At 73.0% G+C, this 55,825-nt stretch carries 54 protein-coding genes, 1 other RNA gene and 1 pseudogene; 27 read left to right on the top strand and 29 right to left on the bottom strand.

Features of this window, described 5'->3' with window-relative positions; all coding sequences use genetic code 11:
* Positions 1–145: 145 nt before the first annotated feature.
* A complete protein-coding gene (locus tag OG956_RS26265; RefSeq protein WP_330340459.1) occupies positions 146–598 on the bottom strand; it encodes an RrF2 family transcriptional regulator in 453 nt (150 codons plus the stop codon).
* Positions 599–749: 151 nt separating this feature from the next.
* Between OG956_RS26265 and OG956_RS26260 the strand changes: the two genes are divergently transcribed.
* The 3 genes from OG956_RS26260 (at position 750) to OG956_RS26250 (ending at position 4,245) form a co-directional block, all read left to right on the top strand.
* Positions 750–1,436: a DUF3105 domain-containing protein gene (locus OG956_RS26260; RefSeq protein WP_330340458.1), complete on the top strand. Its 687-nt coding sequence runs from the start codon at positions 750–752 to the stop codon at positions 1,434–1,436.
* On the top strand, positions 1,436–2,068 hold the full coding sequence (locus tag OG956_RS26255) for a DUF305 domain-containing protein (protein WP_330340457.1): 633 nt from the start codon (positions 1,436–1,438) through the stop codon (positions 2,066–2,068). Before OG956_RS26260 ends, OG956_RS26255 begins: the two co-directional genes overlap by 1 nt.
* Before the next feature lie 233 nt (positions 2,069–2,301).
* The gene (locus OG956_RS26250; RefSeq protein WP_330340456.1) at positions 2,302–4,245 is read left to right on the top strand and encodes a S53 family peptidase; all 1,944 of its coding nucleotides are present in this window, start codon (positions 2,302–2,304) and stop codon (positions 4,243–4,245) included.
* A gap of 88 nt (positions 4,246–4,333) precedes the next feature.
* Here the strand turns inward: OG956_RS26250 and OG956_RS26245 are convergent, their stop codons facing one another.
* From OG956_RS26245 to OG956_RS26230, 4 genes are all read right to left on the bottom strand, one after another.
* Positions 4,334–5,551 carry an MFS transporter gene (locus OG956_RS26245; protein ID WP_330340455.1) on the bottom strand — a complete coding sequence of 406 codons (1,218 nt, stop codon included), beginning with the start codon at positions 5,549–5,551 and terminating at the stop codon, positions 4,334–4,336.
* A 95-nt stretch (positions 5,552–5,646) separates the two neighbouring features.
* Positions 5,647–6,696, bottom strand: coding sequence for an endonuclease/exonuclease/phosphatase family protein (locus tag OG956_RS26240; protein WP_330340454.1), 1,050 nt, complete (start codon positions 6,694–6,696; stop codon positions 5,647–5,649).
* A gap of 190 nt (positions 6,697–6,886) precedes the next feature.
* Positions 6,887–7,516: a TetR/AcrR family transcriptional regulator gene (locus OG956_RS26235; protein ID WP_330340453.1), complete on the bottom strand. Its 630-nt coding sequence runs from the start codon at positions 7,514–7,516 to the stop codon at positions 6,887–6,889.
* Between the two features lie 107 nt (positions 7,517–7,623).
* Entirely contained in the window at positions 7,624–9,210 is a 1,587-nt protein-coding gene (locus tag OG956_RS26230; RefSeq protein WP_330340452.1) for an MFS transporter, read from the bottom strand.
* 254 nt (positions 9,211–9,464) lie between these two features.
* Between OG956_RS26230 and panB the strand changes: the two genes are divergently transcribed.
* From panB to OG956_RS26215, 3 genes are all read left to right on the top strand, one after another.
* Entirely contained in the window at positions 9,465–10,331 is an 867-nt protein-coding gene (gene panB, locus OG956_RS26225) for a 3-methyl-2-oxobutanoate hydroxymethyltransferase (RefSeq protein ID WP_330340451.1), read from the top strand.
* Positions 10,332–10,492: 161 nt separating this feature from the next.
* Positions 10,493–11,518 (top strand): ATP-binding cassette domain-containing protein, encoded by a 1,026-nt coding sequence (locus tag OG956_RS26220; RefSeq protein ID WP_330340450.1) that lies wholly within the window; start codon positions 10,493–10,495, stop codon positions 11,516–11,518.
* Positions 11,515–12,327 carry an ABC transporter permease gene (locus tag OG956_RS26215; protein ID WP_330340449.1) on the top strand — a complete coding sequence of 271 codons (813 nt, stop codon included), beginning with the start codon at positions 11,515–11,517 and terminating at the stop codon, positions 12,325–12,327. The genes OG956_RS26220 and OG956_RS26215 overlap by 4 nt, the downstream gene beginning before the upstream one ends.
* 4 nt (positions 12,328–12,331) lie before the next feature.
* Here the strand turns inward: OG956_RS26215 and OG956_RS26210 are convergent, their stop codons facing one another.
* Positions 12,332–15,586, bottom strand: a complete 3,255-nt coding sequence (locus OG956_RS26210; RefSeq protein ID WP_330340448.1) for a BTAD domain-containing putative transcriptional regulator — start codon at positions 15,584–15,586, stop codon at positions 12,332–12,334.
* Between the two features lie 14 nt (positions 15,587–15,600).
* Entirely contained in the window at positions 15,601–16,104 is a 504-nt protein-coding gene (locus OG956_RS26205) for a DUF6578 domain-containing protein (protein WP_330340447.1), read from the bottom strand.
* Positions 16,105–16,218: 114 nt separating this feature from the next.
* Between OG956_RS26205 and OG956_RS26200 the strand changes: the two genes are divergently transcribed.
* On the top strand, positions 16,219–17,019 hold the full coding sequence (locus OG956_RS26200; protein WP_330340446.1) for a site-2 protease family protein: 801 nt from the start codon (positions 16,219–16,221) through the stop codon (positions 17,017–17,019).
* Here the strand turns inward: OG956_RS26200 and OG956_RS26195 are convergent.
* The 3 genes from OG956_RS26195 to OG956_RS26185 are packed head-to-tail and all read right to left on the bottom strand — an operon-like array spanning position 17,009 to position 19,094.
* Complete coding sequence (locus OG956_RS26195) at positions 17,009–17,200, bottom strand: hypothetical protein (RefSeq protein ID WP_330340445.1); 192 nt, start codon at positions 17,198–17,200, stop codon at positions 17,009–17,011. The genes OG956_RS26200 and OG956_RS26195 overlap by 11 nt on opposite strands.
* Positions 17,201–17,255: 55 nt before the next feature.
* On the bottom strand, positions 17,256–17,969 hold the full coding sequence (gene npdG, locus OG956_RS26190; protein WP_330340444.1) for an NADPH-dependent F420 reductase: 714 nt from the start codon (positions 17,967–17,969) through the stop codon (positions 17,256–17,258).
* 36 nt (positions 17,970–18,005) lie between these two features.
* Positions 18,006–19,094 carry a sialidase family protein gene (locus OG956_RS26185; RefSeq protein WP_330340443.1) on the bottom strand — a complete coding sequence of 363 codons (1,089 nt, stop codon included), beginning with the start codon at positions 19,092–19,094 and terminating at the stop codon, positions 18,006–18,008.
* Positions 19,095–19,221: 127 nt separating this feature from the next.
* On the opposite strand from OG956_RS26185, the gene OG956_RS26180 reads away from it, so the two are divergent.
* Positions 19,222–19,818: a hypothetical protein gene (locus OG956_RS26180; protein WP_330340442.1), complete on the top strand. Its 597-nt coding sequence runs from the start codon at positions 19,222–19,224 to the stop codon at positions 19,816–19,818.
* Between the two features lie 173 nt (positions 19,819–19,991).
* The gene (locus OG956_RS26175) at positions 19,992–21,278 is read left to right on the top strand and encodes an MFS transporter (protein ID WP_443065610.1); all 1,287 of its coding nucleotides are present in this window, start codon (positions 19,992–19,994) and stop codon (positions 21,276–21,278) included.
* On the opposite strand, the gene OG956_RS26170 is transcribed toward OG956_RS26175, so the two are convergent.
* Entirely contained in the window at positions 21,279–21,512 is a 234-nt protein-coding gene (locus OG956_RS26170; protein ID WP_330340440.1) for a hypothetical protein, read from the bottom strand.
* Positions 21,513–21,570: 58 nt separating this feature from the next.
* On the opposite strand from OG956_RS26170, the gene map reads away from it, so the two are divergent.
* The 3 genes from map to OG956_RS26155 all read left to right on the top strand — a co-directional run bounded on the left by map (position 21,571) and on the right by OG956_RS26155 (position 24,383).
* The gene (gene map / locus OG956_RS26165; RefSeq protein WP_330340439.1) at positions 21,571–22,428 is read left to right on the top strand and encodes a type I methionyl aminopeptidase; all 858 of its coding nucleotides are present in this window, start codon (positions 21,571–21,573) and stop codon (positions 22,426–22,428) included.
* 103 nt (positions 22,429–22,531) lie between these two features.
* On the top strand, positions 22,532–23,179 hold the full coding sequence (locus tag OG956_RS26160) for a biliverdin-producing heme oxygenase (RefSeq protein WP_330340438.1): 648 nt from the start codon (positions 22,532–22,534) through the stop codon (positions 23,177–23,179).
* 58 nt (positions 23,180–23,237) lie between these two features.
* A complete protein-coding gene (locus OG956_RS26155) occupies positions 23,238–24,383 on the top strand; it encodes a PP2C family protein-serine/threonine phosphatase (RefSeq protein ID WP_330340437.1) in 1,146 nt (381 codons plus the stop codon).
* Positions 24,384–24,419: 36 nt separating this feature from the next.
* Here the strand turns inward: OG956_RS26155 and OG956_RS26150 are convergent, their stop codons facing one another.
* Positions 24,420–25,064, bottom strand: a complete 645-nt coding sequence (locus tag OG956_RS26150; protein WP_330340436.1) for a PhzF family phenazine biosynthesis protein — start codon at positions 25,062–25,064, stop codon at positions 24,420–24,422.
* Entirely contained in the window at positions 25,057–25,938 is an 882-nt protein-coding gene (locus OG956_RS26145) for a hypothetical protein (RefSeq protein WP_330340435.1), read from the bottom strand. Before OG956_RS26145 ends, OG956_RS26150 begins: the two co-directional genes overlap by 8 nt.
* Positions 25,939–26,056: 118 nt before the next feature.
* Between OG956_RS26145 and efeO the strand changes: the two genes are divergently transcribed.
* The 4 genes from efeO to OG956_RS26125 are packed head-to-tail and all read left to right on the top strand — an operon-like array spanning position 26,057 to position 30,259.
* A complete protein-coding gene (efeO, locus tag OG956_RS26140) occupies positions 26,057–27,193 on the top strand; it encodes an iron uptake system protein EfeO (protein ID WP_330340434.1) in 1,137 nt (378 codons plus the stop codon).
* 2 nt (positions 27,194–27,195) lie between these two features.
* Positions 27,196–28,431 (top strand): iron uptake transporter deferrochelatase/peroxidase subunit, encoded by a 1,236-nt coding sequence (gene efeB, locus OG956_RS26135; protein WP_330340433.1) that lies wholly within the window; start codon positions 27,196–27,198, stop codon positions 28,429–28,431.
* A gap of 3 nt (positions 28,432–28,434) precedes the next feature.
* The gene (gene efeU, locus OG956_RS26130) at positions 28,435–29,307 is read left to right on the top strand and encodes an iron uptake transporter permease EfeU (RefSeq protein ID WP_330340432.1); all 873 of its coding nucleotides are present in this window, start codon (positions 28,435–28,437) and stop codon (positions 29,305–29,307) included.
* Complete coding sequence (locus OG956_RS26125) at positions 29,267–30,259, top strand: hypothetical protein (RefSeq protein ID WP_330340431.1); 993 nt, start codon at positions 29,267–29,269, stop codon at positions 30,257–30,259. The genes efeU and OG956_RS26125 overlap by 41 nt, the downstream gene beginning before the upstream one ends.
* 12 nt (positions 30,260–30,271) lie before the next feature.
* Here OG956_RS26125 and OG956_RS26120 read toward each other — a convergent pair whose 3' ends face one another.
* From OG956_RS26120 to OG956_RS26105, 4 genes are all read right to left on the bottom strand, one after another.
* A complete protein-coding gene (locus OG956_RS26120; protein ID WP_330340430.1) occupies positions 30,272–31,000 on the bottom strand; it encodes a bifunctional DNA primase/polymerase in 729 nt (242 codons plus the stop codon).
* 103 nt (positions 31,001–31,103) lie between these two features.
* Positions 31,104–32,111, bottom strand: coding sequence for a small ribosomal subunit Rsm22 family protein (locus OG956_RS26115; RefSeq protein WP_330340429.1), 1,008 nt, complete (start codon positions 32,109–32,111; stop codon positions 31,104–31,106).
* Between the two features lie 47 nt (positions 32,112–32,158).
* Positions 32,159–33,340: a serine hydrolase domain-containing protein gene (locus OG956_RS26110; protein WP_330340428.1), complete on the bottom strand. Its 1,182-nt coding sequence runs from the start codon at positions 33,338–33,340 to the stop codon at positions 32,159–32,161.
* A complete protein-coding gene (locus OG956_RS26105; protein ID WP_330340427.1) occupies positions 33,280–34,581 on the bottom strand; it encodes a multidrug effflux MFS transporter in 1,302 nt (433 codons plus the stop codon). Before OG956_RS26105 ends, OG956_RS26110 begins: the two co-directional genes overlap by 61 nt.
* A 113-nt stretch (positions 34,582–34,694) precedes the next feature.
* Here OG956_RS26105 and OG956_RS26100 point away from each other — a divergent pair, with 113 nt between their 5' ends.
* Both OG956_RS26100 and OG956_RS26095 read left to right on the top strand, forming a co-directional pair.
* Positions 34,695–35,702, top strand: a complete 1,008-nt coding sequence (locus OG956_RS26100; protein ID WP_330340426.1) for a Gfo/Idh/MocA family protein — start codon at positions 34,695–34,697, stop codon at positions 35,700–35,702.
* Between the two features lie 129 nt (positions 35,703–35,831).
* Complete coding sequence (locus tag OG956_RS26095) at positions 35,832–36,590, top strand: SDR family oxidoreductase (RefSeq protein ID WP_330340425.1); 759 nt, start codon at positions 35,832–35,834, stop codon at positions 36,588–36,590.
* A 266-nt stretch (positions 36,591–36,856) separates the two neighbouring features.
* Here the strand turns inward: OG956_RS26095 and OG956_RS26090 are convergent, their stop codons facing one another.
* The 3 genes from OG956_RS26090 to OG956_RS26080 all read right to left on the bottom strand — a co-directional run bounded on the left by OG956_RS26090 (position 36,857) and on the right by OG956_RS26080 (position 39,567).
* Positions 36,857–38,083, bottom strand: a complete 1,227-nt coding sequence (locus tag OG956_RS26090) for a D-alanyl-D-alanine carboxypeptidase family protein (RefSeq protein WP_330340424.1) — start codon at positions 38,081–38,083, stop codon at positions 36,857–36,859.
* A gap of 118 nt (positions 38,084–38,201) precedes the next feature.
* A complete protein-coding gene (locus OG956_RS26085; RefSeq protein ID WP_330340423.1) occupies positions 38,202–39,182 on the bottom strand; it encodes an aldo/keto reductase in 981 nt (326 codons plus the stop codon).
* Between the two features lie 58 nt (positions 39,183–39,240).
* Positions 39,241–39,567: a nuclear transport factor 2 family protein gene (locus OG956_RS26080; protein ID WP_330340422.1), complete on the bottom strand. Its 327-nt coding sequence runs from the start codon at positions 39,565–39,567 to the stop codon at positions 39,241–39,243.
* A 154-nt stretch (positions 39,568–39,721) separates the two neighbouring features.
* On the opposite strand from OG956_RS26080, the gene OG956_RS26075 reads away from it, so the two are divergent.
* Positions 39,722–40,267, top strand: a complete 546-nt coding sequence (locus tag OG956_RS26075; RefSeq protein WP_330340421.1) for a DoxX family membrane protein — start codon at positions 39,722–39,724, stop codon at positions 40,265–40,267.
* Positions 40,268–40,343: 76 nt separating this feature from the next.
* Complete coding sequence (locus tag OG956_RS26070) at positions 40,344–40,703, top strand: MazG-like family protein (protein WP_330340420.1); 360 nt, start codon at positions 40,344–40,346, stop codon at positions 40,701–40,703.
* Here the strand turns inward: OG956_RS26070 and OG956_RS26065 are convergent.
* The 4 genes and pseudogenes from OG956_RS26065 to OG956_RS26045 form a co-directional block, all read right to left on the bottom strand.
* A complete protein-coding gene (locus OG956_RS26065; protein WP_330340419.1) occupies positions 40,663–41,145 on the bottom strand; it encodes a hypothetical protein in 483 nt (160 codons plus the stop codon). The two genes, OG956_RS26070 and OG956_RS26065, sit on opposite strands and share 41 nt — an antisense overlap.
* 431 nt (positions 41,146–41,576) lie before the next feature.
* An RNA gene (gene rnpB, locus OG956_RS26060) (RNase P RNA component class A) lies at positions 41,577–41,982 on the bottom strand.
* Between the two features lie 118 nt (positions 41,983–42,100).
* Positions 42,101–42,817, bottom strand: a pseudogene (locus OG956_RS40260) (DMT family transporter); the annotation flags it as partial.
* Positions 42,818–42,902: 85 nt separating this feature from the next.
* Positions 42,903–43,751: an AraC family transcriptional regulator gene (locus OG956_RS26045; RefSeq protein ID WP_330340416.1), complete on the bottom strand. Its 849-nt coding sequence runs from the start codon at positions 43,749–43,751 to the stop codon at positions 42,903–42,905.
* 211 nt (positions 43,752–43,962) lie between these two features.
* On the opposite strand from OG956_RS26045, the gene yaaA reads away from it, so the two are divergent.
* Both yaaA and eda read left to right on the top strand, forming a co-directional pair.
* Positions 43,963–44,745 (top strand): peroxide stress protein YaaA, encoded by a 783-nt coding sequence (gene yaaA, locus OG956_RS26040; RefSeq protein ID WP_330340415.1) that lies wholly within the window; start codon positions 43,963–43,965, stop codon positions 44,743–44,745.
* A gap of 70 nt (positions 44,746–44,815) precedes the next feature.
* Positions 44,816–45,502, top strand: coding sequence for a bifunctional 4-hydroxy-2-oxoglutarate aldolase/2-dehydro-3-deoxy-phosphogluconate aldolase (eda, locus tag OG956_RS26035; RefSeq protein ID WP_330340414.1), 687 nt, complete (start codon positions 44,816–44,818; stop codon positions 45,500–45,502).
* 58 nt (positions 45,503–45,560) lie between these two features.
* Here the strand turns inward: eda and OG956_RS26030 are convergent, their stop codons facing one another.
* From OG956_RS26030 to OG956_RS26020, 3 genes are read right to left on the bottom strand one after another with little or no spacing between them, the layout of a single operon-like run.
* Positions 45,561–46,787 (bottom strand): bifunctional RNase H/acid phosphatase, encoded by a 1,227-nt coding sequence (locus OG956_RS26030; RefSeq protein ID WP_330340413.1) that lies wholly within the window; start codon positions 46,785–46,787, stop codon positions 45,561–45,563.
* Positions 46,788–46,812: 25 nt separating this feature from the next.
* Positions 46,813–47,523, bottom strand: coding sequence for a zinc ribbon domain-containing protein (locus OG956_RS26025; protein ID WP_330342950.1), 711 nt, complete (start codon positions 47,521–47,523; stop codon positions 46,813–46,815).
* A 49-nt stretch (positions 47,524–47,572) separates the two neighbouring features.
* A complete protein-coding gene (locus OG956_RS26020) occupies positions 47,573–48,409 on the bottom strand; it encodes a Nif3-like dinuclear metal center hexameric protein (protein ID WP_330340412.1) in 837 nt (278 codons plus the stop codon).
* Between the two features lie 186 nt (positions 48,410–48,595).
* Between OG956_RS26020 and OG956_RS26015 the strand changes: the two genes are divergently transcribed.
* Positions 48,596–49,840 carry a hypothetical protein gene (locus OG956_RS26015; RefSeq protein ID WP_330340411.1) on the top strand — a complete coding sequence of 415 codons (1,245 nt, stop codon included), beginning with the start codon at positions 48,596–48,598 and terminating at the stop codon, positions 49,838–49,840.
* 97 nt (positions 49,841–49,937) lie between these two features.
* The gene (locus tag OG956_RS26010; RefSeq protein ID WP_330340410.1) at positions 49,938–50,096 is read left to right on the top strand and encodes a hypothetical protein; all 159 of its coding nucleotides are present in this window, start codon (positions 49,938–49,940) and stop codon (positions 50,094–50,096) included.
* A 69-nt stretch (positions 50,097–50,165) separates the two neighbouring features.
* Here OG956_RS26010 and OG956_RS26005 read toward each other — a convergent pair whose 3' ends face one another.
* On the bottom strand, positions 50,166–51,041 hold the full coding sequence (locus OG956_RS26005) for a MaoC/PaaZ C-terminal domain-containing protein (RefSeq protein WP_330340409.1): 876 nt from the start codon (positions 51,039–51,041) through the stop codon (positions 50,166–50,168).
* 188 nt (positions 51,042–51,229) lie between these two features.
* Between OG956_RS26005 and OG956_RS26000 the strand changes: the two genes are divergently transcribed.
* Genes OG956_RS26000 through OG956_RS25990 form a run of 3 tightly spaced genes read left to right on the top strand, consistent with a single transcriptional unit; the run spans position 51,230 to position 54,209 of the window.
* Complete coding sequence (locus tag OG956_RS26000) at positions 51,230–52,201, top strand: ABC transporter ATP-binding protein (protein ID WP_330340408.1); 972 nt, start codon at positions 51,230–51,232, stop codon at positions 52,199–52,201.
* Positions 52,201–52,917 (top strand): ABC transporter permease, encoded by a 717-nt coding sequence (locus tag OG956_RS25995; protein ID WP_330340407.1) that lies wholly within the window; start codon positions 52,201–52,203, stop codon positions 52,915–52,917. Before OG956_RS26000 ends, OG956_RS25995 begins: the two co-directional genes overlap by 1 nt.
* A 17-nt stretch (positions 52,918–52,934) precedes the next feature.
* Positions 52,935–54,209, top strand: a complete 1,275-nt coding sequence (locus OG956_RS25990; RefSeq protein ID WP_330340406.1) for a sensor histidine kinase — start codon at positions 52,935–52,937, stop codon at positions 54,207–54,209.
* On the opposite strand, the gene OG956_RS25985 is transcribed toward OG956_RS25990, so the two are convergent.
* Positions 54,187–55,755, bottom strand: coding sequence for an alpha-L-arabinofuranosidase B (locus OG956_RS25985; protein ID WP_330340405.1), 1,569 nt, complete (start codon positions 55,753–55,755; stop codon positions 54,187–54,189). The genes OG956_RS25990 and OG956_RS25985 overlap by 23 nt on opposite strands.
* Positions 55,756–55,825: the final 70 nt, after the last annotated feature.

Below are 55,825 nucleotides of genomic sequence, written 5' to 3'. Positions count from 1 at the left end.
TCAGCCGCGGCCGGCTGGTGCGTCCCCCGGCTCTTCTCGAGCTCCCTGACGAACTCGTTCCACCGTTCGTCACCCGTCCCCCTGGCTCCCCTCCGTCACGCGCGCACCTTGGCGCCCGTCGGTGAACCCGGTGCGCCGGGAACCGTCAACCGCCCCGCGGTCCCCGGGAGATGCCCAGCAGCAGCGGTCCCGTCGGGTCGGTGACGATGTCCGCCACGGTGACCGGGTCCAGCGCCGCGTAGAACGCCTCCTGGGCCCGGCGCAGGGCGCCTCGCAGGCGGCAGCCGGAGTTCAGGGGGCAGGGGGCCGTACCCGAGGTGCCCTCACAGTCGACGACGTCCCCGTCGCCCTCGAAGGTGCGCACCACCGCGCCGACCGAGGCCGTGCGGCCCTTTCCGGTCAGCGCCAGACCGCCGCCCCGGCCGCGTCTGGCGTCGACCAGGCCCAGGTGCTGGAGTTCGGCGACGACCTTCGCCGCGTGCGTGTACGGCACGTCCATGTCTTCCGCGACCTGGCGGGTGGTGGGCGTGGCGTCGCCGGCCACGGCCAGTCGCATCAGGACGCGCAAGGCCAGGTCGGTGGAGCGCAGGAGCCGCATACCAGGAGCCTAGGTAATACGCATCCTCCGTTCAAATTTTCTCCCGGTCACTCTTCGCCGCGCCCCGTCTACGGAAGTGGGCTCCTTTCCCACTACGATCAGCGGGCCCCACCCTTCCCGTTGCCGGCCCTTTCCCCCAGAAGGACACCTCATGGGTTCCGCCAAGAACAGCGGCGCGACGCGCAAGGCGCGCATCGAGGAAATGCGTCGAGCCGAGCGTGTGCGCGAGCGCCGCAACCGCGTCGTCGCCATCGCGGCGAGCGTGGTGGTCGTCGCCGGCCTCGTCGTCGGCGGTGTGGTCCTGGTCAACTCCCAGTCCGGGAAGAAGAAGGACACCGTGAGCGACGCCAAGCCCGCCGGGAAGTCCGGGAATTCCGGGGACTCCGGGCACTGGGTCACCGGCAGGGACGGTGTGCGGACCTGGTCCGGCAAGCTGGCGCGGACGCACGTGCAGACCAAGGTGTCGTACCCGATGCACCCGCCGGTCGGCGGCAACCACAACCCGGTCTGGGCGACCTGTGACGGCACCGTCTACACCAAGCCGCTGCAGGACGAGAACGCCGTGCACTCGCTGGAGCACGGCGCGGTCTGGGTGACGTACACCGGAAAGGCGAGCAAGGCGGACGTCGACGCGCTCGCGGCGAAGGTGCGGAAGACGCCCTACTCGCTGATGAGTCCGTACGAGAACCAGGCGGCGCCGCTGGTCCTGTCGGCGTGGGGCCACCAGGTGGCCGTCAGGAGCGCGTCGGACCCCGAGGTGGACAAGTTCTTCGCCGCCTACGTCCAGGGCCCGCAGACCCCGGAGCCCGGTGCCGCCTGCACCAGCGGGGCGATGTAGTGAAGCGGCGGCACGCCGGCTGGATCGCCGGAGCCGCGGCGGCGGTGCTCGTCGCGGCCGGCGCGGTCACCTACGCGGTCGCCGAGGACGCCGGCGGTCCGGTTCCGAGGGTGCCGGGCGCGGAGTCGGCGGACGCCGGGTTCGCCCGGGACATGGCCGTGCACCACCAGCAGGCCGTGGAGATGTCGTACATCGTCCGGGACCGCACGAAGAACCCGGAGGTGCGGCGGCTGGCCTACGACATCGCGCAGACGCAGGCCAACCAGCGCGGCATGCTGCTCGGCTGGCTGGACCTGTGGGGCCTGCCGAAGGTGTCGGCGAAGCCGCGGATGGCGTGGATGGGCATGGGCGACATGCCCGAGCGCGGGGACGGCTCGCTGATGCCGGGCATGGCGACCGACACGGAGCTGAGGAAGCTCCGGTCGCTGAACGGCAGACAGGCCGAGATCCTCTACCTGCAGCTGATGACGGAGCATCACAAGGGCGGCATCCACATGGCCGAGGGGTGTGTCCGGAAATGCACCGTCGGCGTGGAGAAGCGGCTCGCCCAGGGCATGGTCGACGCGCAGCAGTCGGAGCTTCAGGTGATGGCGCAGATGCTCAAGGAGCGGGGCTCCGCGCCGCGTTCGTGAAAGCGGGACAGCGGTTTCGTAATCGACCCGTGAGGACAAATCGGCTCAAATCGGCCTAACTGACGGTTACTTGAGCTTCTCTTGACCATTCCGTTCCCCTGGCATGAACGGTTCATCGAAAGAGTGACCCCCATCGTGTGATCCATACGGTCGGCCGAACCGCCGCGGGCCGGCACGCGGACGCATGACGCATCAGCCACTACATGCATGCGAACCGCATCGCAGGGGGTTCTATGAGATCCAACCGCGCCAAGCTGCGCGCCGTGAGCATGGCAGCGACACTGCCCATGGTCGCCGGCGCGCTGGCGCTGGGCATACCCGCGGCACACGCCGCGGACAGTCCCGCTCGTTCCGCAATCAAGGGCACCAAGCCGCTGTGGGCCACGGCCAAGGCGGACAAGGGCGCGACCTCGAACAGCGCCCAGGTGAACGCCCGGGTCTACCTGGCCGGCAAGGACGCGGCGGGCCTCGCCGCCTACGCCAAGGCCGTGTCCGACCCCAGCTCGCCGCTGTACGGCAAGTACCTGAGCGCCAAGAAGGCGCAGGCCGCCTTCGGGGCCACCAAGGCCCAGGTGGCCGCCGTGAAGTCCTGGCTGACGTCGGCCGGCCTGAAGGTCACCGAGGTCACCCAGCACTACGTCGCCGTCTCCGGTGACGTGGCCGCCGCCGAGAAGGCGTTCGGCACCCAGCTGCACAACTACGCCAAGGGCTCGAAGACCTACCGCGCCCCGGCCCAGACGGCCTCCGTCCCGGAGAGCCTGAAGGGCGCCGTCCTCACCGTCACCGGCCTGGACAGCGCGCCGCACAAGGCCAACCACGACGACCAGCTGCCGCCGCCGGACGCCGTGTTCAAGAACTCCGGGCCGTTCTCGTCGTACTTCGGCTCGAACATCGCGACGACCCTCCCGGACGCGTACGGCGGCAAGATCCCGTACGCGATCAAGGGCTACACCGGCAAGCAGCTGCGCGCCGCCTACGGCGCGGGCGACTACACCGGCAAGGGCGTCCGCGTCGCGATCACGGACGCCTACGCGTCCCCGACGATCGCCTACGACGCGGGCAAGTACGCGGTCAAGCACGGTGACGCGGCCTGGACGACCGGCCAGCTGCACCAGGTGCTGCCGAAGAACTACACCAAGACCAAGGAGTGCGGCGCCGCCGGCTGGTACGGCGAGGAGACCCTCGACGTCGAGGCCGTGCACGCGGTCGCCCCGTCCGCCGACGTCACCTACGTCGGTGCGGCCTCCTGCTACGACGACGACCTGCTGGACTCGCTCAGCAAGATCGTCGACAACCACCTGGCCGACATCGTCTCCAACTCCTGGGGCGACATCGAGGCCAACCAGACCCCGGACCTCGCGGCCGCCTACGACCAGGTCTTCCAGCTGGGCGCGGTGCAGGGCATCGGCTTCTACTTCTCCTCCGGTGACAACGGCGACGAGGTCGCCCACACCGGCACGAAGCAGGTCGACACGCCCGCCAACTCCGCCTGGGTGACGGCGGTCGGCGGTACGTCCCTGGCCGTGGGCAAGGGCAACACGTACGAGTGGGAGACCGGCTGGGGCACCGAGAAGGCGACCCTGTCGGCCGACGGCAAGAGCTGGACCAACTTCCCCGGCGCCTTCACCTCGGGCGCGGGCGGCGGCACCAGCAAGACGGTCGCCGAGCCGTACTACCAGAAGGGCGTCGTCCCGGACGCGCTGGCCAAGGCCAACAACGCCTCCGGCAACCGCGTCGTCCCGGACATCGCGGCCATCGCCGACCCGAACACCGGCTTCCTGGTCGGCCAGACCCAGACCTTCCCGGACGGCTCGCAGCAGTACAGCGAGTACCGCATCGGCGGCACCTCGCTCGCCGCTCCGGTGATCGCGGCGGTCCAGGCGCTGGCCCAGGAGGCGCGCGGCGGCAAGGCGATCGGCTTCGCCAACCCGGCGATCTACTCCAAGTACGGCAAGCACGGCGTCTTCCACGACGTCACGGACAACCCGACGGGCTCCGGCCTGGCGGTCGCCCGTGTCGACTTCGCCAACGGCTTCGACGCCGCCGGCGGCCTGCTGACCTCGGTCCGCAGCCTGGGCAAGGACAGCTCCCTGTCCGCGGTCAAGGGCTACGACGACGTCACCGGCGTGGGCTCCCCGGCGAACGGCTACGTCCAGTCGTACGCCCAGAAGCACTGACGCGCTGACGCTCCGCCGAGCGGAAGGGGCGTGGGGTCACCGGACCCCACGCCCCCTCTCTTCGACCCCTTGACCTCTGTGACCGGTCTCAGTGGCGCAACGCCTGCGAGCCCTCCGGCACGTGGGACGTCACCACGCGGCCGGCCGACGGAGTCGCCCGGCGCCGGTCCACCGCCCACGCCACGCTTGCCACGCCCAGGCCCAGCACGGCCAGCATCGCGCCGGCCAGTGCGGGGGACGTCGTGCCGAAGCCTGCCGCGAGGGCGAGGCCGCCGATCCAGGCGCCGCCCGCGTTGGCGAGGTTGAAGGCCGCCTGGTTGGCGGAGGAGGCGAGGGAGGGGGCCGCGGCCGCCTTCTCCATGACCATCAGCTGCAGCGGCGAGCCGGTGACGAACGCCGCCATCCCCAGCAGCGCCACCGCCAGGGCCGCGCTCCACTCCGCCCTCATGAGGAGCGGGAACAGCGCGAGGACGAGTCCCAGCGAGGTCAGGCCGCCGAAGAGGGTGCCGCGCAGGGAGTGGTCCGCCAGGCGGCCGCCCAGGAGGTTGCCCGCCGTCGCGCCCACGCCGAACAGCGCCAGCAGCAGCGTCACGTTCGTCTCCGCGAACCCGGCCGACTCCGTCAGCATCGGGGCCACATAGCTGTACGCCGCGAAGAGCGCGCCGAAGCCCGCCACCGTCGTGCCGAGGGCCAGCCAGACCGGCAGGGACGTCAGCGCGGCCAGTTCGTGGCGCAGGCCCGTCGGCGCCGCCGTACGCCCCCCGGCACGCGGAACGAGCAGCGCCAGCGACGCGATCGCCGCCAGGCCGATCACGCTCACGCCCAGGAAGGTAGCCCGCCAGCCCAGGTGCTGGCCGACGAGCGTCGCCACCGGCACGCCCGCGATGTTGGCGACCGTCAGGCCCAGGAACATCAGCGACACCGAGCGCGCCTTGCGCTCCGGCGGGACCATCGCGGTGGCGACGACCGCGCCCACGCCGAAGAAGGCGCCGTGCGGCAGTCCGCTGAGGAAGCGGGCGGCCAGCAGCGCGTCGTCGCCGGGGGCGAACGCCGAGAGGGCGTTGCCCGCGACGAACAGGGCCATCAGGGCGATCAGCACCGTGCGGCGGGACATGCGCGCGGTGAGCGCGGCCAGCAGCGGGGCGCCGATCACCACGCCCAGCGCGTACGCCGAGACCAGGTGCCCGGCGGCGGGGATGGAGATGTGCAGGTCGTCCGCGACGTCGGGCAGCAGGCCCATCATCACGAACTCGGTCGTTCCGATTCCGAAAGCGCCGACGGCCAGAGCGAGCAGGGCCAGGGGCATGAAGGGCCTGTGCCTTTCGAGGTCGGGGGGCAGGATTCCGTACAGCTTATGTTCAACTGCGGAACAAAGCCTCTCAGGCCCGGTATTCCAAGGGGTTACGACGACGTGTCCAGCTTCACACGGGCAGCCACCGGAAGGTGGTCGCTGCCGGTGCGGGGCAGGGTCCAGGAGCTGTCCGGCTCCACGCCCCTGACCATGATCTGGTCGATCCGCGCCATCGGGAACGACGCCGGCCAGCTGAACCCGAAGCCGCTGCCCGCCGCGCCCTGTGTGGAACGCATCTGGGAGGTGACGGCGTTGAGCGAGCGGTCGTTCATCGTGCCGTTCAGGTCGCCGAGCAGGATGACCCGCTTCAGCGGCTCGGCCGCGATGGCCTCGCCCAGCGCGTCGGCGCTCGTGTCGCGCTGCCGGGCCGTGAACCCGGCCTTCATCTTCACCCGCACCGAGGGCATGTGGGCGACGTACACCGCGACGGGGCCCTTCGGCGTGGCGAGGGTGGCCCGCATCGCGCGCTTCCAGCCGAGCTTGATGTCCACCGCCCGCACGTCGCTCATCGGGTACTTGCTCCACAGGCCGACCGTGCCCTCGACCGCGTGGTACCGGTACGTCGGCGCGAGCGCCTTCTCGTAGACGGGTACGGCGCCTGCGGGGACCTCCTCCAGGGCCAGGACGTCCGCGCCGGAGGCGGCCACCTGGCGGGCGGTGCCCGCGGGGTCGGGGTTCCCGGCGTTGACGTTGTGGGTCGCCACCATCAGGTCGCCGCCCGAGCCGGTCTTGTCGGTGAGCAGCCCGCCGAAGAGGTTCAGCCACACGACCGCCGGGAGCAGCACGGCGATCAGCGCGGTCGCCGACCTGCGCAGCAGGCCGAGGAGCAGCAGCACCGGGATGGCGAGGCCCAGCCACGGCAGGAACGTCTCGGTGAGGCTGCCGAGGTTGCCCACCCGGTTCGGGATGCGCGAGTGCAGCAGCATCACCAGGGCGAGGATCACGGCCAGCGCCGCCAGGACGATGCCGCGGCGCCAGACGCGCCGGTCGCCCCGCAGGCCGTCGAGCAGCCGGTGCAGCAGGCGCCGAAGCCGGGTTCCCGGTCGCTCGGGCCCCGAGCCGCCGTCTGCCGTCTCCGTCATGTACGCCTGCTGCGCCATACCGTCTGCCTCACTGCCTGCCGTGCACACGCCGTCGTTCCCCCGTGCCTGTGACGACCCTAGGGGATGATCGGCTCCGTTCCCGCCGTCGTACGACGGCCGTACGGAAGACGATGACGAGTGAAGCGGGAGGAGGGGTTCCGTCACTCCCGGCACACCCGGGGTTTGTGACGAAACGTGCACATCGGTGCTACGAGGCTGTCGAGCTGACGGGCCGTAGGCCTTCCAGGACCGCGTCGACGATCCGCTCCGCGAGGTCCTCGGGGAGGTCGCCGTCGGGGCGCAGCACGGTGCGCACCAGCATGGGGCCGACGAACAGGTCGTTGGCCAGCTCCAGGTCGACGTCCGGCCGCAGTTCGCCGTTCTCCCGGCCCCGGCGCAGCACCTCCATGCCGAGTTCGCGGCGGGGCGCGATGACGCTGGCGTGGTACGCCGACCAGATCTTCGGGCTGTGCTTCATCTGCGCGTAGACGTTGTGCAGGATCGCCGAGCTCCGCTGGACGAGCCCGCGCCGGCGCAGGGACTCCAGCAGCACGACGAGGTCGTCGCGCAGGGAGGTGCCGGGGAGTTCGGGGTCGGGGGGTTCGGCGGCGCGTACGACGTCGACGAACAGCTCCTCCTTGCCGCTCCAGCGGCGGTAGATGGTGGCCTTGCCGACGCCGGCCGTGCGCGCGACGCGCTCGATGGAGAGTTCGGCGAGCGGCACGCCCTCCTCCAGGAGCTTCATCACGCCTTCCAGGATGGCCCGTTCCACGGCCTCGCTGCGGGGTCGCCCCCGCGCGGGCCCGTCCGGCCGCGGCCGGCTCTCGGCAAGGCTCACGTCGTGTCCGTCCTCTCACTGTGCTGCGGGAATTGTCCCGCAGCCGCCTCCTTCCCCCGTGTACGACCGTACGACCGTACGGTCTCGGTCCGCGTCCGCGTCGCGCGTCACTCCGCGGCGACGGCCAACTCCGCCTCCTGTTCGTCCGCCTGAGCGGCCGGCGGCTTGCCGGGCAGGAACAGGGCCGTCACGACGGCGCCGACCAGCGCCACGCCCACGCCGCACAGCGCGGTGACGTGCATCGCGTGCAGGAACGCGTCGTCGGCGGGGGTGACCAGGGCCTTGCCCTGCGGGCCGAGCCTGCCGGCGATGCCGAGGGTGGCCTCGATGGACTCGGCGGCCTTGTCGCGCAGGGCGGGCGGCAGCATGCCGAGCTTGCCCTCGATGCCGTTGCGGTACGACGTGGCGAGCACCGAGCCGAGGACGGCGATGCCGAGGGCGCCGCCGACCTGGCGGAAGGTGTTGCTGAGCGCGGAGGCGGAGCCGGCCTTCTCGCGCGGCAGTGCCTGCATGATGACGACCGAGGTCGGGGTCATGATGTGCGCCATGCCGGTGCCCATGAGGAAGAAGACGACCTCGAGGATCCAGATCGGCGTGTCGGCCTCGAAGGTGGCGAACGCGGCCAGGGTGGCGGCGATCAGCACCAGGCCGGCGGTGGTGGTGGCCTTGTTGCCGAACCGGTCGACCAGCAGCCGGGCGCGCGGCGCGAAGATCAGCTGGGCGCAGGCGAGCGGCAGCATCAGCACGCCGGACTCCAGCGGGGAGTAGCCGCGCACGCTCTGGGTGTAGAAGACGCCGAAGAACGTCACCCCCATCAGCGCGAAGAAGACCAGCGCGATGGCGCTCATGGCGGCCGAGAACACCTTGTTCTTGAAGTAGGTGACGTCGAGCGAGGGGTGGTCGCTGCGCTTCTCGAACAGGACGAAGCCGGTCAGGACGACGAGGCCGGCGATGATGGTGGCGAGCACCTTGGCGTCGGTGAAGTCGGCCAGTTCGCCGCCCTTGATGATGCCGTAGACCAGCAGCACGAGGCCGACGACGGACAGGACGACGCCGATGGGGTCGAGGCGGCCGGGCTTCGGGTCGCGGGAGTCGGGCACCAGCCAGCTCATCAGGATCAGCGCGACGACCACGATCGGCACGTTGATGAAGAAGACCGAGCCCCACCAGAAGTGGTCGAGGAGCGCGCCGCCGGTGATCGGGCCGATGGCGATGGCGAGGCCGACGCCGCCGGCCCAGATGCCGATGGCCTTGGGCTGCTCCTCGCGCTCGAAGACGTTCATCAGCACGGCGAGGGTGGCGGGCATGACGAAGGCGGCACCGAGGGCCATCAGCGCGCGGTAGGCGATCAGCTGGTCCGGCGTGCCCGACTCGGCGGCGAGCATGGAGCCGATGCCGAACACGGCGATGCCGCCGAGCAGCACCTTCTTCCGGCCGAGGCGGTCGCCGATGAGGCCGGCGGTGAACAACAGGCCGGCGAAGACGAGGGTGTAGGCGTTGATCGCCCACTCGATCTGCCCCTGGGAGGCGCCGAGGCCGGTCGGCGCGGGGCTGGCGATGGTCTTGATGGCGACGTTCAGGATCGAGTTGTCGAGCACCACGATGAGCAGGCTCAGCATCAGGACGCCGAGGATCGCCCAGCGGCGCCGGTGCACCGCTTCCGGTATCCGGGAGGCAGGGACAGGACTTGTCATGTCTTCGAGCCTACGGCAATTTCGATACGGAACGGTCTCGTATCTTACGTCTTTATCAAGGCGTTACGCGGCCCGCTTCCTCCGGCGCGGGACGGACGGTCCCGGAGCCGGACCGGCCACCGGCGGGGACACGGACCGGCCATCGGCGGGGATCACAGGCGCCCCCTCTGGCCGTGACTGGCACGAGGTGCCACCATGGAGACGATCCGGGGACGCCGTGAGGGCGCCTCGAGATGACTGAAGGAGCCGTTGCCATGACGCAGCTTTCGGCTGCCCAGAACAAGCCCTCCGACGGCAGCAAAGCGCTGTACGGAGGGAAGGGCACCCGCCGCATCACCGTCCGCGACATCGCCCTCGCCAAGGAACGCGGCGAGAAGTGGCCCATGCTCACCGCCTACGACGCGATGACCGCGTCCGTCTTCGACGAGGCCGGGATCCCGGTGCTCCTGGTCGGCGACTCGGCGGGCAACTGCCACCTCGGGTACGACACGACCGTGCCCGTCACCCTCGACGAGATGACCATGCTGTCGGCGGCCGTCGTACGCGGCACGCAGCGCGCCCTGATCGTCGGCGACCTCCCCTTCGGCTCCTACCAGGAGGGCCCGGTGCAGGCGCTGCGCTCGGCGACCCGGCTGGTGAAGGAGGCCGGGGTCGGCGCGGTCAAGCTGGAGGGCGGCGAGCGCTCGCACGACCAGATCCGGCTCCTCGTCGAGTCCGGCATCCCGGTCATGGCCCACATCGGCCTGACCCCGCAGTCCGTGAACGCGATGGGCTACCGGGTGCAGGGCCGGGGCGAGGAGGCTGCCCAGCAGCTCCTGCGCGACGCGAAGTCCGTCCAGGACGCGGGCGCCTTCGCCGTCGTCCTGGAGCTGGTTCCGGCGGAGCTGGCGGCCGAGGTGACGCGCGTGCTGCACATCCCGACCGTCGGCATCGGCGCCGGACCCGAGACCGACGCGCAGGTCCTGGTCTGGACGGACATGCTCGGCCTGACCTCCGGCCGGGTGCCGAAGTTCGTCAAGAAGTACGCCGACCTGCGCCAGGTCATGGGCGACGCGGTGAAGTCGTTCGCCGAGGAGGTCGTCTCCGGCGCGTTCCCGCTGGAGGAGCACTCCGTCCACTAGCCACTGCGGAAACACCCGGGCAGCCCCGCTGATCTTCCCCCGTCAGCGGGGCTGCTGGGTTTCCGGCAGGCCCCGCCGCCGACGCCCTGCCGGCCGGCTGTCGGCGCCGTTGTCGGTCGGCTGTCGGTGGTTTGTCGGTGGCGGCTGGCACGCTCTTCGGCATGACGCGAATCCATGAGAACCCCGGCGGCGCGAGCCACGCCGTGACGGTACGGGGACTGGTCAAGCACTACGGCGAGACCAAGGCGCTGGACGGTGTCGACCTGGACGTGCGCGAGGGCACCGTGATGGGTGTGCTCGGGCCGAACGGCGCCGGCAAGACCACCCTCGTCCGGATCCTGTCCACCCTGCTCGCCCCGGACGCCGGCCGGGCCACCGTGGCCGGCTACGACGTCGTACGGCAGCCCCGGCAGCTGCGCCGGGTGATAGGGCTGACCGGGCAGTACGCCTCGGTCGACGAGAAGCTGTCCGGCCGGGAGAACCTGTACATGATCGGCCGGCTGCTGGACCTGCCCCGCAGGGACGCCCGCGCCCGCGCCGACGAGCTGCTGGAGCGGTTCTCGCTGACCGACGCGGCCAAGCGCCCGGCGAGCACCTACTCCGGCGGTATGCGGCGGCGGCTGGACCTGGCCGCCTCCATGATCGGACGGCCCGCCGTCCTCTACCTGGACGAGCCGACCACCGGGCTCGACCCGCGCACCCGCAACGAGGTGTGGGACGAGGTGAAGGCGATGGTCGGCGACGGCGTGACCGTGCTGCTGACCACCCAGTACATGGAGGAGGCCGAGCAGCTCGCCTCCGAGCTGACCGTGGTGGACCGCGGCAAGGTCATCGCGGGCGGCGGCATCGAGGAGCTCAAGGCCCGCGTCGGCGGGCGCACCCTCCGGGTCCGGCCGGTCGATCCGCTGCAGCTGCGGCCGCTCGCCGACATGATGGACGAACTCGGCATCACCGGGCTCGCCAGCACCACCGTGGACACCGAGTCCGGGACCCTGCTGGTGCCGATCCTGAGCGACGAGCAGCTGACCGCCGTGGTCGGCGCCGTCACCGCGCGCGGCATCACGATCTCCTCCATCACCACCGAACTGCCCAGCCTGGACGAGGTGTTCCTGTCCCTCACCGGCCACCGCGCCAGTGCCCCGCAGGACACCGAGCCCGCCGACTCCCGCGAGGAGGTCGCCGCATGAGCGCCACCACCATTGCCGTTCCCACCGACGCCCGTATCCCGCTGCGCGGCCACCTGCGGCACACCGGCGCGCTCATCCGGCGCAACCTGCTGTGGATCCGCCAGGACCCGGAGTCGATGTTCGACGCGCTGCTCATGCCGGTCGTCTTCACCCTGCTGTTCGTGTACGTCTTCGGCGGCTCGATCGGGCAGGCGCTGGGCGGTGGCCAGAGCAGGTACGTGCAGTACGTCATCCCCGGCATGATCGCCATGATGAGCATGACGCTGGCCCAGGGCGTCGGCACCGGCTTCAGCCAGGACTTCAACAGCGGGGTCATGGACCGGTTCCGGTCGCTGCCGATCGGGCGCGGGTCCGTGCTGTTCGCGAAGATCGCCGTCGAGCTGGGGCGGATGCTGTTCGCCACGGCCGTGCTGATGGTCGTCTCCGTGCTGGTCGGCTTCCACATCACCAGCTGGACCGGCCTGTTCGCGACCGTCGGCCTGTCCGCGCTGTTCGCCTCCTCGATCATGTGGGTGTTCCTCACCCTCGGCGTCATCCTGAAGAACGCGCAGTCGGTGCAGGCGATGGGGTTCCTGGTGCTGTTCCCGCTGCAGTTCGGGTCCTCGATCTTCGCCCCGACCGCGTCGATGCCGGGCTGGCTGCAGCGCTTCACCGACTACAACCCGCTGTCCACGCTCGCGGACGCGGCCCGCGGACTGATGATCGGCGGTCCGGTCGCGCACGACCTGTGGGTGACGGTGGCCTGGTCGGTGGGGATCACGGCGGTCATGGCACCGGTCGCGATCCACAAGTTCCGCACCAAGCACTGACAGCTCAGACGAGGGCGGTGGCCTCCGCGAGGGAGAGGCCACCGCCCTCGGCGTACGCGGCCCGGAAGGCGGGCTCGTCCAGCACCTGCCGGATCCGCTCCTCCGTCAGGTCGTGGCAGCGGCGCTCGACGCCGGACAGGATGTGCCCGGTCGGCAGCAGCGCGTCGGCGGCGCCCAGGCAGCGGGCGGCGTCGGCGGCGCGGCTGCCGCCGTCGAGGCCGGCGAGGGCCATCGCCGCGCTGTTGAGGCAGATCGACTCCAGGTGCGGGGCGATGGTCTGGGTCAGCGGGTCGCGAGCCAGGCTCAGCGCCCGCCGGCACCGCTCGAGCGCTTCCTCGGCCCGGCCGTCGAGGGCGTCCAGCCAGGCCTCCTGCGTGAGCAGCATGGAGTCGAAGACGACGAAGTGCGCGATCCTGAACTCCTCGCGCAGCAGGACCAGTTGCTCCCGCGCTTCGGCCACGCGGCCGGTCAGGCCCAGCCAGCAGGCGAGGAAGAGCCGGGCGGCGGGCATCGCCTCGTTGAGGGAGCCGTCCTGGCTCGCGATGACGTCCCTGAGCAGCCGCTCGCCGCGCTCCATCTCCCCGACCTCCATGAGCACGGCGCCGAGGCGGGCGCGGAGGATGGCGATCTGGCCGCGGGCGCCGAGGAGTTCGGCGTGCTCGATGGCCGCGCGGTAGTCGGCGGCGGCCTCGTGGTAGGCGCCCTGGCGTTCATGTGCCTCGCCGCGGGCGGAGAGCGCCTCGGCGGTGCCCCAGGCGTCCCCGAGGCGGCGGAAGATCTCCAGCGCCTCCTCGGCGTCCTCGGCGGCGTTGCCGGCCCAGGCGGCGCGGTTGGCGAGGAGGTTGGCGCGCATCTGCAACGTCACGGCCAGTTCCCACTCGTAGCCGGGGGTGTCGCGGCTGGTCCGGACGCAGGCGTCGATGACCGTCCACATCCGCTCGGCGCCGCCGGTCAGCATGACGGCGTAGAACCACAGCAGGCCGGGGACCCGGCAGGTCTGCGGCATCCCGGGCTCGTAGGCGCGGGCGATGGCGCGCAGTTTCGCCTGCGCCTCGGGCGTCTGCCAGGCGGACAGGTCGTGGTCCATGCAGGCGAGGTGGGCGAGGTGGACGCCGCGCCGGGCCTCGGCGAGGACCTCCCCGGTGTACGGGGGCGGGGTCTCGGTGCACGGCCGCCACACCGGCCGGGCGGGCCGCAGCGGTTCGGCGAAGGGGTCGGGTCCGAGCGCCATGACCTCCTCGCACCAGCCGCGGGTCTCGATGCGCTGGTCGCGCATCTGCCAGAAGGACGCCAGGGACAGCACCAGGCACAGCCCCTCCTGCTCGTCGCGGGCGGCGACGGCGTGCCGCAGGGCGGTGCGCAGGTTCTCGTACTCCGTCTCGAACCGGTCGATGGCGGCCCGCTGCCCGGGGCCATGCAGCAACCGGTCGGTGGTGCGGGCGAGTTCGCGGTAGTACGTCAGGTGGGCGCGCTCGGCCTCGGCGCGCCGCCCGGTCTCGTCGAGGCGTTCGCCGGCGTACTCGGCGACGGTCTCCAGCAGCCGGTAGCGCATCTGGCCGTCGGCCGAAGGGGCGGCCACCACCAGGGACTTGTCGACCAGGGAACCCAGCGCCTCCAGGGCGGCCGGGCCGCAGACGGCCTCGGCGGCGGCGAGGTCGCAGCCGCCGGCGAACACGGACAGCCGGGCGAGGACGTCCCGTTCGGCGGCGTCCAGCAGCTCCCAGGACCAGTCGACGACGGCCCGCAGGGTCTGCTGGCGGGGCAGCACGGTGCGGCTGCCGGAGGTGAGCAGCCGGAAGCGGTCGTCCAGCCGGTCGGCTATCTGGCGCGGGGTGAGCATCCGCAGCCGGGCCGCCGCCAGCTCGATCGCCAGCGGGAGTCCGTCCAGCCGCCGGCAGATCTCGGCGCACGCCTCGGGGTCGTCCTCGATGCGGAAGCCGGGCCGGGCGGCGGCTCCCCGGTCGGCGAGCAGTCTGAGCGCGACCGGCTCCGGCAGCGGCTCCACCGGGCGCACCCGCTCCCCCGGCACGCCGAGGGGTTCCCGGCTGGTGGCGAGGACGGTCAGGTGCGGGCAGCGGGCCAGCAGGCGCTCGGTGAGGCGGGCGGCGGCCTCGATCACGTGCTCGCAGTTGTCGAGGACGATCAGCATCCGGCGGCGGGCGCAGTGCTCCACGATCCTCTCGAGCGGGTCGTCGGGCCGGTCGGCGACCGCGCGCATGCTCTCGGCGCCGGCGCCGTGCAGCACGGTCTCGCGGGCGCCGATGGCGGTGAGCACGGCCTGCGGCACGGCCTCGGGGTCGTCCACGGGGGCCAGCTCGGCCAGCCACACGCCGTCGCGGACGGTGTGCCGTAACGCCTCGGCGGCCTCCTGGGACAGCCGGGTCTTGCCGGCGCCGCCGGGCCCGAGCAGGGTGACCAGGCGGGCGGTGGCGAGGTCGGCGCCGATGGCGTCGATGTCGCTCTCCCGGCCGACGAAGGAGGTCAGCCGGGCGGGCAGGTTGCCGAGCACCTGCCGCGGCGGCTGCGGGGCCTCGTCGGTCAGCAGCCCGGCGTGCAGGGCGCGCAGTTCGGGGCCGGGGTCGGAGCCGAGCCGGTCCGCGAGCAGCCGTCGTACGTCCTCGTAGGCGGCGAGCGCCTGCGCCGGGCGGCCGGTGTCGCGCAGGGCGCGCAGCCGGAGCGCCTGCAGCGGCTCGTCCAGCGGATGCTCGTCGCACAGGGCGGTCAGCTCGGGCAGCGCCTGCTCGGCGTGGCCGAGGGCGAGGGCGGCGGTGTGCCGGGCGCGCAGCGCGTCGAGCCGGCGGGTCTCCCAGCGGGCGGCCTCGGCGTGGTGGTCGGGCAGGTCGGCGAGGGCGGGGCCGCGCCACAGGGCGAGCGCGTCGTCCAGGACGGCGGCGGCCTTGGCCGGGTCGCCGTCGGCGAGCGCGGCGAGGCCGTCGGCGGTCAGCCGCTCGAAGCGGGTGAGGTCGATGTCGTCGGGCGCGGCGGTGAGCCGGTAGCCGCCCTCGGCGGAGGCGACGGCGTCCGCGCCGAGGGCGCGGCGCAGCCGGCCGACCAGCGCCTGGAGCGCCCCGGCGGCGTCGGCGGGCGGATCGGCGCCCCACACCTCGTCGACGAGCACGCCGACGGGGACGGTCCGTCCGGCGCGCAGCGCGAGCACGCCCAGCAGGGCACGCAGCCGCGCCCCGCCGACCGGGACGGCCGTGCCGTCGGGGCGGAGTACCTGGGTGGTGCCGAGCAGGCGGTAACGCACGGGGTCCATTGTCTCCGGAGCGGTCAGCGCGGGTCACAGGGCTGGGACGGCGTGCCGCCGGGGACGTCCAGGGTGACGAGGACGCCGACGGCGTGGCGGACGCGGTGCGGGCCCGGGCTCCGGCCGGGTTCCTCCCGCTCGAACCACTTGGGGCAGCGGTCGACGGCCTGGAGGGTGTGGGCGCCGGGCACCGCCTCCATCTGGTACGGGGACGGAAGGATGACCGGCTTCCCGCCGTCCCCCGCCTGAGCGCGGTCCAGGCGCTCGAGGGCTCGCCGGTCCGTGTACGCCAGGTGCTCCTGCCGCACCAGCTCGATGGCGTGCACACGGCCCGTGGTCCGCGCGCGGTCCGTGTCGTCGTCGTCCGGGCCCGCGCCGTGGTGCTCCACCCGGGCCCCGGCGCCGTAGCCCCACCCCTGGCGGATGTCCTCGGCGTCGTGGGCGACCAGCCGCCAGGCCACCTCGTCGCCCACGGCGAACGGCGTGCCGCAGCACTCCATCTGCCAGTCCTCGTAGAACACCCTCATCCGTGGCATTCCCCCAGGTTCCCGGAACCCGGCGGCGGGCGCGAGACGTTTCTCCGAGGAGTGCGCGGCCGGTACGGTCGCACTTCCGACCGCCGACCGCACAGGAGCCCGCCGATGACCACCGCCACCACCCGCCGCGGCGACCGCCGGGTCAGTCCCGTGTTCGTCGGCATCCTGGCCGTGACGGCGGTGACGGGCTGGGCCACCTGGACCGGAGCCGCGGCGCAGCCGGGCGTCGCGGTGTTCCTGTTCGTGACCGCGGCCTGGATCGTCTCCCTGTGCCTGCACGAGTACGCGCACGCGCGCACGGCCCTGCACAGCGGCGACATCACGGTCGGCGCGAAGGGCTATCTCACGCTGAACCCGCTGAAGTACACGCACGCGCTGCTGAGCATCGTGCTCCCGGTGCTCTTCGTGATCATGGGCGGGATCGGTCTGCCCGGCGGCGCGGTGTTCATCGAGCGCGGCCGGATCCCGGGCCGCTGGCGGCACAGCCTGGTCTCGGCGGCGGGCCCGCTGACGAACGCGCTGTTCGCGGCGGTGTGCACGGCGCCGTTCTGGCTGCACGCGCTGGACGGCGTGCCCGCCGGCTTCCGGTACGCGCTGGCGTTCCTGGCGCTGCTGCAGGTGACGGCGGCGATCCTGAACTTCCTGCCGGTGCCCGGCCTGGACGGCTACGGCGTCATCGAGCCCTGGTTGTCGTACAAGGTCAAGCGCCAGGTGGAGCCGTTCGCGCCGTTCGGGCTGCTGTTCGTGTTCGCGCTGCTGTGGCTGCCGTCGGTGAACACCGCGTTCTTCGACGTGGTCGACGCGGTCCTGCGCCACCTGGGCGTGGGCGACTTCCCGCGGTACTGCGGCCAGGAGCTGTACCGCTTCTGGCAGGGCACGCCGGAGATCTGCCAGGTCAGCCCGTGACGGACGTGTCCCGCGCGGCGGCGGCCCGGCCGCGCTTGACGTAGTACCAGGTCATGTTGGAGGTCAGGCCCGCCAGCAGCACCCAGACGAGCCCCAGCCAGCTGCCCTGGAGGAAGGAGACGACGGCGGCGGCCACGGACAGCACGCAGACGACGAGGGTGTACAGGGCGATGCGGGGCATGGGGGTCGGCTCCTTGCGGGGGACACTGCTACGACGGACAGTGTCCCCCATCCGCTCAGACGTCGGTGATGCGGAGCCCGGCGTGTGCCTTGTAGCGGCGGTTGACGGAGATCAGGTTCGCGACGAGCGACTCGACCTGGTGGGCGTTGCGCAGCCGCCCGGCGAAGATGCCGCGCATGCCGGGGATGCGCCCGGCGAGGGCCTGCACGGTCTCGACGTCGGCGCGCTCCTCGCCGAGCACCATCACATCGGTGTCGATCTGCTCGATCTCCGGGTCCTGGAGGAGGACGGCCGACAGGTGGTGGAAGGCGGCGGTGACCCGGGAGTCCGGCAGCAGCGCGGCGGCCTGCTCGGCGGCGCTGCCCTCCTCCGGCCTGAGCGCGTAGGCGCCCTTCTTGTCGAAGCCGAGCGGGTTGACGCAGTCCACGACGAGCTTGCCGGCCAGTTCCTCGCGCAGGACCTTCAGCGTGTCGCCGTGTCCCTCCCACGGTACGGCGACGATCACGATGTCGCTGCGGCGCGCGGTCTCGGCGTTGTCGGCGCCCTCGACGCCGTGGCCGAGTTCCTCGGCGGCGGCCCGCGCGCGCTCGGCGGCGCGGGATCCGATGATCACCTTCTGGCCGGCCCGGGCGAGCCGGTAGGCGAGGCCCTTGCCCTGCGGTCCGGTGCCGCCGAGCACGCCGACGACGTACCCGGAGACGTCGGGCAGGTCCCAGGGGTCCTTGGCGGGCACCTTGGCGGGGGTCTGTGCGCTGTCGGTAGAGGTCATGGGGCGACTCTACGTCCGTGACGGGGACGGCACGGCTCAGGTCAGCCGCCGCACGGGGACCCGGCGGAAGGTGATCGTCTCGTAGGCGCCGAAGTCGCCGGTCTCGTAGAGGACTCCGACGGTGTCCGCGTCCACGCGGACCAGGTCGGAGTAGGCGGCGGGCAGCCCGTCGACGGTGAACGCCGTGCGCCAGGTGGTGCCGCCGTCGGCGGAGGCCCGGATCGACATCAGGGCGCGCTGGGCGGGGTCGGCCGGACCGGAGTACAGCAGCAGGTCGGGGTCGCGGAGCTGGAGGACGGAGGCCTGGCAGACGGGCGCGGTCAGGCCGGCCTGCGGGCGGAACGGCTTGCGAAGGGTCCTGCCGCCGTCGTGCGAGTGGGCGTCGGCGCGGTTGCCGGGCGAGGGGGAGTCGTTGCGGGTGTTGAGGTAGACGCGGCCGTCGGGGAGTTCGGCGGCGGTGGTCTCGTTGACGTTGACGTACCCGTCGGTGTTCTCGTCCAGGTACCCGAGGTACCAGGACTCCCCCCGGTCGTCGCTGAGCAGGCAGTGGCCGCTGTTGTACCGGGGCTCGGCGCCGGTGTCGGCGCCGGCGGGCGGCACGGTGTGGTTGCCGGGGACGAGGACCCGGCCGCCGGCGAGCTGGATGCCGTGCCCGGGGGTGGTGGCGTACCAGCGCCAGCCGGGCTTCTTCACCTGTGCGGTGATCTCCCTGGGCGCGGACCAGGTGACGCCCTCGTCGTCGCTGTGCTGCACCCACACGCGCCGCCCGTCGGCGTCGTCGACCTCTCCGCGCAGGATGGCGGCCTCGGTGGCGGTGGCGGCGGCCCGGACGTGCACGAGCAGGATCCGGCCGGTGTCGAGGACGACGGGGGCCGGGTTGCCGGCGAGGTCCTCCCCGTTGCGCGCCGCGACCTGGAGCGGTCCCCAGCCGCGGCCGCCGTCCGTGGACCGCTTGAGCACGATCTCGATGTGCCCGTGGTCGGCGGCGGAGTCGACGCGGCCCTCGCAGAAGGCGAGGAGGGTGCCGCCGGCGGTGCGCACGACCGCCGGGATCCGGAAGCTCGCGTAGCCCTCCTGTCCGGCGCGGAAGGGGACGGTGGCGTCGGTGACGGTGGCGTCGGTCATGGGGCGGCTCCTCGGAATCGGCAGGGGCGAGCGGTGTTCGCACGGTGACCGGTGCTTGTCCCCGGAGCGGGCGAATTCCGGGTGAACTCCGGGTCACGGGTGCCCCGTTGCGGCAGGATGCGGGCCCATGGACGCCGTACGGGTCGCGCTGCTGCGGGAAGTGCTCGCCGGGACCGAGTGGCTGGGGGCCACCCGGAGATTCGCGGGCGTGCTGCGCGGATCGGTGGTGGCGCACGGCGGCGGACTGCTGCTGGTGGGCACGCCGGAGTACGAGCCGTGGCATCTGGCGGCGCACCTGGTGGACGAGGCCGCGTGGTCCGGGACGCCCGAGCTGGCTCCCACCCTGGTACGGCATCACGCCCGCCCCTGCGACCCCGCTCACCTGGCCGTCGGCCCCGGGCGCATCGAGGCGGCGCGGCGGGGCGAGACGCTGCTGGTCGTGGCCCCCTCGGAGCCCGCGCCGCTGCTCGAGCGGGTGCACGCGGCCCGGCGGGCCGGGGTGACCGTGCTGGCCCTCGGCGCGGGTGACGGCGACCTCGCGGCGATGGCCCACGACACGCTGGCCGTACCCGAGGGCGCGGAGCTGGACCTGGACGCGGTGCAGCACCTGGTCAGCGCGGCGGCCGGGGAGAACGGGAGCTCTCCGAGGGTCCGGCGGGGCTTCCGCGACCGGCTGGCACGGCTGGCGGAGGCCCTGACGGCACCTCCGCCGGCCTCCTGGTGACGCGCCGGCGGGAACACCGGCCTCTTGGTGACGCGCCGGTGCGAACACCGGCCTTCTGGGGACACGGCGGTGAGAACACCGGCCTCCTGGGGACGCGGCGGTGCGAAACCCGGCCTCCCTGGAGACGCGGGGGCGGGGAAAACCGGTTGCCCGGTGGCCCCGCCGCGCCGAGCATGCCTGGAGTGACCCGCGCACTCCTCCCCGACCTCTCGCCCTGGAAGGCCTCCGCCGACTTCCAGCGCCTGTGGAAGTCCGGCCTGATCAGCAACTTCGGCAGCTTCCTGACCTTCGTCGCGCTCCCCGTGCAGCTGAAGGACCTCACCGGTTCCGCGGCGGCGGTGGGTGCGGTCGGCGCCGTGGAGCTGCTGCCGCTCATCGTGTGCGGCCTGTACGGCGGCGCCCTCGCCGACGCGCTCGACAAGCGCGGGCTCATCGTGTGGACGGAGGCCGGCCAGGGGCTGCTGAGCGCCGCGCTGCTGCTCAACGCCCTGCTCCCGCGCCCCGCGGTCTGGCCGCTGTACGCGGTCGCCGCCCTCTCCTCCGCCCTGGTCTCCGTCCAGCGCCCGGCGCTGGACTCGCTGTGGCCCCGGATCGTCGCGCACGACGACATGCCCGCCGCGGCCTCGCTGAACTCCCTGCGCTGGACCGTCGGCGGCGTCGCGGGCCCCGCCGTCGCGGGCGTGGTCGTCGCCTACGCGGGGCTGGGCTGGGCGTATGCCGCCGACCTGCTGACCTTCGCCGTGTCGCTGGCGTACATCGTCCGGATCGCCCCCTCCCCCGCCTCGCACGAAGCTTCCAAGCCGTCGCTCGGCGCGATCCTGGAGGGCGCCCGCTACGCCTGGAGCCGCAAGGAACTCCTCGGCACCTACGTCGTCGACCTCGCGGCGATGTTCCTCGCCATGCCGCTCGCGGTGCTGCCGTTCCTCGCCGACGAACTGCACGCCGACTGGGCGCTGGGCCTGATGTACGCCGCCGTCCCGGCCGGGGCGATGCTGGTGAGCCTGACCGGCGGCTGGACGTCGCGGATCCACCGGCACGGGCTGATGGTGGTGCTGTCGGCCGCCGGCTGGGGCCTGTCGGTCGCGGCGGCCGGCGTGTGCGGGAACGTCTGGCCGGCCCTGCTGTTCCTGACCGCCGGCGGCGGCTTCGACATGGTCAGCGGGATCTTCCGGTCGGCCATGTGGAACCAGACGATCCCGGACGAGCTGCGCGGCCGGCTCGCCGGGATCGAGCTGCTGTCCTACTCGGTCGGCCCGCAGCTCGGCCAGGTCCGGGCGGGCGGCATGGCGGCCTGGGCGGGCGTGCGGACCTCGGTCGTCTCCGGCGGGCTCGCCTGCGCGGGCGCCATGGGGCTGCTCGCGCTCTGCCTGCCGGGGCTCATGACGTACGACGCCCGGACCAACGAGCACGCGCTGCGGATGCGCGAGCGCCGCGCCGCCGCCGTACCGGCCGAGGCGTGATCACTCCTCGTCGCCGCTGCCGCCCGCCGGGGCGTCGTGCCAGCGGGGGTCGTTCTCCCACTGCAGGTTGCGCTCGGCGGCGGTCTCCATGGCCCGCCGGGCCTCCTCGGGCGAGGCGTACGGCCCGAAGCGGTCCTTGGCCGGGCACTCCGGGCCCTCCTCGACCTTCTTGTGCTCCAGGCAGTAGTACCACTCGCCCGGCTTGCCGACGGTGCGCTTCTTGAACAGGGGCATGGACAGCTCCTCTCGCCATCGACATATTCCCCCACGCCCGCTGGATAGACTCGCTGGCATGTCTGGCCAGTCGCTGCTCGTACCAGGGGAGCTGTCCCCCACCCGTTCGGTCCCCGGAAACATCCGCCGCCCCGAGTACGTCGGCAAGCCCGCGCCGGCGCCGTACACCGGGCCCGAGGTGCAGACCCCGGAGACCATCGAGGCGATGCGGATCGCCGGCCGTATCGCCGCCCGGGCGATGGAGGAGGCCGCGAAGATCATCGCGCCGGGGGTCACCACGGACCAGCTGGACAAGGTCGCCCACGAGTACATGTGCGACCACGGCGCCTATCCCTCCACGCTCGGCTACCGCGGCTTTCCGAAGTCGCTGTGCACGTCGGTCAACGAGGTCATCTGCCACGGCATCCCGGACTCGACGGTCCTCAGGGACGGCGACATCGTCAACCTGGACGTCACGGCGTACATCGGCGGGGTGCACGGCGACAACAACGCCACCTATCTGGTCGGCGACGTGGACGAGGAGTCCCGGCTGCTGGTGGAGCGGACCCGGGAGGCCCTCAACCGCGCGATCAAGGCCGTCAAGCCGGGGCGGCAGATCAACGTCATCGGCCGGGTCATCGAGTCGTACGCCAAGCGCTTCGGCTACGGGGTCGTCCGCGACTTCACCGGGCACGGCATCAGCACGGCGTTCCACTCGGGCCTGATCATCCCGCACTACGACAGCCCGCACGCGACGACGGTCATGCGGCCGGGCATGACGTTCACGATCGAGCCGATGCTGACGCTGGGCACCCACGAGTACGACATGTGGGACGACGGCTGGACGGTCGTGACGAAGGACCGCAAGCGGACGGCGCAGTTCGAGCACACGCTGGTGGTGACGGAGACCGGCGCCGACATCCTGACCCTGCCGTAGCGCCGGGCCGCCGCGCCCGCGAAGCCCGCTCTCTGCGAGGGCGGGCTTTCTCCCCTACACTTTTACCGACAACTTGTCGGCAAAACGCCCCGGAGGCGGCCCCATGGAGTCCTTCTCGACCCTCATCCGCACCGCTTCCCGCGAGCAGCACGCGGCGGCGGAGACCTCGGCGTTCATGAACGCCCTGCTCGGCGGCCGGCTGGGCGTGGCGGCGTACGCGCGCTACACCGAGCAGCTGTGGTTCGTGTACGAGGCGCTGGAGAGCGGCGCGGAGCGGCTGGCGGCCGACCCGGTGGCGGGGCCGTTCATCCGGCCCGAGCTGGTCCGGCTGGCGGCGCTGGAGCGGGACCTGGCGCATCTGCGGGGCCCGGACTGGCGGGCGGGCCTGAGCGCCGTACCGGCCACGCGGGAGTACGCCGACCGGGTCCGCGCCTGCGCCGAGCACTGGCCCGCCGGCTATGTCGCCCACCACTACACCCGCTACCTGGGCGACCTGTCCGGCGGACAGGTCATCCGCGACCGTGCGGAGAAGACCTGGGGCTTCGCGAGGAAGGGCGACGGCGTCCGCTTCTACGTCTTCGAGGGCGTCGCCGGCCCGGCCGCGTTCAAGCGGGGCTACCGGGAGCTGCTCGACGGCATCCGGGCGGACGAGCTGGAGCGCCGGCGGGTGGTGGCCGAGTGCAGGCGGGCGTTCGACCTGAACACGGCGGTCTTCCGGGCCCTGGGCGACGAGTTCGCGCTGAGCGCCTGACGGCACACGATCCCGTCAATCCGGAAATAAGGGTTATGCCCATACTGTTCCCATCGGCGTGAGCGCTGCGACGACGAAGACATCGGCCACGTGGGTCCCGCGCGTGTGGGCTCCGGCTTCACCCCGCTTCCCCTGGCTGGCCGTCCCGGTGCTCCTGATCGTCGCCATCCCCGTCGCCGACGCGTTCCTGCCGCCGGACATCCACCTGGCCCATCTCCTGGTCGTGGCGACCGCGCTGACCGCCATGAGCTACGGCCCCAGGCCCACGGCCCTGGTCGGCGCGCTCGCGGTGCTCGCACTGATCACCGCCGGGGTGGAAAGACACATGCTGGCCACCGAGAACGTGCTGGTCGAGCTGGTCTCGCTCGTGGCGCTGAGCACGCTGCTCGTCGTCTTCACGCTGCTGCGGGACCGGCGCGCGCGGGAACTGGTCAGGGCGCGCATGGTCTCCGACACCGCACAGCGCGTCGTCCTGCGTCCGCTCCCGACCCGCGCCGGACCGCTGACCCTGGCCGGCGAGTACCACAGCTCCGAGGCCGACACCTACATCGGCGGCGACCTCTACGCCGCGGCCCGGACCGCCGGCTCCACGCGCCTGGTCATCGGAGACGTCCGCGGCAAGGGCCTGGCCTCGATCAGCGACACGGCCATCGTGCTGGGCGCCTTCCGCGCCGCCGCGCACCGCCCCGTTCCGCTGCCGGAGCTGGTGGCCTATATGGAGGACGCCGTCCACTGGGGCCTGACCGAGTTCTCGGGCACCGGCCCGGACACCGAGGAGCGTTTCGTGACCGCCGTGGTGCTGGACATCCCGGACGACCAGCCCGTGGCGCACGTGATCAGCTGCGGGCATCCGCCGCCGCTGCTGCTGTCCCGCGCGGCCGGCACCGCCACGCCGCTCTGCGTGGCCGAGACCGCCCCGCCGCTCGGCCTGGGCTCGATGTCCGACACCCCGTACACGGCGACGACCTTCCCTTTCCACGAAGGGGACCGGATCCTGCTCTACACCGACGGCGTCACCGAGACCCGCGACGACCAGGGCGACTTCTACCCGCTCGCCGAACGCCTCGCGAAGTGGGCCGACCACGCGCCGCGCCCCCTGCTGCACGAGATCGTCGCCGACCTGCGCGCCTACGCGGGCGACGCGCTCCACGACGACATGGCCATGATGGTCGTACAGCGAGACGAGGAGCCCGCTCCCCGCTGAGAGCCGCGGGTACGGGACGAGCGGGGAGACGGCCGGTCAGCGCTCCAGGTGCACCCGGCCCCCGACCTCCACCCAGCCGTGCGGCTGTGGCGCCGTCAGGATCTGGGAGCCCCTGCCCTGGGTGATGTTCAGGGCGCGGCCGAGCCGGTCGGTGAGCAGGAGGGCGGCGGCGCCGGTGGCCTCGTCCTCGTCGATGCCGTCGTTACGGCCGGGGAAGGCGCGGGCCCTGATCCGGCCGGCCGCCTCGTCCTCCCAGGCCCAGGCGTAGATCCACTCCCCCGGCGGCGGCACGTCGAGGGCGTCGACCTCGGCCGCCGTGCCGTACTGCCGCAGGGTGCGCGGCGGCGCCCACTCCGCGCGGGCCTCGATCCAGCTGAACTCGCCGTCCAGCCGGGCGCCGACGACACCGGCGGGCGTGACCAGTTCGGGCACGTCGAGCAGCCAGGCGGTGCCGACGCAGGGGTGACCGGCGAAGGGCAGACGCAGGGTGGGGGTGTAGATGTCGATCACGCCGCGCTCGGGGTCGTCCACGAACACGGTCTCGCTGAAGCCGAGTTCGGCCGCCAGCTGCTGCCGGCCGCTCTGCCCGGGCAGCGCCGAGCCGTCGCGGACGACACCGAGTTCGTTGCCGTAACCGCCGTCCGGGCCGCAGAAGACGCGGAGTACGTCGTAGTCAGTCACAGGGGAATTGAAACACCGCCCCCCGCGCAAGCACGTCCCAGGCGGGGGCGCCGCCGGGCAGGGGCCAGGAGCGGGTGCGCGCCGTTTCGAGGGGCAGCGTGGACAGGGTGTCGACATGGGCCCGCAGCAGGGTCTCCCGCTGCCGCTCGGCACCGGGTGCGCCGGGGCGGGCGGCGAGCCGTTGCAGCCGTGCCTCGTGCGCGTCGGTCACCTGGTCGGCGGTGCGGCGCCAGTCCTCCTCGTCCGGCACCCGGGTGAGCACCACACAGGGTGGGGTCCTCCCTTCCGCCACCGCCGCCACGGCCCGGTCGTGGCCGTCGAGGAGCAGCCACCCGTCGAGGGCGGTGACCCACCACAGCAGCACCGGCGCCAGTGTGCCGTCCCGGACGTGCTTGCGGTAGGCCTTCACCCGAGGCGCATCCTCCGGCGAGAGCGGGCGCAGGGGTACCACTCCGTGCCAGCCGTGTGCGGACCAGTCGAGATGACAGTGGGGCCACGCGCGCACGAAGTCCTCGCCGTGCCAGACGTACGGAGGGAAGGTGAAACGCACTCCGAGGAGCCAGCGGGAGTCGTGCAGGGGGCCTTCAGGCGCCTCCTCCAGCCATCGGGCGTACAGGTGGACCCAGTTGGCGGGGTCCCGCAGCAGTGCCGAGCGGATCGGCGGGAGCGGTGGGCGGTAGCCGTCGTACCGGCTGACGTACACGCCCTGGTTCCACTCCTCCACCCGGCCCAGCAGTATGACGCGCTCCCCCTGCCGCAGCAGCATCCGCCCGCCGTCGGCCACCTCGAAGCGGAGCGGCGGCGGTCCCGGACGCTCCCGCACGTCCAGCACCAGACCACCGTCTCCCAGGAGTTCCCTGCGTGCGTTGCCCATCCGGCCACCCTGCCACGAGCGCTTTGAGATCTGAATCACCACCCCCGGAGGGCATGAGTAAGGTAAGCCTCAGGTAAGTTAGGGCAGCCTCACCACACCAGATCCGCCAGGAGTTCGCATGCGAGCCGTCCGACTGACCGTCGCCGCCGCCACCACGGTGGCCGCTCTGACCGCCCTCTCGGCGTGCACCGCGAAGAGCGAGGCCGAGGACGGTGACGCCATCCAGGTCACCGCGGCGGACGCGAAGTGCGACACCTCCGCGAACTCCGTGCCGGCCGGCCACGTCACGCTGCGGATCGAGAACAAGGGCGCCAAGGCCACCGAGGTCGAGATCCTGTTCCCGGACGACCGGATCGTCTCCGAGAAGGAGAACATCGGCCCGGGCACCCGGTACACGCTCACCGCCGAGGTGAAGGCCGGGTCGTACGAGATCGCCTGCCGCCCGGGCATGAAGGGCCACGGCGTCCGCCAGAAGCTCACCGTCACCGGTGGCGGCAGCACCGCCGAGCGCGACCCCGAGCTGGACAAGGCCGTCGCCGCGTACCGGCAGTACGCCCAGGACCAGGCCGACCAGACGCTGCCGCGGGCCGAGGCCTTCGCCGAGGCGGTCAAGGCCGGCGACCTCGACGCCGCCAGGAAGGCCTACGGCCTCTCCCGCCTCGGCTGGGAGCGCACCGAACCGGTCGCCGAGTCCTTCGGCGACATCGACCCGAAGGTCGACGTGCGCGAGGACGGCCTGGAGGACGGCCAGAAGTGGACCGGCTGGCACCGGCTGGAGAAGGCCCTGTGGAAGGACAGGAAGACGGGTGCCGAGGAGAAGGCGCTCGCCGACCGGCTGGTGACCGACCTGAAGGACTGGCAGCAGCGGGTCGGCAAGGCGGAGATCACCCCGACCTCCATGGCCAACGGCGCCAAGGAGCTGCTGGACGAGGTCGCCACCGGCAAGGTCACCGGCGAGGAGGACCGCTACGCGCACACCGACCTCGTCGACTTCAAGGGCAACGTCGAGGGCGCCCAGAAGGCGTACGAGCTGCTGAAGCCGGTCGCGCGGAAGAACGACCCGGCGCTGACCCGGGAACTCGACAAGCAGTTCGCCGCGTTGATGGCGCTCCTCGACAAGTACCGCACGGACAAGTCCGGTTACGACTTCGTCTCCTACGACAAGGTCACCCAGGACCAGCGCAAGGAACTCTCGGACGCGGTGAACGCGCTCGCCGAGCCGCTGTCCAAGCTCGCCGCCGCGGTGGTGAAGTGACGATGACGCAGACGGGCGGCAGCAATCCGTCGCGCCGCGCGCTGATCGGCTGGGGCGGTGCCGGGCTCGCGCTCGGGGCCGGCGGGGCCGTGGCGATGACCAGGACCGGCGACGTCGACCCGGCCGCCGACGCGGGCGGCGCGGTGGAGTTCCACGGCGTCCACCAGGCCGGTATCGCCACCCCGGTGCAGGACCGGCTGCACTTCGCCGCGTTCGACGTGAAGACCGACGACCGCGACGCGTTCGTGCGGATGCTCAAGGACTGGACGGCGGCGGCCCGGCGGATGACCGCGGGCAGGCCGGTCGGCGAGGGCGCCTTCGGCGGGCTCGCGGAGGCGCCGCCGGACGACACCGGCGAGGCGATGGGCCTCAAGCCGTCCCGGCTGACGCTGACGATCGGCTTCGGGCCGTCGTTCTTCGACCGGTTCGGCCTGCGAGGCCGGCGGCCCGAGGCCCTGGTCGACCTGCCCGCGTTCCCGGGCGACAACCTGGACAAGGCCCGCACCGGCGGTGACCTGTGCATCCAGGCCTGCGCCGACGACCCGCAGGTCGCCGTGCACGCCATCCGCAACCTCGCCCGCATCGGCTTCGGCAAGGTCGCCGTGCGCTGGTCCCAGCTCGGCTTCGGCAAGACCTCCTCGACCACCCCGGACGCCCAGACCCCGCGCAACCTGTTCGGGTTCAAGGACGGCACCCGCAACATCGCGGGCACCGAGACCGACCGGCTGGACAAGCACGTGTGGGTCGGGGCCGGGGACGGTCCGGACTGGATGACCGGCGGGTCGTACCTGGTCGCCCGGCGCATCCGGATGAACATCGAGACCTGGGACCGGACCTCGCTGCAGGAGCAGGAGGACGTGTTCGGGCGGGACAAACGCGAGGGCGCGCCCGTCGGCAGGGCCAAGGAGCACGACGCGCCGTTCCTGAAGGCGATGAAGCCGACCGCGCACGTACGGCTCGCGCACCCGGACGCCAACGGCGGCATCACCATCCTGCGCCGCGGCTACTCCTTCACGGACGGCACCGACGGCCTCGGCCGCCTCGACGCCGGCCTGTTCTTCCTCGCCTACCAGCGGGACGTGCGCCACGGGTTCATCCCGCTGCAGCGCAAGCTGTCCGCGCACGACGCGCTCAACGAATACATCCAGCACGTGGGTTCGGCGGTCTTCGCGATACCGCCCGGCGTCCGGGACTCCGGCGACTGGTGGGGCCGCACGCTGTTCTCCGAGGAGGCCTAGACCGTGTTCTCCAACTACCTGATCGGCCTGCGCGAGGGACTCGAGGCGTCCCTGGTCGTCTGCATCCTGATCGCCTACCTCGTCAAGACCGGCCGCAGGGACGCCCTGAGGCCGATCTGGACCGGCATCGGCATCGCGATCGCCATCGCGATGGGCTTCGGCTGCGCCCTCGAGTTCGGCTCCCAGGAGCTGACGTTCGAGGCGCAGGAGGCGCTCGGCGGCTCGCTGTCGGTCCTCGCCGTGGGGCTGGTGACCTGGATGGTGTTCTGGATGCGGCGCACCGCCCGGCACCTGCGGTCCGAACTGCACGGCAAGCTGGACGCGGCTCTCACCATGGGCACCGGCGCCCTGGTCGCCACCGCCTTCCTGGCCGTCGGCCGCGAGGGCCTGGAGACAGCGCTGTTCGTGTGGGCGTCGGTGCACGCGGCCTCCGACGGCACCCCGCGCCCCCTGATCGGCGTGGCCCTGGGTCTCGCCACGGCGGTCCTGCTGGGCTGGCTGTTCTACCGGGGCGCGCTGCGCATCAACCTGGCGAAGTTCTTCACCTGGACCGGCGGCATGCTGGTCGTGGTCGCGGCGGGCGTGCTGGCGTACGGCTTCCACGACCTGCAGGAGGCGGACCTGCTGCCCGGCCTGACGCGTCTGGCCTTCGACATCAGCGGCGCCGTCCCGCCGGACAGCTGGTACGGCACCCTGCTCAAGGGCGTGTTCAACTTCCAGCCCGACCCGACCGTCCTCCAGGTCACGGTGTGGCTGCTGTACCTGGTCCCGACGCTCGCGGTCTTCCTCGCCCCGGTAGGGTTCGCCTCCGGAAAGGGGAAGGTGAAGGGACCCGATGAGCAGGGATCGCAGCCCGCGCAGGCTCCGCAGGCGTGAGAGGTACGCCCTCATAGCGGCCTCGCTGACCGCTTTGTCGCTGACGTCGAGCGGATGCGTGGTGGTGCACGGGGAGCGCGTGGTGCTGCCCGCCGCCACCCGCGCCGAGGCCGCCAAGGCGGTCACCGCGTTCACGGCCGCGTACAACAAGGCCGACAAGGCCTACGACAACTCCCTGGACGCGCCCTATCTCACCGGCCCGTTCGGCGACATCACCGCCGCGCGCCTGAAGGCGGGCCACGCCAACAGCCCCTCCGGCAACCCCGCCCACGTGCCGCTGAAACTGTCGGACATCAGGATCACCATCCCCAAGAAGGCCGGCTGGCCGCGGTGGTTCCTCGCCGACGCCCGGGCCAACAAGACCGGCAAGGCACGCTGGCTGATGGTGTTCACCCGCGGCGGCCTCGGGCAGCGCTGGCGGGTGGCGTACGTCACGCTGGTGGCGCCCGGCGCCGTACCGGAGTTCACGACGGACAAGGACGGCTGGGCCGAGGCGGTACCGGCCGGCTCCGCGCAACTGGCCGTCGCGCCCGGAAAGTTGAGCGCGGACTACGCGGCGTACCTGAAGAAGGGCGGCACGGCCTTCGCCGCCGGCACGTACACCAGCGTCGAACGCGCCAACCGGGCCAAGCGGGCCCGCAAGCCCGGCCTCGTCACGCAGTTCATCGACCGGCCGCTGACGGCCGGCGACTACGCGCCGCTGGCGCTGCGCACGGCGGACGGCGGCGCGCTGGTGTTCTTCACCACCCACCACTACGAGAAGCAGACGGCCGCCGCCGGCACCACCGTGCCGGTCCCGAACAAGGACGTGCAGGCCCTGACCAAGGGCGAGGTGAAGCAGTCCCTGACCCTGGAGTTCGTCTCCGCGGAGGCCGCCCTCGATCCGGCGGGCAGCGGCAAGGTGTCGGTCGTGGGCAGGGTGCCGGGGCTCACCGCCGCACAGGGCGGGTGAAGCGGCCCGAGGTCAGTGCCGCAGTGGCCAGGCAGCGCCGTGATGACCCGCGTCGGCGTAGCGCGAACACGCGTCGGTGAGCACTTCCAGCAGGCTGAGGGGATCCGGCAGCGCGTGCTCCGGTCCCCGCACCCACCGCACCCGCTGCTCGTCCCCCGGCAGCCGGGCCGGCGGCACCAGCACGTACGAGCCCCGGCAGTGCCAGCGCAGCCCCGGGTGCTCGTCCATGGTCTCGGGGTGGCAGTCCAGCTCGCACGGCCACCACTCGTCCTCGTCCTCGGGGGTGCCGCGGGTGAGGGTGAAGAACAGCATGCGGCCGTCGTCGCTCTCGGCGACGGGACCCACCTCGACGCCGGAGCCGAGCAGCCGCTCCAGCGCCTCCCGGCCGGGCTCCAGCGGGACGTCCAGGACGTCGTGCACCATGCCGGTCGCGGTGATGAAGTTGGCGTCCGGCTGGTGCCGGGCCCAGCGCTCGATCTGGGCGCGGTCGGTGGTGGACTGCGTCTGCCAGGCGAACGACACCGGGTGCCGGGCCGGGGTGGGACAGCCGACGCGGTCGCAGGAGCAGCGGTAGCCGGGGGCGGGGTGCGCGGCGGGGGCGAGCGGCAGTCCCGCCGCGGCGGCGGCGAGCAGCAGGGCCTCACGGCCGCCGTCGCCGGCGGCCTCCTTCGGGCGGCGTCCACGCAGCCACCGGGAGAGTTTGCCCTGCAGGCCGGACCGGCCGCCGAACGTCGCGCTCATCTATCCCCTCGCCTCGCTGGTGTGCGGACAGTGTGCCCTATCGTCCCATCTTCATGTGCTTCGGGGGGCGCCGCCGACGACGGGAGACCGGCCGACGGGGCGGCTAGGCGGGCGGTTCCTCCCTCGGGTCCCGCGGCGGCCAGGCGTCTCCCCACTCGGCGTCGCGGGCCGCCTTGTACAGGTCGCCGTGGCGCTTGGTGACCGTCGTACGGGCCAGCCGTTCGTCGGCCTCGCACAGGTCCAGCAGCACCTGGCCCTTGCGGATCTGCGGGCGCCGGACGACCCGGGAGGCGGCGGGTGCGGCGGGCAGGCGGCTGGCGGCGACGTACGAGAACTTCTCGTCCTCGTAGGGCAGGGTGCCGCCCTTGACCTGGCGGTGCAGGGAGGAGCGGGCCACCCGGGCGGAGAAGTGGCACCAGTCACGGCCGGGCTCGATGGGGCAGGCGGCGCTGTGCGGGCAGGGGGCGACGACGTGCAGCCCGGCGCGGATCAGGCGGTCGCGGGCCTCGATGACGCGGGCGTAGCCGGCCGGGGTGCCGGCCTCCACGATCACCACGGTCTGCGCGGCGCCCGCGGCGGCGTCGACGAGGGCGGCGCGGTCGGGCTCGGAGAGTTCGTTGAGGACGTACGACACCGTGACGAGATCGGTGGCGGCCAGGGTGAGGTCCGCGCCGATCCGGGCGCGCTGCCAGCGGGCGGCGCGCAGGCCGGGGTGGGCGGCGGCGATCTCCCGGCCGAGGGCGAGGGCGGGCTCGGCCCAGTCCAGCACGGTGACGCCGCGCTCGCCGGGCCAGGTGGCGGTGACGGCCCAGGTGGCGGCGCCGGTGCCGCCGCCGATGTCGGTGTGGCTGCCGGGCGTCCAGCCGGGGAGGGCCGCCGCGCACGCCTCCAGTGCCGCGTGGACCGCCTCGAAGGTGGCGGGCATGCGGTAGGCCGCGTACGCGGCGACGTCGGCGCGGTCGCGGAGGATCGGGGTGTGGGTGGGGGTGTCGCCCCGGTAGTGGGCGATGAGCCGCTCGACCGCTCCGGCGGCCTGCCTGGGCGGGAGTCCGTCGAGCAACTCGGCGAGGCTTCCGCGCAGGGCTTCCGCCGGGGATACGGGGTCGTTCACCCGGTGATTCTACGGCGGCCCCCGTACCGGCGTCCTTGCCGGAGCCCTCAGATCACCGCCCGTGCCAGAAGGGTGGCCAGCCTCGCTCTCGGTGAGCTGTCCGGGGTCCTGCGCCGCGGGTGGACCGTGTTGGCCAGCAGCACCAGGAAGGTGTCCGTGTGCGGGTCCACGACCAGGGACGTGCCGGTGAAGCCCGTGTGGCCCGCCGCCCCGTGGCCGGCCAGTTCGCCCATGAACCAGGGCTGGTCCACGGCGAAGCCCAGCCCCGGCGGCGTGAGCAGCAGCTCGACGAAGTCGGGGCCGAGTATGCGGGCGGGGCCGTAGGAGCCGCCGGCGAGCAGGGCGCGGCAGAAGACGGCCAGGTCGCGGGCGGTGGAGAACAGGCCCGCGTGGCCGGCGACGCCGCCGAGCGCGAAGGCGTTCTCGTCGTGGACGACGCCCCGCAGCATCCCGCGGTCGGCCTTGGCCCAGGGCCGCCGCTGGTCCTCGGTGGCGGCCGCGCCGGGGCAGGGCCCGAAGGCGGTGGCCGTCATGCCGAGCGGGCGGGTGATGCCGTCCGCGATCAGGACGTCGAGGGTGCGGCCGGTGATGCGTTCCAGCACGGCCTGCAGCAGGAGCATGTTCAGGTCGGAGTACAGGTACCGGCCGGGTTCGCCGACGGGCGCCTCGGCGCGCAGCAGGGCGAGCCGGGAGGCGTCGTCGGGGCAGTCGTACAGGGGCAGCTCGGGGCGCAGCCCGGAGGTGTGGGTGAGCAGTCGGCGCACGGTGATGCCGTGGGCGGCCGCGGCGTGGAAGTCGGGCAGGTAGTCGCCGATCCGGGCGTCCATGCCGAGGGTGCCGCGCTCGATCTGCTGCACGGCGGCGACGGAGGTGAACAGCTTGGTGAGGGAGGCCAGGTCGAAGGGCGTGTCGACGGTGGCCGGGACCCGGGCGGCGGGCGGCAGTTCGACACCGGTGTCGGTCTCGGGGTCGTACGCCGCGTAGCGGACGGCCCAGCCCGCGGCCTCGGCCACGGCGATCACGGGGCCGCGGCCGGCCAGCACGACGGCGCCGGCCGCCCAGGGGCGGTCGCCGGCGGTCAGTGCGTGCACCTCGCCGACCAGGTGCCCGAGGTGCACGGGGTCGAGCCCCGCCCGTTCCGGTGTGTCGGCGCGCAGTCTCGGTGCGCTCAGTTCTCGTCTCCCTCCGAACCCGCACGGGTGTTCCCGCGTGCGTTCCAGGGACGGCACATTCCCACGAAGCAGGCCGCCGCGACCAGTGCTCCCACCAGTTGGACAACCGCCATGGGTACGGCGGTGTGCTCTCCGGCGACCCCGACGAGCGGTGAGGCGACCGCGCCGACGAGGAAGGAGGTGGTGCCGAGCAGTGCGGAGGCGGAGCCGGCGGCGTGCCGGGTGCGCAGCAGGGCGAGGGACTGGGTGTTGGGGAGGGTGATGCCCATGGCGGACATCAGGACGAAGAGGGCGGCGGCGACGGGGGCCAGGCCGGTGTCACCGAGGGCGCCGGTGGCCATCAGCAGCAGGGCGGTCGCGGCGAGCACGATCACGGTGAGGCCGGTGGCGAGCACCTTGTCCAGGCTGACCCGGCCGGCCAGCACCTTGCCGTTGATCTGCCCGGCGGCCACGAGTCCGACCGAGTTGAGGCCGAACAGCAGGCTGAAGGTCTGCGGGGAGGCGCCGTAGATCTCCTGGACGACGAAGGGGGAGGCGGATATGTAGGCGAACAAGGCCGCGAAGGCGAAGCTGCCGGCCAGCGTGTAGCCGGTGAACGGCAGGTCGGCGAGCAGGGCGCGCATCGAGCGCAGGGCGTCGCCCACTCCCCCGCCGTGGCGTTCCGCGGGCGGCAGGGTCTCGGGGAGCCGCAGCCACACCAGGGCGGCCAGCAGCACGCCGACGCCGGTGAGCACCAGGAACACGCCCCGCCAGTCGGTCACCCGCAGGATCTGACCGCCGATCAGCGGTGCCACGATCGGTGCGACTCCGGAGATCAGCATCAGGGTGGAGAAGAAGCGGGCCATGGCCACGCCGTCGTACAGGTCGCGTACGACGGCCCGGGCGATGACGATGCCGGCGGCGCCCGCGAGGCCCTGGGCCAGCCGGAAGGCGACGAGGGTCTCCACGTTCGGTGCGACGGCGCACAGGGCGGTCGCCAGGAGGTAGACGGCGAGGCCGGCGAGGAGCGGCCGGCGGCGGCCCCGGCGGTCGCTCATCGGGCCGACGACGAGCTGCCCGAGGGCCATGCCCAGCAGGCAGGCGGTGAGGGTGAGTTCGACCGTGGCGGCCGGTGCGTGCAGGGACCGGGTGACCTCCGGCAGGGAGGGGAGGTACATGTCCATCGCGAGCGGGGGCGTGGCGGTGAGGCCGCCGAGGACGAGGGTGAGGAGGACACCGGTGCGGCTGGTCGCGGCGGGCGGCCGGGCGGGAGCCGGTGCGCTCCGTTCCTCCGGTGTCGACGCCGCCTGCTCGTGCATCCGCCCCTCCCCTGTCGTGGCGTCCGTGCCCGTCCGCGCCTCTGCGACGCGGACGGCACCTATGCTCTCAGCTCGTACAGACTGCCGGGGCACGCATGAGCGAGGGTGGGGCGATGGGGAAGGTGCGCTGGGGGATCCTGGCGACGGGCGGGATCGCGGCGGCGTTCGCGGCGGACCTCGTGGACCTGCCGGACGCGGAGATCGCGGCGGTGGCCTCGCGGCGGGCGGAGTCGGCGCGCGCGTTCGCGGAGAGGTTCGGGGCGGCGCGGGCGTACGGCGCCTGGGAGTCGCTGGCCGCGGACCCCGACATCGATGTCGTGTACGTGGCCACCCCGCACGCGGCGCACAGGGCGGCGGCCGGGCTGTGCCTGGCGGCGGGGCGGAACGTGCTGTGCGAGAAGCCGTTCACGCTGAACCTGCGCGAGACGGAGGAACTCGTCGCGCTGGCCCGCGAGCACGACCGCTTCCTGATGGAGGCGATGTGGATGTACTGCAATCCGCTGGTACGGCGGCTGAAGGCGCTGGTGGACGACGGGGCGATCGGTGAAGTGCGCACCGTGCAGGCCGACTTCGGGCTCGCCGGTCCCTTCCCGCCCGCGCACCGGCTGCGGGATCCGGCACTGGGCGGCGGGGCGCTGCTGGACCTCGGCGTGTACCCGGTGTCGTTCGCGCAGCTGCTGCTGGGTGAGCCGGACGCGGTCGCGGCGAGCGCGCTGCTGTCGCCGGAGGGCGTCGATCTGCAGACGGGCGCGGTGCTGTCCTGGGAGAGCGGCGCGATGGCGTCGCTGCACTGCTCGATCGTCGGCGGTACGGGCGGCACGGCCTCGGTGACCGGTTCGCGCGGCCGGATCGACGTGCCGGCGGGCTTCTTCCACCCGGAGCGGTTCGTGCTGCACCGCGAGGGCCACGACCCCGAGGAGTTCACCGCCGGCCCCGCGGACGGCCCGCGCACCACCCTGCGCCACGAGGCGACCGAGGTGATGCGGGCCCTGCGCGCGGGCGAGAAGGAGTCCCCCCTGGTACCGCTGGAGGGCTCGCTCGCGGTCATGCGCACCCTGGACGCGGTCCGGGAGCGGATCGGGGTGCGGTACCCGGGGGAGGAGGTCCAGGCGGTGGTGTGACGCGGTGTCCGGGGGCGGGTCGTGCCGGTGCCCCGCCGCGTGGGCACCGGCCCCGGCACGTCCCCTCGGGTAACCGTATGGCGGACACGGCATTCCGCATCGCGGACTCTCCGCCTACGCTGCGGTGCCATGACTGACAGGCGATCGAAGAGCGCGGTGGTGACCGGGGCCGGGTCCGGGATCGGGCGCGCCGTGGCCGTGGAGCTGCTGCGGGGCGGCTGGTCGGTGGCCCTGGCCGGACGGCGCACCGGGACGCTCGAGGAGACGGCGGCGCTGGTCCCGGAGGGCGACGCGCTCGCCGTGCGCACGGACGTGTCCCGGCCCGAGGACGTGGACGCGCTGTTCACGGCGACGGTGGAACGCTTCGGCCGGGTGGACCTGCTGTTCAACAACGCGGGGACGTTCGGGCCCGGCGGGGTCCCGGTCGAGAAGCTGTCGTACGACGCCTGGCGGCACGTGGTGGACACCAACCTCAACGGCGCGTTCCTGTGCGCGCAGGCGGCGTACCGGCGGATGAGGGAGCAGGACCCGCAGGGCGGCCGGATCATCAACAACGGCTCCGTCTCCGCCCACACCCCCCGCCCGCACTCGGTCGCCTACACCGCGACCAAGCACGCCCTGACCGGCCTGACCAAGTCGCTGTCGCTGGACGGGCGGCCGTACCGCATCGCGGTCGGGCAGATCGACATCGGCAACGCGGCGACCGACATGACGGCGCGGATGCGGACCGGCGTGCTGCAGGCGAACGGCGACATGGTGCCGGAGCCGGTGATGGACGTGGCCGATGTGGCACGCACCGTACGGCACATGGCCGAGCTGCCGCTGGAGGCGAACGTGCAGTTCGCGACGGTGCTGGCGACGGCGATGCCGTACATCGGGCGGGGCTGAGGAACCCTTCGCGCGGCGCCACCGGGCGTTTTCACACAAACGGAATTTGAACATCCGTGGTATTGCGGCCGGTCGAGCCCGTATGCTCAAATTTCTCCACAAGAGCTTCACAGTTGGAGCACACTGATTCCGCGACCGCTCGCGCGGTCGTGTCCCAGCCACACCGAGGGGGGAAGCGGCGGCCGTTCCACCGCGCCGGAGTTGGGGTGGGCCTCACGACGGGACGCGAGGTGCACACCGGCCGGTGGAACGGCCGCCGGACACTGTCAGCGCCGGTGCCGGCCACCCGGCTCCGCGTCCCCCTCGGCCGCCTCCGGTGCCTCCGGCGCCTCGGCCGTCCCGGTCGCCGCGGCCGCCCTGCGCCGCCGCCGTACGGCCCACGTGCCCGCCGCCGCCAGCAGCAGCGCGGTACCGGCCGCGCCCTCCACCAGCCGCCCGGTGGACGGGCCGCGGGAGCCCGCGCCCGCCGCTCCGGCCGCCGCCGGGGCCCCCTTGCCGGCCGCGGGTGACGGATTCGCCTTCCCCCCGCCCTCGCTGAGCGGTTCCACCAGTACGCCCACCGGCTGGGCCGAACGCCCGGGTCCGAAGCCCCAGTCGAGCAGCGCGGCGGTCTGCTCGTAGACGGCGTTGCTGCCGTCGGCCGGGTGCATCACGGTGACCAGCAGGGTCCGCCCGCCGCGGGTGGCGGCGCCGGTGAAGGTGTTGCCGGCATGGCTGGTGTAGCCGTTCTTGACGCCGATCAGTCCGTCGTACGGCTTCAGGCCCCACGCCCCGGTCAGCAGGCGGTCGGTGTTCTGGATCTGGAAGGTCTTCTTGCCGCCCGCCGGGAAGTCCGCGGTCCGCATGCCGCAGTAGCCGCGGAAGGCGGCGTCCTTCAGTCCGTGGCGGGCGAACAGCGTGAGGTCGTACGCCGAGGAGATCTGGCCCGGGTGGTCGAAGCCGTCGGGGGTGACCACATGGGTGTCCAGGGCCTGGAGGTCCCTGGCCTTGGCCTGCATCTCCGCGACCGTCTTGGCGATGCCGCCGTTCATGTGGGCGAGGACGTGCACGGCGTCGTTGCCGGAGCGCAGGAACACGCCCTGCCACAGCTGCTCGACCGTGTAGGTGATGCCGGGCTTGATGCCGACCAGGCTGGAGCCGAGCGGGACGTCCGCGAGGTCGGAGTCCTTGACGGTGTACCGCTCGGTGCGGTCGAACTTCGTCAGCACGGTGTCCGCGAACAGCATCTTCAGCGTGGACGCGGGCGCCAGGCGCCGGTGCGCGTTGAACGAGGCGAGCACCTCGCCGCTCGCACAGTCGGCGATCAGCCAGGAGCGGGCGGTGAGCTTCTCGGGCAGTCCGGAGGCACCGCGCACCTGGACACCGGTGCGGGCCAGTTGCCCGCCGCCGATGACGGTGGACTCGGCGGCGGCCGGGGTGGTCATGGACACGGGAAGGGCGGCGGCCGTCAGTCCGAGGACGGCACGCCGGCTGAGCCGGGAGCATTCGCGCACCTGGGGACGGTACACCGCGCCCAGCAGCGGAAACCGCCCAGGACCCCCGTGCCGCCGCCGGAATTTGCCACCTTATGAAAATCCGATGAGTCGACCCGCTTTCACCGGCCCGGCACGCTCACCTGCCGAGGATGCGGTCGATCTCGGCCATCTGCCCGGCGGTGAGCGGTCCCTTCTCCAACGCGCCCGCGTTCTGCTCGGCCTGCGCCACCGAGCGGAACCCGGGGATCGGCACCGTGCGCGGGCTGCGGGCCCAGATCCAGGCCAGGGCGCCCTGGGCGAGGGTGCGGCCGCCGCTGGTGAGGACGTCGCGCAGGGCGTCGACGCGGGCCGTCCAGCGCGGATCGGCCCCGGAACCGTCCCCGAACCCCTGCAGCCAGGCCGGCGGCCTGCTGCGGATGTCCCCCGCCTCCAGCGGACCCTGCCGCCGGCCGGCCAGCAGCCCCATGGCGAGGGGACCGCGGTTGACGCTGCCGAGATCGGCCCGCTCGCACAGCTCCAGGAGTTCCGGCGCGTCCTGCAGGACGTTCAGGGTGTGCTGTACGGCCGCGCAGTGCGGGCCCTCGGCGAACACGGCGGCGCGGTCGGGGTCGTCGGTGCTCCAGGCGTAGCCGCGGATGAGCCCCTCCGCGACCAACTCCTCGCAGATGTCCCGGACTTCGGCGGCGCGCCCCGGATCGGCATCGGACAGGTGGAACTGGTACAGGTCCACGTGGTCGGTGCCGAGGCGGCGCAGGGAGGCGGTGAGGGCGCGGCGGACGTATTCCGGGGTGTCGTCCTGCCCGTAGGCGGTGCGGGTCTCCGGGTCGAAGAGGTTGCCCCACTTGGTGGCGAGCACGACGTCGTCACGGCGTGCGCCGAGGGCGCGGCCGAGGATGCTCTCGCTGTGCCCGGCGCCGTAGCAGTCGGCGGTGTCGAAGAAGGTCACGCCGAGGTCGAGGGCGCGGTGGATCGCCCGTACGGATTCCTCGTCGTCCACCTTCCCCCACCCGAGCGGCTGCCCGTCGGCGCCCTGCCACTCCCCGCCGATCGCCCAGCACCCGAAGCCGAGCGCGCTCACGCCGATGCCACTGCGTCCCAAGGTCCTTGTGGTCTCCATGCCTGGGAACGCTAGGAGTTGAAGTGCACGCGAGCACAAGCCTCCCGGTTACCGTGGCCTACGCCTGCCCGGTCTCGAACCGCGAGATCCGCCCGTCGTCGTCGACGGTGAAGCTCCACTTGGTGCGCATCTCGCCCCAGGTGTCGTTGCTGTAGCGGGCGAGGAGGACACGGCCGCCGGCGGACTCGTTGTCGACCTCCATGTGGCCGTGGGAGGAGAAGATCTCCTGGTCGATCCACTCGGCGAGGTCGCGGTCGGAGCCGTCGTCGGACATGGTCGCGCCGGGCGCGAGCAGTGCCATGAAGCCCTCCCGGTCATGGGAGTTGACGGCGGTGACGAAGGCCCGGACGGCCGGATCGCTGAGCTTGGCTGGCTGAATCGTCATGCCGCCAGGCTCACACCACCCTCGTGGCTCCGCCACCCGAACGCCGTCCCCGGCGGGACGGCCGGTGTGAGACCTGCGACGGTGGATACGCGGAACCCACTGGTCCCCCTCCGCACGTCATCGCCTGTCCGCACGTCATCGCATGGGAGTCGCCGTGACCTGTCTCGACCGCCGCGATCTGGGCCTGCTGCTGCTCCGGCTGGGGACCGGCGGGGTGCTGGCCGCGCACGGCGCACAGAAGCTGTTCGGCTGGTTCGGCGGGCACGGCCTGGAGGGCACGGGCCAGTTCATGGAGTCCGTCGGCTACGCGCCCGGGAAGGCGAGCGCGACGGCGGCGGGCCTCGCGGAAGCCGGCGGCGGCACCCTCCTCGCCCTGGGCCTCGCGACCCCGGCGGCGGGCGCGGCGGCCGCCGGCGCGATGGCCGGGGCGGCGACGGTCCACATGCCCAACGGCTTCTTCGCCCAGGAGGGCGGTTACGAGTACGCGGCGAGCCTGGGCCTCGCGGCGGCCGGCCTCGCCGTCACAGGCCCCGGCCGCCTCTCCCTCGACCACGCCCTCGGTCACGTCTTCGACCGCGGCTGGATGGTCCCGGCGGCCCTCGGGCTCACCGCGGCGGCCACGGCGGTGGTGATCGGCGCCCGGAACCAGCGGCTGCGGGCGAAGCGGGAGGGCGAGCAGGAGGCGCTGTTCGAGGAGTAGGGGGTACGACGCCGGGCGGGTGCGCGGCGTCGAAGCGGGTACGGCGCGGCACCAAGGTCATGGCAAGCTGCCCGGCATGACCGCTCAGGACACCACCGGCACCGGCCCCGCCCTCACTCCCGTCCTCTGGCCGGCGATCGACGACCTCTTCTCCCGCCTGGAGGCCACCCGCAGACACGCCGGCCGGGAAGGCCTCCTGCTGCGCGTCCTGAAACTCTCGGAGGAGGTCGGCGAGGTGGCCGAGGCGATCATCGGCGCCACCGGTCAGAACCCCCGCAAGGGCGTCACGCACACGTGGGAGGACGTCCAAGCCGAACTGTGCGACGTGGTGATCACGGCCCTGATCGCCCTGCGCACGCTGACGCCCGAGGCACGGGAGGTGTTCGAGGGCCACCTCAAGCGGGTGCGCGAGCGGCCGTTGGACCCCGAGGAGTGAGAGGGGCCCGGCTGGAGGAGGGCGCCGGCGGGCACTCCTCGAGGGGCTTGCTGCTCACGGCACCGCTGGGCAACGCGGTGTACGCGTAGCACTGGGCCCAGTCGGACGCGGCGATCTGCACGACGAGGACGGTGCGGGCCGGGCCCCGGACAAGGGAACGGGGATGTCGGTGGCCCAGTGCCGCGTCGATCTCCTGATCGGTGAGGACGCCGTCGGAATCGGCGTCGCCGAGCCGCGCCCTGAGGTGTTCGGCCGAAGCGGCGACCGCGGCCTTCGCGTCGTGGGAACGGGTCTGCCGGGTGTGATGCACTTCGACGAGGAACCAGGCCACCACACCCACGGCGCTCAGTACGCCGGCCAGCACGAGCACGCCGAGACAGCCGGCCGACCGGGCGAGAATCCCGGCCGGCCGGCTGCCGTGTTGCCGTACCACGGGGGTCACGCTGTCATGCTCCCCTGTATCCGATCGCGGTCAGAAGTCGCCGTCGCCGTTGGGACCGAGCACGACCTTGTTGATTCACTCGTCGCTGTCGCAGCCTCCGTGGCCGACGGGCCTCCTGGGCGTCATCCATGTACTTGGCGAGCGTGGCCAGCGCGTCGGCCTCGTCTCCGTCGATGTACCAGAAGCCTGGTGCACTTGACCGTTCGGCTGTGGATCTCGGGTATCCCACCAGAAGGATCTTGGCGTTGGGGGCACGCTGGGTGATGGTCTGCAGGGTGTTGCGCCAATTCGCTGACGTCCAGCTACCGCGTCTACTACAACAGCTACCAGGCAGGCCCTAACCAGACGTTTTCCCCTGGTGTGATCGCCGACCTCGGCCCGATCCTGAAGAACGAGAACGCCTCCGGCGCCATCCTCTGATCTGGGAGCGGCAGACGAGTCGGGCTGTACGCCGGGTTCTGTTCCCCGGTGCCCTCGCGGGCGCCGGGGCGACGGCCATCCATCTAGGGCCGGCGTTGCCGCCGGCCTCGTGCGGTCTACCCGGGAACTCGGGCGGGCAGCCCTCGAACGTCCCCGCAGAGCCACCGTTACAGCGGCTCCTTTTGACCTTGCTCCGGGTGGGGTTTACCTAGCTGCCCAGGTCACCCTGGGCACTGGTGGTCTCTTACACCACCGTTTCACCCTTACCGAGGGCCGAGGCCCCCGGCGGTCTGCTTTCTGTGGCACTGTCCCGCGGGTCACCCCGGGTGGCCGTTAGCCACCACCCTGCCCTGTGGAGCCCGGACGTTCCTCGGGAAGCCCCCTAGGGGGACTCCACGCGGCCGTCCGCCCGGCTCGTCTGCCGTGTCGACCATGGTACCGGGCGCCGGGAGCGGCGCGGGCCGGCGGCGGCCGTGGCCAGGACCGAGCCCGCCAGGATCAGGGCGAAGGCCGCCAGGACCGTGGGCGTCAGCCGCTCGGAGAGGAAGAGGGCGCCCGCCGCCACCGCCACCGCCGGGTTGACGTACGTGATCACCGTCGCCCGCGTCGGGCCCGCCTCCTTGATCAGCTCCAGGAACGCCACGAACGCCACCGCGGTGCACAGCACGCCCAGGCCGGCGAGCGCCGCGAGGGCGGAGGACGACGGGACGGAGGACGGCCAGGTCACCATGGCCGGCACGGCGTAGACCACCGCCGCCAGGGTCAGGCAGGCCGACGTCAGGTGCAGGGAGGGGACGTCCTTCATGCGGCGCGCGGCTATCACGGGGGCCGTCGCGTACCCCACCACCGTCACCAGCACCTCGGCCAGCGAGCGGGCGTCGCCGCCGGTGAGATGGGGCAGGGTCAGGACCGTCACGCCGGACAGGCCGAGTACCAGGCCCGTCAGGCGGCGCGCTCCGAGGCGTTCCGTGTCGCCCAGCAGCCGGGCCACGGTCAGGCCCACGATCGGCACCCCCGCGATCAGCAGGCCCGACGTCGAGCTGGACAGATGCCGTTCGGCGTCCGTGAGGGTGAACCAGGGGACCATGATCTCCAGGCACGCGAAGGCCAGCATGGGCCGCCAGTGGGCGCGCACGGTCCGGGGCAGGCCGCCCTGGCGCAGGGCGAACGGGAGCAGCAGCACCGCGCCGAGCGTGCAGCGCGTGAACACGACCACCGGCGGGGACACCTGGTCCACCGCCACCTTGATCATCAGATAGGGGACGCCCCAGACCACTCCCATCAGGGAGAACAGAAACCAGCCGCGTGCAGTCATACGGTGAGTTTCGGCCGCCCGGTCACGGAATGTCTTGAACGCTGTTGCGGTACGGCGCCGACGTGACGCTCGTCCGGTACGCCGCCGGCGTCACCCCCAGCACGCGGCGGAACCAGCGCGTCAGGTGCGCCTGGTCGGCGAAGCCGACGAGAGCCGCGACCTCCGCCGGGCGCAGTCCGGCCTCCAGCAGGGTCCGGGCCCTGTGCACCCGGTACTGGGCCAGCCAGGCGTACGGCGGTATGCCCATCGTCGTACGGAAGGCGCGCAGGAGCTGGTAGCGGGACAGGCCCAGCTCGGCGGCGAGGCCGGCCAGCGGGGGCGGCGCCGTGAGCTCGTCGGCGAGGCGGTCGCGGACCGTCCGGGCGATGGCGCCCGCGCCGGGGATCTCGTCGGGCGCGGACCTGGCCGTGGAGTGGCGGCGGGCCAGGGCCGTCAGCAGCCAGGGCAGGACGGACTCCGCCTCCAGCGGGTCGGGGCAGGCGCTCAGCCGGGTGTGGGCGCGGCGCAGCGCGGCGGCCAGTTCCGGGTCGTCGAGGAGGGGCTCGCGGAAGTGCGGGAGGCCGCCGAGGGTGCCGTCGGCCAGGAGGGACGGCTCGGCGTACAGGGCGCGGTAGGCGTAGCCGTCGGTGGCGTTGCCGGGGCCGCCGGTGTGCATCTCGCCGGGGTCCAGGACGACGATGGTGCCGGGGCCGGTGCGGATGCGGCCGCCCCGGTAGTCGATCACCTCGGTGCCGCCCACGCAGACGCCGATCGTGTACTCGTCGTGGGCGTGCGGGGCGTAGGTGTGCCGGCGGAAGTCGGCCGTCAGCAGGTCCAGCGGGGGTCCGCCGCGGCCCAGCCGGGCACGCGTCCACCGCGCCTGTTCGGCCATCGCTCCTCACCCCTCCCGCGTGCGGCCCGGACCGGCCGGCCCGCGACCAGCACCCCGCCCTCCCGCCAAGGGTGCAACGCCTTCGGCGCCGCATCCATGCCCGGCCACGCGGCGTTCACGGGAAGCAGTCGGACACCGGGCGGATCTCCGCGTGAGGGCGCGCCGGCGGTACGCCGTACGCTGTCGCGGAGGTCTACGTGAGGAGTATGTGGTGCTGGTCCTGCTGCCGCCCTCGGAAGGCAAGGCGAACGGAGGCGAGGGCGCCCCGCTGGAGCTTCGGTCGCTGTCCCTGCCGGGGCTGACCGCCGCGCGGGAGGCCGTGCTGACCGAGCTGGTGGAGCTGTGCAGCGGCGACGAGGAGAAGGCGCGCGAGGTGCTCGGGCTGAGCGAGGGCCTGCGCGGCGAGGTCGCGAGGAACGCGGGCCTGCCCACGGCCGCCGCGCGCCCCGCCGGGGAGATCTACACCGGTGTCCTCTACGACGCCCTGGGCCTGGCCACGCTGGACGCGGCGGCCCGGGAGCGCGCGGCGGAGTCGCTGCTGGTGTTCTCCGGGCTGTGGGGCGCGGTGCGGGTGACCGACCGCATCCCCTCCTACCGCTGCTCGATGGGCGTGAAGCTGCCGGGGCTCGGCGCGCTGGCCGGGCACTGGCGGACGCCGATGGCCGAGGTGCTGCCCGAGGCGGCCGGCGACGGCCTGGTGCTGGATCTGCGCTCCTCGGCGTACGCGGCGGCCTGGAGGCCCAAGGGCGAGGTCGCGGGCCGCACGGCGTCCGTACGGGTGCTGCACGCGCCGACCCGGAAGGTGGTCAGCCACTTCAACAAGGCGACCAAGGGCCGGATCGTACGCAGCCTGCTGTCGGCCGGTGCCGCGCCGGAGAACCCCGCCGAACTGGTGGAGGTGCTGCGGGAGCTGGGATACGCCGTGGAGGCGGAGGCGCCGGGCCGGGCCGGCCGGCCGTGGTCGCTGGACGTGCTGGTGGACGAGATCCACTGAGCCGAGACCGCCCATTGCAGTATGCGCAACGCTCATTGCGGCTTGTGCACCGCGTCGGCACGATGAGGACATGACCTCACCGCTGCCCTCCGTCCCGGCCGCCTCCGTGCTGGATCTCGCGCCCGTCGTGCCCGTGGTGGTCGTCTCCGACGCCGCCGACGCCGTGCCGCTGGCGCGGGCGCTGGTGGCGGGCGGGCTGCCCGCGATCGAGGTGACGCTCAGGACGCCGGCGGCGCTGGACGCGATCCGCGCGATCGCCGCCGAGGTGCCGGATGCCGTGGTCGGCGCGGGCACGGTGATCACGCCCGAGCAGGCGGGCGCGAGTACGGCGGCCGGGGCGCGGTTCCTTGTCAGCCCCGGGTGGACGGACGCGCTGCTGGCGGCGATGGGCGGTGCCGGGGTGCCGTTCCTGCCCGGGGTCTCGACCGCGTCGGAGGTCGTGGCGCTGCTGGAGCGCGGGGTGCGCGACATGAAGTTCTTCCCGGCGCAGGCGGCGGGCGGTACGGCGTTTCTGCGGTCGCTGGCCGGGCCGTTGCCGCAGGCGCGGTTCTGCCCCACGGGCGGGATCGGTCCGGCCGACGCGCCCGAGTATCTCTCGCTGCCCAACGTCGGCTGTGTGGGCGGCAGTTGGATGGTCCCGGCGGACGCGGTGGCCGCCGGGGACTGGGCACGCGTCGAGGAGCTGGCGCGGAGCGCGGCGCGGCTCGGCGAGGTCAGGGCGCCGGGGCCGGGGACCTGGGCGGGTTCGGCGTCGTAGGCGGTGCAGGGTCGCGGGCGGGCCGGGGTGGCGGGCGCCTTCAGGGTCCCGGGCGGGTTCAGGGCCGTAGGTGGGAGGTGTCGTTGAAGAGGCGGACGCTGGCGTTGCCGTCGGCGTAGTACGCCACCACCGACAGGGAGGCGGCCGACAGTTCCATCCGGAACAGGGACTCGGGCGGGGCGCCGAGGGCCTGGCGGACGAACATCTTGATCGGGGTGACGTGCGTGACGAGGAGGACCGTGCGGCCCGCGTACGCCGCGACCAGCTTGTCGCGGGCGGCGGCGATCCGGACGGCCGTCTCGGCGAAGCTCTCGCCGCCGCCGGTGGGACGGGCCTCCGGGTCGGCGAGCCAGGCGTTCAGGTCGTCGGGGTAGCGCTCGCGGACCTCGCCGAAGGTGAGGCCCTCCCAGGCGCCGAAGTCCGTCTCCCGCAGCCCCTCTTCGATCGTCACGTCCAGGCCCAGGCGCGCGGCGACGATGGCGGCGGTCTCCCGGGTGCGGGTGAGGGGGGAGGCGACGACGGCCTGGACGGTGCCGCGCTTGGCGAGGGCCTCCGCGGCTCGGTGGGCCTGTTCGCGGCCGGCGGCGGAGAGGGCGGGGTCGGTGCCGCCGCTGCCGGAGAAACGCTTCTGGGGGGTGAGGGGGGTCTCGCCGTGCCGGAGCAGCACGAAGGTGGCGGGGGCGCCGAGGTCGGGCGCGCTGCTCCAGCCCGGGGTGTCGACGGGGCGGTCACCGGGGGCGGTGGCGCTCGCCCCGCCGGTGACGCCGGCAAGGCCGCCCGCGGCCACCCCGGACGCACCCCCTGAGGCGTCGGGAGCCGACGTGCCCCCTGAGGCGTCCAGAGCCGCCGTGCTCCCCGAAGCCGACCACTGCTCCCCTCTCGCCCCCGCGTCCATCGCCTCGTTGGCCAGGCGGTCGGCGTGTCTGTTCCGCTCGCGGGGGATCCACTCGTAGGTGACCCGGTCGGGGGGGAAGACCGCCCGGGCCTGGGTGGCCAGGGGCTTCATCGCGGGGTGTTTGATCTTCCAGCGGCCCGACATCTGCTCGATGACGAGCTTGGAGTCCATACGGACGTGGACGCGGGCCGTCGGGTCGAGGGCGTGGGCGGCGCGCAGGCCGGCCAGGAGGCCGCGGTACTCGGCGACGTTGTTGGTGGTGACGCCGATGTACTCGGCGGCCTCGGTCAGCGGCTCCCCCGTGGCCGCGTCCCGCACCACCGTGCCGTAGCCCGCGGGCCCCGGGTTGCCCCGCGACCCGCCGTCCGCCTCGACGATGAACTCCCGCACCCGACACGCCCCTTGTCTACGACGTCTACAGACCCGACTCGGCCGTGCGCACCAGGATGCGGCGGCAGTTCTCGCAGCGCACCACGGCGTCCGGCGCCGCCGAGCGGATCTCGTTCAGCTCGGTGATCGCCAGTTCCTGGCGGCAGCCCTGGCAGGTGCGGGCGTACAGCTTCGCGGCGCCGATGCCGCCCTGCTGCTCGCGCAGCTTGTCGTAGAGCTTCAGCAGGTCGGCCGGGACGGAGGCGGCGACCACCTCGCGCTCCTTGGTCACCGAGGCGACCTCGCCGTCGATCTGCTCGCAGGCCGCGTCCCGGCGCGCGACGGCGTCGTCGATCTTCGACTGGACGGACGCGACCCGCTCGGTCAGCTCGTTCACCCGCTCCTGGGCGGCCTCGCGGCGCTCCATGACCTCCAGGACCACGTCCTCCAGGTCGCCCTGCCGCTTGGCGAGGGAGGCGATCTCGTGCTGCAGGCTGGCCAGGTCCTTGGGCGAGGTGACCGCGCCGGAGTCCAGGCGCTGCTGGTCGCGGGCGGCGCGCCGGCGCACCTGGTCGACGTCCTGCTCGGCCTTGGTCTGCTCGCGGGCGGTGTCGCTCTCCTCGGTCTGCGCGGCGACGAGCAGGTCGCGCAGCTGGGTGAGGTCCTTGGTCAGCGCGTCGATCTCGGCGTGCTCGGGCAGCGACCTGCGCTTGTGCGCGAGCTGCTGCAGGCGGACGTCCAGGTCCTGGACGTCCAGGAGGCGGATCTGGTCGGCGGGCGCGGCGTTCAGTTGGGGGCTCCCGGGTTCAGCTAGAGGTGGTGGACGCCGCGTGGGCGGTCCAGGGGTCGGTGACCGTCTTGGAGACGTGGACCCTGAGGTCCCAGCCGTGGCGGTCGGAGATCTCGTCGAGCTGGCTCGCGGCCAGCTCGCACCAGGGCCACTCGGTGGCCCAGTGCGCCGCGTCGAGCAGCGCGAGGGGGCTTGCGGCGACGGCTTCGCTCGCCGGGTGGTGACGCAGGTCGGCGGTGAGGAAGGCGTCGACGCCGGCCGCGCGGACCTGGTCGAAGAGGCCGTCGCCGGAGCCGCCGCTGACGGCGACCGTGCGGATGACGGCCTCGGGGTCGCCGGCCACCCGGATGCCCTGCGCGGTGGCGGGGAGCCGCCGGGCAGCGCATTCGGCCAGCTCGCGGACGGTCAGCGGGTGGTCCAGTTCGCAGACGCGGCCGAGGCCCCGGCGGCCCTCCGGGTCGGTGGGGTCGGGCACCAGGGGCCGTACGACCCGCAGGTCGAGCGCGCCGGCCAGGGCGTCCGAGACGCCCGGGTCGGCCGTGTCGGCGTTGGTGTGGGCGACGTGCAGGGCGATGTCGTTCTTGATCAGCGTGTGCACGACACGGCCCTTGAAGTGGCTCGCCGCGACCGTGGTGGTCCCCCGCAGATAGAGCGGGTGGTGGGTCACCAGCAGGTCGGCGCCGAGTTTCACCGCCTCCTCGACGATCTCCTGCACGGGGTCGACGGCGAACAGGACCCGGGTGACCTCCTGGCCGGGGTCGCCGACGACGGTGCCGACCGCGTCCCAGGACTCGGCCCGCTCGGCGGGCCACAGGGTCTCCAGCGCGGCGATGACTTCAGACAGACGGGGCACGAGGGCAAGGCTACCTGGCTGGCCTGCGCGGCCGTACCGCATACGGGGGCTCTGCCCCGGTCAGCACAAAGGTCCCGTTTTCCTCAGCTGAATCGCTTCTGCACCACCCGTATGTGTGAAGCCGGACCCGCCCGTCCCACGCCTGTGCGTGCGAAAACTAGCTTCGTCGCCGGAGGTGACCGAACGATGACGGCCTGTGCGATCGAACCCCCGTCCACGGACGGGACCGACGGGGTGCCGGTGACGGTTTTCGCCCTCACGGCCGACGGCGCCTACGCGGCCCGGCTCGCCTCGGCCGGCGACTGCTGGTTCCCGGAGCGCTGGACCCTGGACGGCCCGGAGCCGTACGCGGTGCCGCTGCCCGGCGACCAGCCCGAGGAGCCCGGCACCGAGGTGCAGCCGCTGTCCGACGGCCGGGTGCTGATCCACCGGCTGGTCGAGCACCGGCACGCCTTCTCGCTGCTGTACCCGACCGGGCCCGGCACCGGCGAGCTGCCGCTGGGCGCGGTGGAGTGCCCCGAGCCCGGCACCCGGCTGACGCTGCTGCCGCCCGCGCCGGGAGGCACCCGGGCGTACGCCCTCGCGGTGGGGCCGCGCTCGAGCGCGGTCTGGCTGGTGACGGGCGGAGCGTCCGGGCCGGAGCGGCTGGCGGAGGTGCCGGGACGCTGCTCGGGCGGGGTGTGGCTGGACCGCGCCGGGCGGATGCTGGCGCTGGACCGGGAGCTGGGCGGGCCGGTGAAGACCGTCGTGGTGGACCTGGAGCGCGCCGAGGTGTCGCCGCTGCTGCAGATCGCGGCCGGCAGCGACGACCGGCTGCTGCTCGCCGACCCCGACAGCGGGCTGCTGCTCATCTCCTCCGACGCGCCCTCGCCCGGGCAGGAACGATTGGGCTGGGGCGTGCTCGGCAGCACGCTGCCGGTGCGCTTCCCCGAGAGTCTCAGGGTGCCGGACTGCGCGGTGACGCCGTTCGCGATCCAGCCCGGGCAGGTGCTGATGCCGGAGAACTGCGCGGTGGCGCTGCGCCTCGACGGCCCGTACGGCAGCTGGGTGGGCGTCTGGCGGCCCGCCGGGCGGCGGGTGGTCCATCTGCCGGCGCCGCTGGGGTGGCTGGCCGGGGCCGGGCTGTGGACGCCGGAGGGGGTGCTGCGGCTGCCGTACACCACACAGCACACTCCGTGCGGGGTGGCGGAGTTGACGGCGCCGAAGGCGGAGGCGGCCGCGCGGCGCGCCAGGCCCGCGGGGCCGGAGGACGCGGATCCGGAGGGTGCGGTCCAGGACCCCGCGGGTACGGCCGGCGGGGCGCCCGGGGTGTCGCCGCAGCCGGCGGGACCGGGGCCTGCGGAACCCGTGCGAGCGGAACCCGCGGAGCAGGTCACGGCACGTCCGGTGCCGTTGCAGCAAGCGCCTCTGGGACGTCTTGTAACGAACTAGTGCCGGTTGGCGTGTGCGCCTGGATTCGGCCCGTGGTGTGCCGGTTACACTCGCCCGGCTGTACGAAAGATCATGTTGACGGGGTGAATTACTTCCGATGAGCGACACCAGCACGACTCAGCAGCTGTCTGCCGACTCTCAGGAGGCGGTCGGCCACGGCCGGCACCGGGGCCCGGTAGCGGCCCAGGAGAGCGAGTCGGCTCCGCACGGCAAGCACCGCAAGCCGGCCGAGCAGACCACGGAGGCCGCTGCCTGACGGCAGTGACGGAGCAGGGGGCGCCCACGCGGACGCCCCCTCTTCCTTTTCGGGCGCGCGGTGCCCGTCTCAGCCGTACTCGACGACCGTGTCCGCGAGGACCGGCGCGTCACCCCGCTCCACGGCGCTCACCACCACCTGGACGCTCCCCGCGCGCCGCCACATGCGGACGCGCAGCGTCTCCCCCGGGTACACGACCCCCGCGAAGCGGGCGGTGTACGACCGCACCCGGGTCACCTCGCCGCCGAGCAGCGTGTCCACGACCGCCTTGAGGGTGATGCCGTAGGTGCACAGCCCGTGCAGGATCGGCCGGTCGAAGCCGGCGAGCCGGGCGAACTCGGGGTCGGCGTGCAGCGGGTTCCGGTCGCCCGAGAGGCGGTACAGGAGGGCCTGGTCCGGGCGGACGGGGCGTTCGACGGTCCGGTCGGGTCCGCCGGCGGGCGGGTCGAGCCGGGTGGAGGGGCCGCGGTCGCCGCCCCAGCCGCCCTCCCCGCGCACGAAGATCCGGGCGTCGGCGGTCCACAGCGGGCCGGCGGCGTCGGCGACGTCGGTGCGCAGGACCAGGACGGCGGCCTTGCCCTTGTCGTGGACGGCGACGAGCCGGTGGGTCGCGGTCGCGGCGCCCTCGGCCGGGATCGGACGGTGGATCCGCAGACTCTGCCCGCCGTGCAGGACCTTGGCGAGCTCGACGTCCACGCCGGGCACGGACAGCCCGCCGATCACGCCGGGCGCGCCGGAGCCGGCGACGGTGGCGAAACTCGGCAGGACGTGCAGCCGGGACTCCAGCGTGTAACGCAGCTCGTCGGGGTCGGTGGCCGGGTCGTCCTTGTCGGGGTCGGCTCCCGCGCCGATGCCGAGGTGGTAGAGCTGGACGTCCTTGGCGGTCCAGGAGATCTCGCCGGTCCGGGGTTCGGCCGCGAGGGCGCGGCGTGCGTCGATGGGCATGGGGCTCCTGACACTGGCTGCGGGCCGGACTGGAACGCGTTCCAGTCCGGCGTCCTCTGTATAGCCGAGCGCTTCACGCCTGGGAAGCTGCTGACGCCACGTCAGATGAGGGCAGTGACATTTGTCCTGCCCGAGTCCGTACACGTGCCTCTGCCCGAAGCGGGGCCGCGCTCCCTAACGTCGCAGACATGACACAGACGGAGAACACCGCCGTGTCCTTCACGGGGGCGGTCAGGACGTACGGCGCGGTGCGCGCCGTCGACGGGGTGGACCTGGACATCGGGCGCGGGGAGACCGTGGCCCTGCTCGGCCGCAACGGCGCGGGCAAGTCGACCACGATCGGGCTGCTGCTCGGGCTGTACGAGCCCGACGCCGGCACGGTGGAGCTGTTCGGGGCCGCGCCGGAGCACTCGGTGCGGGCGGGCCGGGTGGGCGCGATGCTCCAGGACGCACGGCCGGTGCCGCGGGTCACCGTGGCCGAACTGGTGGGCTTCGTCGCCTCCCGGTATCCCGCGCCGATGCCCGTCGCGCGGGCGCTGGACCTGGCCGGGATCGCGGACCTCGCCGGACGGCGGGTGGACCGGCTGTCCGGTGGACAGGTCCAGCGGGTGCGGTTCGCCGTCGCGCTGTGCGGGGATCCGGCGCTGCTGGTGCTGGACGAGCCGACGGCCGCGCTGGACGTGGAGGCCAGGCACGCCTTCTGGGCGTCGATGCGCGCCTACGCCGAGCGCGGCCACACCGTCCTGTTCTCCACGCACTACCTGGAGGAGGCGGACGCCTACGCCGACCGGATCGTGGTCATCGACCGGGGCCGGATCGTCGCCGACGGAACCGGGGAGGAGCTGCGCCGCGCGGCCGGGGGCAGCCTGGTGTGCGTGGACCTGGCGGGCCGGCAGCCGGAGGCCCTGGGCCTGCTGCCCGGGGTCCGCTCGGTGGAGGTGCTCGGCGACCGGGCCCGCCTGCGCACCGACGACTCGGACGCGACGGTGATCGCCCTGGCCGGGCTGGGCGCGATCAGGAACCTGGAGGTGTCTCCGGCGTCCCTGGACGACGCCTTCCTGGCCATCACGGCCGGGGACGACGCCGCCCAGGGCAGCGGCTCCCCTGCCCGGCCGGCGACGGAACGCCCCCTTCCCCCGCACACCCCGGAGACCGTGTGATGCTCGCCTACGTCCGCCTGGAGACCCTGCGCACCCTGCGCGACACCGGCTTCGTCGTCGGCGGCGTGGCGATGCCGGTCATGATGTACCTGCTGTTCACCAACCTCGGGCAGAACGACGGCGGTTGGAAGACGGCCTCGATGATCGGCATGGCCGCCTACGGCGCCGTGGGCTCGGCGCTGAACACCGGAGGCGCCGTCACCGAGGACCGCGCGACGGGCTGGCTGCGGCAGCTCCGCGTGACCCCGATGAGCCCCCGCGAGGTGGTGGCCGGCCGGGCCCTGACCGGCGTGGTGACCGTGCTGCCGTCGATCGTCGCGGTGCTGGCGGCGGGCGGACTGGTCAACGGCGTACGGCTGGCGGCGGGCCACTGGGCGGCGATCGCGCTGCTGCTGTGGCTCGGCTCGGTCCCGTTCACGCTGCTGGGACTCGGCAACGGCTACCGGCTGACCGGGCCCGCCACCGGCGTGGTCAACATGGTGTGCAATCTGGGGCTCGCGGTGCTCGGCGGGCTGTGGTTCCCGGTCAGCCTCTTCCCGGGCTGGCTGCGGGCCGTGTCGGCGTACACCCCCACCCACCGGTTCGCCCAGCTGGGCACCGCCGTATCGGAGGGGCACGCGCCGGGCGCCGGTGCCATCATCGTGCTGACGGCCTGGCTGCTGCTGTTCGGTTCGTACGCCGTGCTGTCGTACCGCCGTCGGGCGGGGACCATCTGACCGGGGGAAACACGGACATGACGTGGGTGTCGGGAGTTCGGTGCCAGCTGCGGGCCCTGCGGGCCGAGCGGCGCCAGTGGCAGGCCGAGCACGAGCGATTCAGGGCCGCACAGCGGGCCGCCCGCAAGGAGGGCAGGGACCCGGACGCCGAGCACCCGGGCCCGCCGCCCACCGGCTTCACGCTGCTGCCCTGGCTGCTGATGGGGATGGGAGCCTTCTCCAACCTCCTCCAGGGCAGGACCACGAGCCCGTGGATCGGCGGCGTGGGCCTGGTGACCTTCAACACCCTGTACATCTACGTCACCTTCCGCTCCTTCCGGCGGGAGACCCGCGAGGCGGCCTCCACCCGGGTGGCGCTGCTGCTCATGGCCCTGGTGACCACGGGTCTGGCGCTCGGCTACGGCGGTGACTGGCTGATGTTCTTCCCGCTGCTCGGCCTCGCCGTGGGCGCCGCCCTGCGCGGGCCGTGGCTGGGCCGCGCCGGACTGCTGCTGACCGTCTACGCGGCCAGTGTCTCCGCGGTCCGGGGCGACTGGGGGGACGCGACGAACATCGGCTACGCGACCTTCCTCTCCAGCATGGTGACCGCCGCCATCCTCGGCCTGTCCGAGGCCGTACGGGAACTGCGCGCCGCCCGCGAGGAGCTGGCCCGGCGCGCGGTGGAGAAGGAGCGGCTGCGCTTCTCCCGGGACCTGCACGACCTGCTGGGGCACACGCTGTCGGTGATCGTGGTGAAGTCGGAGGCGGCCCGGCGGCTGGCGGCGCGCGATCTGGACGCGGCGCTGGGGCAGATCGCGGACATCGAGTCGGTGGGCCGGCAGGCGCTCACCGAGATCCGCGAGGCGGTGACCGGCTACCGGGAGGGCAGCCTCGCCACCGAGCTGTCCCGGGCCCGCTCGGCGCTGTCGGCGGCGAGCATCGAGCCGGTGGTACGGCAGTCCGGGGTGCCGCTGGAGCCGCAGACGGAGGCGCTGCTGGGCTGGGTCGTGCGCGAGGCGGTGACCAACGTGGTGCGGCACAGCGACGCGAGCCGCTGTGAGATCACCGTGGACAGCGGTGCCGAGCGGGCCGTGCTCACCGTCTCGGACAACGGCGGCGGCCGGCCGGTGCGCCGGTCCGAGGCGGGGATCGGCGGGACCGGCCTGAAGGGGCTGACCGAGCGCCTCGCGGCGGCGGGCGGCTCGCTGAGGGCCGGCCCGGCGCCGCGGGGCGGTTTCACGGTGACCGCCGAACTTCCGGTGGCCTCCGCCGAGTTCGCGGACGCGGTGGCTACGGCGCCCAGGGCCCGCTGACGGCCCAGCTGACGTCGTCGGTCCACGACGTGCTGCTGTCGAAGCCGTTGGAGCCGCCGTCGCTCGCTATGTACAGGCCGTAGTCGTGGTGGCGCAGGTATCTGGCCGGGTAGTTGTACGAGGCGAACGAGGTGCCGGTGCCGCTCTTGCCGGCCTGCGGGCAGAAGGTGGCGTCGGCCCGGAACTGCGCGGTGCCGTCCATGGGTTGCCGGTACAGCTTGTAGTTGTAGTGGCGCAGGTAGTCGCCGGGGTAGTTGCGCGACTCGAAGGACACGCACGAACTGCTCGCCAGGCCACGGCGGACGATCCAGGTGGCGTCGTTCTTGTCCAGGCTGGAACTGCCCGAGGTGATCGAGGAGATGACGCCGGCGTCGTTCTGGTGGCGGACGTAGTCGGCGGTGCAGCAGGGGGTCGTGGCGCGCAGGGAGATCTCCGAGCCGGGGCTGAGGGTGCCGGTGCTGCCGGTGGCGCCGCCGTAGCCGACGGAGACGATGTTCGCCTGGACGGCGTTGTCGGCGGCGTCGGTCGGGATGCCGGAGGTCATGACGCCCTCGAAGAACGAGCCGATGGAGCCGTTGCTGTTGTCGCCGCCGGTGCCGAGGACGATCGCGCCTTCCTGGTGCATGGGCGAGTATCCACTCCTGGTCGGCTCACCGCCGGAATAGGTGGTGGTCAGCCCGCCGGACTGCGCGTTTCCCCATTTCAGCGCGAAATGGTTCTGGCCGTTGTTCTTCAGCAGCGCGGTCACGAACGGAAGGGGTCCGGTACCGGTGTCGGAGGTGTTCCTGCTGTATCCGGCGTCGGACTGGAACAGCCCGTTCTCCAGGTCGGCCTGCACCCAGGGGCCCTGTCCGTAGCAGGGCGAGAACCAGCACTCGGTGCCGAAGTTGATGGCGTCCATGTGGCCGTTGCCGGTGTCCATGTTGTTGGTCTCGGCGTTGCCGTAGTCGAAGCAGCAGGCGCCGTTGACGTGGGTGCCGGAGGTCACCATGTACATCCCCTCGGCGGCGCCGTTGGTGGCGACGCCGGAGGTGGAGTCGTCCCGGTAGCCCATGCCGGCGCTGATCTCCAGGCCGTAGACCTGGTGGCCGCCGACGGTCACCGGCAGCGCGTCGGCGGGCGCCCCGACGTCCGCCTTCCCGGCGCCGCCCGCGCCCTCGACGGTGAGGTCGTTGTGGCGGGAGGACTGGTCGTAGATCTTGGTGATGACGCAGGTCGTGCCCGAGCAGAAGGAGTCCTGGGCGGCGGCGTTCGCGTATCCGCCGGCGGCCGAGAGCCCGATGTCCCTCGTGGCGCCGTCCGAGGCGCGCTGCACCTGGTAGAGCGGGCCGTCGTACGAGGAGTACAGCGCCCTGACCATGCTGTGCGCGGCGACGCAGGGGGTGCCGGCGGCGCCGTAGACGTCGCAGGGCAGCGAGCCGGCGGCGACGGCCCCGGGCGCGCCGGCGCCGAGGAGCAGGGCGGCGAGGGTCGCGCAGACGGCGAGCACGGACAGGGCGGCGCCGCGCAGGCGCCGGGGACGGGAGCGGGGGGTTCTCAGGAGCACGGGTGCACCTCGACGTGGTCTGGCCGTGTCGTTCGGTATCTCGGACGCTGTTCGATCGAAATACCGAACT

Source organism: Streptomyces sp. NBC_00557, assembly GCF_036345995.1.
Taxonomy (GTDB): domain Bacteria; phylum Actinomycetota; class Actinomycetes; order Streptomycetales; family Streptomycetaceae; genus Streptomyces.
This window is presented reverse-complemented; position numbering and strand designations above follow the sequence as displayed.

Coding starts and splice junctions, on each gene's coding strand:
- OG956_RS26265 (WP_330340459.1), bottom strand. CDS start 598: ATGCGGCTCCTGCGCTCCACCGACCTGGCCTTGCGCGTCCTGATGCGA.
- OG956_RS26260 (WP_330340458.1), top strand. CDS start 750: ATGGGTTCCGCCAAGAACAGCGGCGCGACGCGCAAGGCGCGCATCGAG.
- OG956_RS26250 (WP_330340456.1), top strand. CDS start 2,302: ATGAGATCCAACCGCGCCAAGCTGCGCGCCGTGAGCATGGCAGCGACA.
- OG956_RS26245 (WP_330340455.1), bottom strand. CDS start 5,551: ATGCCCCTGGCCCTGCTCGCTCTGGCCGTCGGCGCTTTCGGAATCGGA.
- OG956_RS26240 (WP_330340454.1), bottom strand. CDS start 6,696: ATGGCGCAGCAGGCGTACATGACGGAGACGGCAGACGGCGGCTCGGGG.
- OG956_RS26230 (WP_330340452.1), bottom strand. CDS start 9,210: ATGACAAGTCCTGTCCCTGCCTCCCGGATACCGGAAGCGGTGCACCGG.
- panB (WP_330340451.1), top strand. CDS start 9,465: ATGACGCAGCTTTCGGCTGCCCAGAACAAGCCCTCCGACGGCAGCAAA.
- OG956_RS26220 (WP_330340450.1), top strand. CDS start 10,493: ATGACGCGAATCCATGAGAACCCCGGCGGCGCGAGCCACGCCGTGACG.
- OG956_RS26215 (WP_330340449.1), top strand. CDS start 11,515: ATGAGCGCCACCACCATTGCCGTTCCCACCGACGCCCGTATCCCGCTG.
- OG956_RS26210 (WP_330340448.1), bottom strand. CDS start 15,586: ATGGACCCCGTGCGTTACCGCCTGCTCGGCACCACCCAGGTACTCCGC.
- OG956_RS26205 (WP_330340447.1), bottom strand. CDS start 16,104: ATGAGGGTGTTCTACGAGGACTGGCAGATGGAGTGCTGCGGCACGCCG.
- OG956_RS26200 (WP_330340446.1), top strand. CDS start 16,219: ATGACCACCGCCACCACCCGCCGCGGCGACCGCCGGGTCAGTCCCGTG.
- OG956_RS26195 (WP_330340445.1), bottom strand. CDS start 17,200: ATGCCCCGCATCGCCCTGTACACCCTCGTCGTCTGCGTGCTGTCCGTG.
- npdG (WP_330340444.1), bottom strand. CDS start 17,969: ATGACCTCTACCGACAGCGCACAGACCCCCGCCAAGGTGCCCGCCAAG.
- OG956_RS26185 (WP_330340443.1), bottom strand. CDS start 19,094: ATGACCGACGCCACCGTCACCGACGCCACCGTCCCCTTCCGCGCCGGA.
- OG956_RS26180 (WP_330340442.1), top strand. CDS start 19,222: ATGGACGCCGTACGGGTCGCGCTGCTGCGGGAAGTGCTCGCCGGGACC.
- OG956_RS26175 (WP_443065610.1), top strand. CDS start 19,992: ATGCCTGGAGTGACCCGCGCACTCCTCCCCGACCTCTCGCCCTGGAAG.
- OG956_RS26170 (WP_330340440.1), bottom strand. CDS start 21,512: ATGCCCCTGTTCAAGAAGCGCACCGTCGGCAAGCCGGGCGAGTGGTAC.
- map (WP_330340439.1), top strand. CDS start 21,571: ATGTCTGGCCAGTCGCTGCTCGTACCAGGGGAGCTGTCCCCCACCCGT.
- OG956_RS26160 (WP_330340438.1), top strand. CDS start 22,532: ATGGAGTCCTTCTCGACCCTCATCCGCACCGCTTCCCGCGAGCAGCAC.
- OG956_RS26145 (WP_330340435.1), bottom strand. CDS start 25,938: ATGGGCAACGCACGCAGGGAACTCCTGGGAGACGGTGGTCTGGTGCTG.
- efeO (WP_330340434.1), top strand. CDS start 26,057: ATGCGAGCCGTCCGACTGACCGTCGCCGCCGCCACCACGGTGGCCGCT.
- efeB (WP_330340433.1), top strand. CDS start 27,196: ATGACGCAGACGGGCGGCAGCAATCCGTCGCGCCGCGCGCTGATCGGC.
- OG956_RS26125 (WP_330340431.1), top strand. CDS start 29,267: ATGAGCAGGGATCGCAGCCCGCGCAGGCTCCGCAGGCGTGAGAGGTAC.
- OG956_RS26120 (WP_330340430.1), bottom strand. CDS start 31,000: ATGAGCGCGACGTTCGGCGGCCGGTCCGGCCTGCAGGGCAAACTCTCC.
- OG956_RS26105 (WP_330340427.1), bottom strand. CDS start 34,581: ATGCACGAGCAGGCGGCGTCGACACCGGAGGAACGGAGCGCACCGGCT.
- OG956_RS26100 (WP_330340426.1), top strand. CDS start 34,695: ATGGGGAAGGTGCGCTGGGGGATCCTGGCGACGGGCGGGATCGCGGCG.
- OG956_RS26095 (WP_330340425.1), top strand. CDS start 35,832: ATGACTGACAGGCGATCGAAGAGCGCGGTGGTGACCGGGGCCGGGTCC.
- OG956_RS26085 (WP_330340423.1), bottom strand. CDS start 39,182: ATGGAGACCACAAGGACCTTGGGACGCAGTGGCATCGGCGTGAGCGCG.
- OG956_RS26080 (WP_330340422.1), bottom strand. CDS start 39,567: ATGACGATTCAGCCAGCCAAGCTCAGCGATCCGGCCGTCCGGGCCTTC.
- OG956_RS26070 (WP_330340420.1), top strand. CDS start 40,344: ATGACCGCTCAGGACACCACCGGCACCGGCCCCGCCCTCACTCCCGTC.
- OG956_RS26045 (WP_330340416.1), bottom strand. CDS start 43,751: ATGGCCGAACAGGCGCGGTGGACGCGTGCCCGGCTGGGCCGCGGCGGA.
- eda (WP_330340414.1), top strand. CDS start 44,816: ATGACCTCACCGCTGCCCTCCGTCCCGGCCGCCTCCGTGCTGGATCTC.
- OG956_RS26015 (WP_330340411.1), top strand. CDS start 48,596: ATGACGGCCTGTGCGATCGAACCCCCGTCCACGGACGGGACCGACGGG.
- OG956_RS26010 (WP_330340410.1), top strand. CDS start 49,938: ATGAGCGACACCAGCACGACTCAGCAGCTGTCTGCCGACTCTCAGGAG.
- OG956_RS26005 (WP_330340409.1), bottom strand. CDS start 51,041: ATGCCCATCGACGCACGCCGCGCCCTCGCGGCCGAACCCCGGACCGGC.
- OG956_RS26000 (WP_330340408.1), top strand. CDS start 51,230: ATGACACAGACGGAGAACACCGCCGTGTCCTTCACGGGGGCGGTCAGG.
- OG956_RS25995 (WP_330340407.1), top strand. CDS start 52,201: ATGCTCGCCTACGTCCGCCTGGAGACCCTGCGCACCCTGCGCGACACC.
- OG956_RS25990 (WP_330340406.1), top strand. CDS start 52,935: ATGACGTGGGTGTCGGGAGTTCGGTGCCAGCTGCGGGCCCTGCGGGCC.